We start from the raw sequence: 41,663 nt of genomic DNA, 5'->3' as shown, positions 1-41,663 counted from the left end.
GCGCGGCACGGCGTTGGTCGTGAGGGGAACCCTGAGGGAATCTGATTCCCTCAGGGTTCCCCTCACGTACCTGAAGACGCGGTCATATGGGGATCAATCGGGCGTTTCGACAGTGTCAGTGTCCTTTGTGGACGGGCAACTGGCTGAAGCGACGCAGCTTAAGTTCCTGACATTGGGACTCTGCCGGGGGCGCGTCGCAGTCGGGGCTCGGTGCGGCCGCAGGTCCAGGCTCGGCTGCGGCAAGCTTGCCGAGGCGGGATGAGTTCCGCTTCAGCGCCGGGCCGCGGCCCCCGTCGGACGGATGTGCTCAGGCTGGTGCCTCCGGCGCGGCGCTCGGCGGGTTCTCAGTGTCCTCAGCGGACAGTCAAGCCTTCTCCGCGGGCCGGGGCAGCGGGATCTCGGTGAGCCCTTCGGCGGCGCCGGGGCGGGTGCAGTCCAGCGGGAAGAGCGAGAGCAAGCGCCGGACCGTGGGCGCGGTGCCAGGGTCGACGTAGAAGTCGGTCTCCGCCCCTGCGGCAAGCAGTTTCAACCGGATCAGCACGCGAAGCCCGGCGACGCCGAGGAAGGTCGTGCGGCGCAGGTCGACGATCACCAGGCTGACCGTGCTGCGCAGCCTGGACTCGACAACCTCGGCCAGCCGCGGCGCGGTGGCCAGGTCGACTTCCCCGGCGACCTCGACGACGGCTGTTCCCGGGGCAGGATGGCGAACGCGCAGCCGGAGCATCCCCGTCGGGTCCGGCGACGGCAGTACGGGCAGTCGGGCACTGTGCGCGGCGGTCATCACGGCACTCTCTCTGAGCCGCGCACAGGGCTGCGGCGGAATGCCGGACCGGCCGGGCACCGGGCATCCCGGCGCGCGGGACGAATCACGGTGGCTGGAGGCTCAACCACCCTCCACGGTAGCTCCCCTCCGCCGCACAGGGAAGCCGCCGAAGGGGGAGAGACGGCGAGCGGTCGCTCCCAGGGCCTGGCTGCCCGCTGGACGGTGGTTGAACGACCAGGCGACTGCGGAGGGAGGGTGCGGCGGTGCGCGTCGAAAACGGTGCGGACGAAGAACAATCCCGCCGGACGGGGGAGTTCTTGCTGACGGGCGGCGGAGATCCGTCGCGGCCGGAGGGCGGTAGCGGATGGGGGGTGCAGACCGACTCGGCCAGGCCGGATCCTGTTGCCACAAACGGAATCCCTTCGGTCACCCCCCGGCTAACCCCCGATCCGGGGCGGTCCGGCATCCACGACGGTCAGCGAAAGCTCCAACGGATCGAAGTGGATCAGCGATTCCATCCACCACGTCATCCCCGCCTCGGCGAGCGCCGCCAGGTTCACCGTGTTCGGGTCATCCCATGCTGGGCTGGCGTTCCCGGACACCGCGACGTCGTAAGGGCGATCCACCGGCCGGACCCGGGCTACCAGCTCTGCCAACGCCGAGGGCGAAGGCGGCTGCGGGCCAGGGTTCGGGAAGATCCCGTCGCTCGCGGCAGCGCGGCGCAGGACTCGCTCGTGCTGGGTGGTGCTCGCTGTCCACACCGGAATGCGATAGGGCTCCGGCTCGGTGGCGTCCAGGCGCACTTGATAATGCGGCCCGTCGTGTTCGACGGCTTTCCCGGCCCACATCGCGCGCACGATCTCCAACGCCTCGTCAGTCCGCGACGACAAAGCAGCGGGGGAGAAAGGATCGCCGAAGCGGCTGAAGTCGCCCGTTTCGTCGGAGCCGATGCCTGCGCCGAGGATGAGCCGGCCGCGGGAGAGGCGCGCGACGGTGGCGGCCTCGCGCGCCAGAACCCACGGACGGCGGCGGCTCGGCGGCGTGACCATCGGGCCCAGCAGCACCCGGCTGGTCGCTTGGGCGATGGCGGCGAGCGTGGTCCAGGTGTCGGCGATCGGCGGCATCGCGGGCACCACGTGGTCCCACAGGAACACGCCGTCCCAGCCGGCGGTTTCGGCGCGGACTGCGAGGTCGACCACATCGGCCGGGTCGCCGAGCGGGCCGAACGGCGGCAGGTAGAGGCCGTAGCGAATGCGGTCTGGCATGGAGATCCCCCTCCGGATCGGTCGAACCCGACCGTACCGGGACGCACCGACAAAAACGGGCCTGAGATCTTCTTCCGGCATCCGCCGTTCGGACGTTGCCCGCTCACCAGACCCTAGGTTACGGTGACCTATGTGTGGACCGACGTGCTCCTGCTCGCGAAACTCGCCGAGCGGCCGTGGCACGGGTACGAGCTGCGCAAGCAGGTCGAGGAATCCAGCGGTCGCGCGCTGTCGAACAACTCGCTCTACCCGGCGCTGCGCCGCTTCGCCGAAGCGGGCGCGGTGACCCGGACCGCGGAGCCGCAGGAGGGGCGGCCGCCGCGGCATGTTTACACGATCACTGACGTCGGGCGGGAGCTGCTGCACGATCTGCTCGCCGATCTGCCGCCGGAGCTGGCGGGCGATCCGGCCGAGTTTCTGGCGCGGCTGGCGGGATTCGGCAGGCTCGCCCCGGAGGAACGGCTGCGGGTGCTGGACGCCCGGGAAGCCGCCGTCGCGGCGCAGCGGGACCGGCTGGCGAAGCTCGCCTCGGGGCAGGCCGACCCGTGGAGCAGGCTCGTGCTGGCCGAGGTCCAGCGCCGCGCGGAGAACGAACAGGACTGGCTCGCGTCGTTGCGCACGCGGGCGGGCTGACCGAGGAGGACCCCGAATGTCGACCCCCACCCAGCTGCCGTTCGCCAGGCCGAACGTCCTGGACATCGCGCCGCTGTACGAAGTCCTTCGCCGCGAAGGCCCGATCGTCCCGGTCACGACCCCGGCGGGCGACCCGGCCTGGCTCGTCACCGCGTACGAGCAAGCGCGGGAAGTGTTCGCGGACAACCGGTTCGGCCGTTCCCACCCGCATCCCGAGGACGCCTCGACGGTCTCCGACGCCGCGGTGCTGAACGGGCCGCAGGGCGATTTCGAGACCGAGCAGCAGGAGCACGCCCGGCTGCGCCGCCTGCTGGTCCCGGCGTTCTCGGCGAACCGGATGCGCCGCCTCGGCAGCCGGATCCAGGAACTCGCGGACCGGTGCCTCGACGGGATGGAAGCCGCGGGCTCGCCGGCGAATCTGCACGAGCATCTGTCGTTTCCCTTGCCGGTGCTGGTGATCTGCGAACTCCTCGGCGTCCCGTACTCCGACCGCGAGAAGTTTCGCGACCTCTCCGACCGCATCGGCGTCCTCGACAGCGGCGGCGACGCCGAGGCGGCGATGACCGAGTTCACCGCCTACATGTCCGGCCTCGCCGACGCGAAACGCGCGAACCCGGGCCAGGACGTGGTGTCGGACCTGGTCGCCGCGCAGGCCGACGACCCGACGTTCACCGACGACGACCTCGGCAGGCTCGCCGCCGGGCTGCTCTTCGCCGGCCACGAGACCACGTCGAACCGGATCGACCTCGGCGTGCTGTTCCTGCTCACCGACCTCGCCCGCCGCGACGCGCTGGCCGCCGACCCCGAAGCGCGCGTGCACGCCACCGTCGAGGAGATCCTGCGGATGTCCGCGCCGGGCGGGCTCGGGCTGCTCCGGTACGCGCACGAGGACGTGGAAATCGGCGGCGTCCGCATCCCGCGCGGCGACGCGGTGATGATCTCGACCGCCTCGGCCAACCGCGACCCGTCGGTGTTCGCGGACGCGCACGAGTTCGACGCGGACCGCAAACCCAACTCCCACATCGCTTTCGGCTACGGCGGCTACTTCTGCATCGGGGCCAGCCTCGCGCGCACGGAGCTGCGCGTGGTGTTCACGACGCTCTTCCGCCGGTTCCCGAATCTGCGGCTCGCGGTGCCTGCAGACGAGTTGGAAGTACGGGCGAACCGGTTGACGGGCGGCGTTTCTCAGGTGCCGGTGGTGTGGTGAGGGGCGCACGCCCACGCCGGTGAGAACAGGCGCTCACAAGGACTCGATCGTGGCCGTTCCGGTGTTGACGAACGGATGCGTGGCACTCACGGTGATCGTCCCGGGAGTGCCGCGCATCGACCGGACCCATACCGCCGCCGCGCCGCCGACCGCGCCGAAATCCAGGTAAGGGTCGCCGATCAGCACGCCGGGGCCCTTCACCGCGACGGCCAGCACCCCGTGGGCGTGCGGACGCGGCGCGCCGTAGCGGTCGAGCAAGCGCAGCGCGACCCGGGTGGTGTCCGCGCCGTCGGCGATGATCTGGTCGTCGTCGGCGGTCACCGCGATGGTGTCGAACGTCGGGTCCGCGCTGAATCGCCTGCGCAGCACCGTTTGCCCGCCGATCCGGCCCTCGACGGTCAGCTCCGGGCGCGTCCGGCCGTTCACCCGCAGATCCACCGGGAACGGCGGATGCGCCAGGTGCGGGAACCTCGCGCGATCCGGCCGCACGGTGACCGGGCGTTTGCCCGCGACGGTCACCACCAGCACCTCGCAGTTCGACCAGATGATCGCGTCGCGGCCCGGTCCGCCGGGCGGTGAGCCGGGGCCGAAATCCCAGTAGAAAGCCGGTTCGATCACCGCGCCGCGGGACGGATCGCGTTGGGCGCGGTAGAAAGCCGCGCCCAGTTTGGGGATGCGGAAGAAGTCCATCACGCCGGGGTATTTCACGCCGCGATAGTGGTGGTACCAGCCGGACGGGTAGTCGAAACCGCACCAGCCGAGCAGGCCGCTGTAGCGCGGGTCGGACGCGGCGTGGTCGTGCACCCAGGCGTGCAGCATGCTCTGTTCCCGTTGCACGGCAAGGGAATCCGTTCGCCGGAAGTACGCCGAGCCGACGAGGGTGCCGATCGCTTCGCTGACCAGGTAGGGAACTCCGCGGCGCGGCGGGCGCAGCGGGGGAGGAGAACCGGGCGGGTGCGGGCGGCTGTAGTCGTTGAAGGAGAACACCCCGCCCGCCGCTTTGACCGGGTACAGCGCCGAAACGTAGCCCCGCTCGCCCGCGACGGCACCGGTGCACGGACGCATCGGGTCGAGTTCCGCGGCGAGCTGGTCGGTCCTTCCATACAGCGCGTATTGGCCGAGCGTCTCGTTCACCCGGGTGCCCCACACGATGATCGACGGATGGTTACGGTCGCGCACGATCATGTCGTGCACGTCGCGCACCGCCAGCTCCTGCCACGCGGTGTCGCCGACGTGGTCCCAGCCCGGCAGTTCCTCCCACACCAGGATGCCTAATTCGTCGCAGGCATCGAGAAACGCCGTAGCCTGCGGATAATGCGAGCAGCGCACCATCGTGCAGTTCAGCTCGTCCTTCAGCAGCTGTGCGTCCCGGCGCTGCACCCGGTCCGGCATCGCGCCGCCGACGAACGGGTACCACTGGTGCCGGTTGAGCCCGAACAGCTTGAGCGGCTTCCCGTTCAGCCGGAAACCGTCCACAGTGAACTGAGCGTCGCGCAGTCCGGTGCGCACCGGGTACGTGTGCACTTTCCGGCCGTCGACGGCGAGCGTGACGAGGATGTCGCACAACGCCGGATCGTCCAGATCCCACAGCTGCACCGCTTCCAGGCCTTGCAACGACACCGTGACCTCGGTGTTGCCCTTGGGCAGTCCAGTGAGATCGGTATAGGACGATGCCACCTCGGCGCCGTGCTGGCTGAGCGCGGCGGTGAGCCGAACCGGCCCTTTGACCGTCTTCGCCGAATCGACTGTGCAGTGCAGCAAGACCTCGCGATTCGGCGTCAGCACGGCGATCTGCTGCGCGTACACATCGGACAGATAGGTCTGCGGCACGCCAGTGAGTTGGACGTCGCGATACAGCCCGGCCGGTTGATAGAAGTCGATGGCCGTCGGGTTCGGGAATTCCGGCAGATCCGGTGGTGTGTTCTGCTGCCAGCGGCCGTCGACGACCACCGCGAGCACGTTGTCCTTCTCGGTCAGCAGGCCGGTGACCTCGCACCGCAGCGGCAGGTAACCGCCGCTGCGCATGGCGACGCGGCGGCCGTTGAGATACACCGTCGCGGCGCTGAGCACCCCGTCGAACTGCAGGAACGCCCGGTTGCGGCGAAGCTGCGCGGGCGCGAGGAAATGCTGCCGGTACACCCAGACGTGCTGCCAGTCAGAGGGATCCCAATCCTGCCAGGACAGCGGAACGACGCAGTGCGGCACCGAGACCAGCGCCATCTCGCTGTCGTCGAAGTCCGGATCCGTGCTGCCGGGCACGAACGGGCCGAACAGCCAGTCCGCGCCGAACCCGTCCCGCGCCACCGGGGGCGCGGGACGGGAAAGCGCGGCGGCGAGCGCGCCCGAACCGGCGATCGCCGCACCGGCCCCCAGCAGGAAACTTCGCCGGGGGTGCGCGGCGAGCCAGCGGGCCCGCCGGGCAGGCTCGCCCGTCATCCCCGCCGGCGGGCAGTTCCGGGGCGGGGCGCGGACGAGCCCCCGGAAAGCGTCGCTGCCTGCATGGCGCGAGCTTACTTCCGCGCTTGTTCAGCAGAGGTCAGCTGTTCAGGCGAGGTCGGCGAGCCGGTCGACCTGGTCGGGATCGCTGCCGTAGCAGTACAGCATCACCTCGTCCGCGCCGAGATCGCGGTACGCGCGGATCGCGGCCCGGATGTCGTCGGCCGCAGTGAGCATGCCGCTCACCATCCGCTCGGCCATTCCGGTGAATTCGTAGTACGCGTGCATGGCGGCTTTGGCTTCGTCCACGAGGAAATCCGGGCCGAGCGCGACGTTCACCTGCGCGACCAGCCGCGGCTCGCCCTTGCGACCGGCCTCCTGCCAGTCGCGGCGCACGGTGTCGAAGAGCCCGCCCGCCCACGACGGCGGAGCGGCGGCGAGCAGGCCGTCGCCCCAGCGGGCGACGCGGGCCAGCGCCTTGGGTTTGAACGCGCCGATCAGGATTTCCGGACCGCCTTCGCGAGCCGGGGCGGGGCCGATCGGACCGGCTTCGGCGCTGTGCGGTTCGCCGGACCACAGCCGGCACAGGTCGGCGAGCTGCTGGTCGAAGCGGCGGCCGCGGTCGCGCAGCGGGGTGCCGGCGACGTGGTGGTCGTCCTCGCGGCCGCCGACGCCGAGGCCGAGCACGAACCGGCCGCCGCTCATCAGGTCGAGCGTGGCGGCCTGCTTGGCGAGCAGCGCCGTCTCGCGCAGCGGAGCGAGCAGGACCTCGGTCTGCAGCCGGACGCGGGTGGTCGCGCCGGCCAGCACCGCGAGCGCGGTGAGCGGTTCGGGATTGTGGTAGACGAGCCGGTCGAGCAGCCCGAGCGTGCTGAACGGGCCGGCGTCCGCGCGCCGCGCCCACTCGAGCAGGGCGGCGGGATCGCTGACGGGCAGGCCAATGCCGAGGGACATCGGAGAACCTCCGGGTAAACGGGTCGACAACAACAGGGTTGCCGCCCGCTCCTGGACCTGGGTGATGTCAGGCTGGCCGGTCCGTTCTGCGGCGTACTTCTCAGGACCGTTCCATCAGAGTGATCGAAGCCTATCCGGCCGCCGTCGCGTCGGGCAACGAGGTTTCCAGCACGGCCAGCAGTTCGGTGAGCGCGGGGCCGAGCGGCAGGTCGGCGCGGACGGTCGCGTGCTCGTCGCCGCGGGTCTGGCCGCGGTTGACGATCACCACCGGTTTGCCGGATTTCGCGGCCCGCCGGACGAACCGCAAGCCGGACATGACCGTGAGCGAAGAACCCAGCACCAGCACTGCGGCCGCCTCGTCGACCAGCCGGTAGCACCGCTCCACGCGGGCGCGCGGCACGTTCTCGCCGAAGAACACCACGTCCGGTTTCAGCACGCCGGAACAGCTCGTGCAGGGCACCGTGCGGAAGGTGCGGACGACGTCCTCGGCCAGCTCGACGTCGCCGTCCGGGTTGATCCGCGTTGCCACGGCGCCGAAATCCGGGTTCGCCGCGCGCAGCCGGTCGTCGAGCTCCTCGCGCGCGGAGGTTCGGCGGCAGTCGAGGCAGACGACGCGGTCGAGGTTGCCGTGCAGTTCGACCACGCCCGGCGTGCCGGCCGCGCGGTGCAGGCCGTCGACGTTCTGCGTGATGACGCCCGACAGCCAGCCGCCCGCCCGCAGCGCGGAAACGGCGTGGTGCCCGTCGTTCGGCGCGGCCCGCGCGATAGTGCGCCAGCCGAGGTGGCTGCGCGCCCAGTACCGCTGGCGGCCCGCCTCGCTGGCGACGAATTCGCCGTACGTCATGGGCGTGTGCCGGCGAAGGCTGCCAGTTTCGCCGCGGTAGTCAGGAATGCCGGATTCGGTGGAAAGCCCCGCGCCGCTCAGCACGAGCACCCGCCGCCCGGAGACGACCTCGGCCACGTCGGCGACCGTGCCCGTGCGCGGCAAAGGTTCTCCAGGTCCGGCCCAGGTCAGCGTCGGTCGCGTGCGCACGCCGCCAGTCTAATCTCCACCCGGTCGGGGAAAAGGCGATTGGTTCTTCACGAGCTTGGGTACCAAAGGCTCCATGTGGTTCGCGCTGGCTACGCCCGTGGTCGTGATGGTCGCCGCCGTGCTGATGGAATCCGTGGAGCGATATTGCGTGCGGACTCCCAACGGGACGGTCCGGCGGCCGGTCGAACGGGCGGCGCTGCGGGAAGCGTCGATGCCGGTCGTAGCCGTCGGGGCGGCTCGGCTCAGGCAGCGGACCGCCTGAGCGCCCACAGGCCGGAGGGGCCGGTGTTCTTGGGAGGAACACCGACCCTCCAGCCCGTGGGCGAGGCCCGCGCTCTCCCCGTCGGGGTGGGAGAGCGCGGGCCGCTTCACGTCCGGCCCCGGCGGGCTTCCCGGACAATACGGACACGTACGCTGCGGCGCGTGAACAACGAACTGCTGTGGCTGATCGTCGCGCTGCTGATCCTCGGAATCGTGATGAGCACGGGCTGGGGTTCGAGCACGCGATCGCTCGAGCGCAGGATGACCCGGCTGGAGCGCAAGCTCGATCTCGTGCTCGACCACCTCGGCGTCGCGGAACCCGGCGGCGATCTCGCCCGCGAGTTGGAGCCGTTGCTGCGCGAGGGCAAGACGATCGCCGCGATCAAGCGCTACCGCGAAGTCACCGGAGCCAGTCTGAAGGAGGCCAAGGACGCCGTGGACCGGGTGGGCCACGGCGCCCGCTGACCTTCTCTACCGGGCGGCGTCCTTGGTGAGCTGCCGGTACCAGTCGTCGTACGGGTGGTTGGTGGCCGGGTAGTTGACCAGCGGATCGGTCGCGAGACCAGCGTTGTCGAAGTCCCAGCCGCGGACCACGTGCCCGCTTTTGCGCGCGGCGATCAGGAATGCCGATTCCTTCGCCGGAGCACCGTAGAACAGCCCGTCCTGGAGTTCGGCCGGGTCGCCCTGCTGGTATTCGTCGAACGCGACCTGCTGGTACTGCACGCGGCCGCGGGTGACGAGATCCGTGGAGTAGCGCAGGGTTTGCGCCGGCGTGGACCCGTCGGCGCCGGTGGTGACAGAGATTCGCCCCGCGTTTGCCTTGTCGTAACGCGGATCGGACGTCTTCGCGTTGCCGGTCCAAGTCACGGTGTCGCCGGAGAGCGTGCCGCGCCACTGCCAGTTCTGGTTGTTCGCCTGGCTGCGGTGGATTTCGCGGACGACGCCGCTGCCGGTGAACGCCACCGTCGGCAGCACCCCGTTGTCGTACTGATGGCTCGCCGACCAGCTGATTTCGCCGTCCGCACCAAGTTGTCCGGTGTGGTACCAGAGGGTGGTGGCGCTCTGCGACTGGTGCACCTCGACGATCCGGCCGGAGTCGTCGAGCGCGACCGCGGGCGTCTGGCCGCTGTCGTAACGGCCGTGGCGTTGCCAGGCGACGCGTCCGTCGGCGCCGAGTTGCCCGGTCCAGTACCAGAGCGCGCCGCCGCCGGAATCGTGCACCTCGACGACCTGGCCGCGGCTGTTGACCGCGACCGCCGGGTGGTACCCGACATCCCGCCGATACGCGGCGCGCGTGCCGCCGTCGCCCGAGAGCAGCGGAAGCACCTTGCCGCGCAAGGAATCCGTGGTCGCGCCGGTGCGGTAGGCGGCGGGGGAGAGCAGTCGCGGGCCGAACGCGGCGCTCAGTTCGGCGTTGACCGCGGCCAGGTTTCCGGCGGCGAACGAGTCGTTGTCGGTGAGGTCGTCCTTCAGGTCGAGCATGACGATGATCGGCGCCGCGTCCGGGTGCGCGGCGGACCAGGTGTTCACCACGGCGAGCCAGTCGCGGAGGTTGTCGGACGCCGGGTTGCCCGCGTGGTCGACGAGGTCGCCGGGCGCGCTGTGGCCGATGCCGTAGTCGTGGCGGGTGGCGTAGCCGTTGTCGTGGATGTCGAATTCGATGAACCGGACGCCCTGGTCGAGCTGGTAGGAGATGGCTCCCTTCGCGCCGTCGACGTTGCCGGAGTAGCTGTTGTGCGTCGCGGCGAAGATCGTGTCGGAGAAGGGCTGCGCGGCGTTCGCGGGCGCGGTGCCGAGCGCGGTGACAGCCGCGGTCGTGAGCGCGATCGTGCGTAAACGGTGCATTCGGACCCCCAGGTCAGACAGACAACCGGCGAAATACTGGCGATCTTGGCAGAGATTCATGGCATCTTCTCCTGATGCGGGAAAACGACGAGGAAACGTTCGCCGAGCACGTGGCCGAGCTGCTGTCCGGTTTGCCCGGCGTCGAGGCGGTGGCGCTGGGCGGGTCGCGGGCGCGCGGAACCCACCGCCCGGACAGCGACTGGGACTACGCGGTGTACTACCGCGGCGCGTTCGACCCGGACGACCTGCGCGCGCTCGACCTGCCCGGCGAGGTGTCCGGCCTGGGCGAATGGGGCGGCGGGGTCTTCAACGGCGGTGCGTGGCTGACCGTGCAGGGACAGCCGGTGGACGTGCACTACCGGGACCTGGACGTGGTCGAGCACGAACTGGCCGAGGCGGAGAAGGGGCGGTTCCGCTGGGAGCCGCTGGCGTTCCACCTGGCCGGGATCCCGAGTTACCTGGTGGTGGCGGAGCTGGCGCTGAACCGGGTGGTGCGCGGGGAGCTGCCGCGTCCGGAGTATCCGGAACTGTTGCGGGAGAACGCACCCAAGTTCTGGCGCGCATCGGCGGCGCGGACTTTGGAGTACGCGAAGACGGCGTATGTGCGGCACGGGCGGGTCACCGAGACCGCGGCTTCGGTTGGGGTGGCGGCGATGCAGGCCGGGCACGCGGTGCTGGCCGCGCGAGGGGAGTGGGTGACGAACGAGAAAACCCTGCTGGAACGGGCGGGGCTGCGCGGGCTCGACGACGTGGTGGCCGGGATGGGGCACGACCTGGCGGGGGCGTTCGCCACGGCTTGCGCGCTGATCGGCCAGGCGGCCGGAGCCGAGTAGTCCGGAATCCTTACGGCGCAATAGTTTTCGCGTAGGAAACCTCGCCGGGCGGCACGGATCCGTTTCATTCCGCCGTTTTCGGGTATAAGACTTCGGCACGGCCGCAGCCGCCACGCCGTGGCGAGTCGCGCGTGCGGAACGGAGGAACGCCCTATGCAGGAGTCCGAGCCGATCGCTAAGGACCCGGACAAGGGATACGTAGCGCTGCTCGGCTGGTCGCTCAACGCGGTCGAGGCGCTCGACCGGTTCGACCGGCGCTACGTCGTGGTCGCCCCGGACTGGGCGGAGAAGTACTGCGCCGAACACGACATCCCGTACCTGTCGTGGAATTTCGAGCGGCTCAACGACCGGTCGATGGAGATCGCCGAGATCCTCCAGGAGGAAGGCGTCGACGTCGCGATCCCGCTGTTCGAGGAAACCGTCGAGTGGGCCGGGGCGATCAACTCGGTGCTGATGGACAACCCGCGCCTGTTCGGCCAGGCCATGCTGCTGCGGGACAAGGCGCTGATGAAGCGGCGCGCGCAGCTCGGCGGCATCCGGGTGGGGATCTTCGAGGAGGCGCACGACCGCGACGACGTGGTCCGGTTCCTCAAGCGGGTCAACCAGACGCTGCTCAAGCTCGACGGCGACCCGAACGACCCCATCCACCTCAAGGCGTTCGACAAGGCGGGCTGCCTCGGGCACCGCGTCATCCGCACCCCGGACGAGATCGACTCGATCCCGGACGAGGAGTTCCCGGTCCTGATGGAGTCGCATCTCGACGGCTGGGAGTTCGCCGTCGAGGCGTGGATCCACGGCGGCAAGGTCAAGTTCCTGAACATCTCGGAGTACGTCACGCTCGGGTACTCGGTGTTCGTCCCGGCGACCCCGGAGCTGGAGCGGTACCGGCCGCAGATCACCGCACAGATCGAGAAGCTCGTCAAGACCTTCGACATCGAGTTCGGCTTCGTGCACCCGGAGTACTTCGTCACCAGCGACGGCGAGATGTACTTCGGCGAGGTCGCCTACCGGCCGCCGGGCTTCAAGGTCTTCGAACTGCTCGAACGGGCCTACGGCTTCAACGCCTACCAGGCGCTGGTCCTGTCCTTCGACCCGAAGACGACCGAGGAGGAGATCGACGCCTTCTTCCCGAGGGAGGTCGTGGACGCGACCGGCGTCGCCGGCTGCTTCGGCGTTTACCCGCGCCGCCGCGTGGTAAGCGAGCTGAAGATCCCGCAGCAGACCGAGGACGACGACTACTACGAGTCACACGACCTGAGCGCGCCGCTGGAAGAGACGGTGACGAAGAGGACCGCGTTCGGCACGCACTGGGGTCTGCTGTACTTCTTCGGGGACGATGCCTACCGGATGCGCGACCTGCTGAAGGAGCAGGAAGAACTGGACTTCTACGTCTGACCCCTCAGACGAGTCCGCCACCCCGACCGAAGGACGCATTTGAAGCCGAACGCCGACGTCACCGGCACGACTGCGACGCTGGCCAAACGCGTGGCCGCGCTCGACGACGCGGTTGCGGCCATGGCCGCAACCCGCGACTTCGGCAAGCACACGAAGCTGCGGCGGGTGCTGGAGGCGCTGCGGCGGGTCCTGCTCCAGCCGGACGGCGCGGCGGCGGTCCGGGCGAGGGCGCGGGAGATCGAGGAGGCCGGGGTCTTCCAGGACACCGACTGGGACACCCCGGAGATCCTCATCCCCGCGCTGGTCGGGCCCGGCCTGCACAGCGAGAACACCGACACCGTGGTCATCGAGGCGACCAGCGAGCTGCGGATGCTCGCGGTCGCGTGCGGCGACTACGAGCATCCGACGCTGCCGGCCGAGGACGCCCGCGTCTTCCTGTCGCAGGTGCTCGGGGCGAACCTGGAGCTGCTGTTCACCCCGCCCAGCGAGGCCGAGCGGACCAGGCAGGGCCGGACCGCGCAGCTGATCCGGGACCTGCTGCGGTATCTCGCCGACCAGATCGGCTACGACAGCATCCTGGACAAGGTCGTCGAGGAGATCTGGCGGATCCTGCGCCAGCGCCCGATCCAGGTCGACCAGGTCCGCTCGCTGATCACCCGGATCTCGATCTACCGCGGCGACCCGGACGTCGACCTGGGCGGTTCGTCGGTGCAGGGGCTCGACCGGCTCATCACCAGCCTGTTCGGGACCACCGAGGCCTGCCGGGAGGACCCGGGCGTCGAGGTGTTCCGGTCCCGGCTGGAGGCGATGGACGCGGCGACCCTGCAGTACGAGGCGAACGGGTTCGCCCGGGCGATGCACGACACCGGCCTGGTGTCGCCGTACCACGCCGAGCTGCTGCGGTACCTGGCGCACGAGAGCGACTACCTGCTCGGCGAGGCGCTCGGGTTGTCCGACGTGGGTCGCAACTGCCTGATGCGCTACCACGATCTGGTCCACCGGCTGATCGAAGAGGCCGTGCACCCGCAGACCGCGCAGTGCGTCTACGGGCTCGCGCTGCTGCTCGACCGCGGCATCCTCTACGAGCCGCCGGTGGTGCCCGCGCTGTGGCGGCAGCTGGCGCTGGAGCTGTCCGCGGCCGCCCGGGAACGGCTGACGCTCGTGTTCGGCGACCAGCCGAGGCCCGAGGCGCGGCTGCTCGCGGGCGTGCTCTCGATGCTGGGCCAGCCGCTCGGCGTCGGGCAGGGCGACAACCCGACCTGCCAGTCGGCGCGCGCGTTGTCGATGTGGGCCTACAACGACCCGGACTACCTGCTGCAGGTCGTGGTGTGGGCGGCGCGCGACGACGAGGTCGTCATGCACTTCGAAGGACAGCCGGTCTCGTCGAAGGAAAGCGGCGCCGGGCTGTCCGCGGAGCTGCCCGCCGACCTGGACCCGGTGTCGTCGCTGGTCGTGCCGCATCTCGACCGGATCTACGCCGAGATGGGCCGCCGCTGCGCCGACCGCCCCGGCGACCCGCACCGCTGGGTCAACCCGGAGTTCCACGGCTGGTGGGCGTCGCGGGGATTCCGGATCAACGTCGACGTCGCCACCGGCAAACTGGTCGACCCCGAGGATTTCCTGCGGCAGTTCTACGCGAGCTACCACCCGGCCTACAACGGCGAGCAGCCGCTGATCCACCCGCAGCCGGCCGGGGTCGCGGTCACCGACAGCGCGGCCCGCTACGTCGGCTGGCACGCGATCACGATCCTGCGCGCGGCCCCGGACCCCGAGGACGTCATGCGGGTGTACTTCTACAACCCGAACAACGACAGCGGCCAGGACTGGGGCGACGGCGTCGTAGTCTCGACGGCGGGCAACGGCGAGCGGTTCGGGGAGGCTTCGCTGCCGTTCGAGCAGTTCGCGTCGCGGTTGTACATCTTCCATGTGGATCCTCGGGAGCATGGGTCGCCGGAGAAGGTGCCCGCGGAGGATGTCGGGCGGATTCTCGGGTACGTCGAGCGGAGCTGGGGGGCGGACCGGTTGCCCGCGGGGACGTTGCAGGCGGCGCCTCCGCAGTCCTGAGGCTGGTCAGCCGAGCGCGGCGTCGAGGGTCACCGCGGCGTCTATGAGCGCCAGGTGCGTGAAGGCCTGCGGGAAGTTGCCGAGCTGCTTGCCGGTCGGGGCGATTTCCTCGGCGTACAGGCCGACGTGGTTCGCGTAGGTCAGCATCTTCTCGAACGCGGTGCGGGCTTCTTCCAGCCGTCCGGCGCGGGTCAGCGCGTCGACGTAATCGAAGCTGCACAACGAAAACGTGCCCTCGCCGCCGGCGAGCCCGTCCGGGGAAGCGACCGGGTCGTAGCGGTAGACCAGGCTGTCGGTGACCAGATCGGCCTTGATCGCGTCGAGCGTCGAGAGCCACAGCGGGTCCTTCGCCGGGAGGAAACCGGTGCGGGGCATGCGAAGCAGGGCCGCGTCCAGTTCGTCGCCGGTGTCGTGCTGGACGAAGGCGTTGCGCGTGCGGTGCCAGCCCCGGCTGAGGATCTGGCTGTGGATGCTGTCGCGCTGCCAGGTCCAATCCTCGACCGGGGCGGGGCGGCCGTGCGTGTCCGCCAGCCGAATGGCGCGGTCGAAGGCGACCCAGCTCATCAGCCGGCCGTAGGTGAAGCGTTTCCGGCCGCCGCGGGTTTCCCAGATTCCTTCCTCGGGCTGGTCCCAGTGGTCGCCGAGCCAGTCGAGCGCGGCGCGGAGCGCGGTCCAGCCTTGGTGCGGCAGTTCGAAACCCGCGCGGTCGGCGGCGAAGACGCTGTCGAGGGCTTCGCCGTAGATGTCGAGCTGCAGCTGCCCGGACGCGGCGTTGCCGATCCGGACCGGGCTCGACCCGCGGTGCCCGGACCAGTGCGCGAGGCGTTCCTCCCGCAGGTCCGACGTGCCGTCCACCCGGTACAGGACGGCGAGCGGCCCGCTGGCCCCGCCGTCGCCTTCGCGGATGCGGTCGCCGAGCCAGTTCCCGAAGCGGGCCGCCTCCTCGGCGAATCCCAGCGCCAGCAACGCCGAAACCGAGAACGACGCGTCGCGGACCCAGGTGTAGCGGTAGTCCCAGTTGCGTTCGCCGCCGAGCTGCTCGGGCAGCCCGAGGGTGGGCGCGGCGACCAGCCCGCCGGTCGGGGCGTAGGTGAGCAGTTTGAGGGTGATCGCCGAACGGGCCACGATTTCCCGCCAGCGGCCGCGGTAAGCGGAGCGGGCGAGCCAGGTGCGCCACCAGTCCACTGTGGACTCGAAAAGCGCGGTGAACTCGGCGACGCCGATCTCTCGCGGCGGCGCGTCGGCTCCGGTCTCGAGCACGACCCCGCGGACTTCCCCCGCGTCCAGGGAGACCCGCAGATGCACGTCCTCGCCTTCGACGCGCGCCTCGGCGAGCTGCTCGTCGCCGGGCTCGCGGACCGCGTGCAGCACCAGTGACATCCCGGGCGCGGTGAACACGGCTCCGTTCTTGACGAGCATCGCCCGATGCGGACGTCGGCCGTAGTCGAAGCGGGGCGCGACCAGCACGTCGAACGTCATCCGGCCGCGCACGCAGCGCACGAGCCGGGCGATCCGGTGCCGCTTGGCGGGGGCATCGCCGCACGGCGGCATGAAGTCGACGACCTCGCCGATCCCGTCCGGCCCGGAGAACCGGGTGATCAGCACCGCGGTGTCCGGGTGGTACATCTGCGAACTCGCGCAGGCGCCCGCCGGACGGATGCGGAACCGGCCGCCGCGTTCGTCGTCCAGCAGGGCACCGAAGACCGACGCCGAATCGAATCGCGGCGCGCAGAACCAGTCGATCGACCCGTCGGTGGTCACCAGCGCGGCGGTCTGCAGGTCGCCGATCAGCGCGTGCTCGGCGATCGTGGTCTCGGTCATGGTTTCTCCCTCGGGGCAACGGGTTTCCTCGTCCGCACCGTCGCCGGAGCGGGCCCGGACCGCCTCATCCGCGCGGGGTGAGGTGGCCCGGCCGCCGCCGCGCCACCGTGTGCGGCACCCGAGCAGGAAGGCCCGCCGATGATCGTGCTGCCCCTGGCCCTCGCCCAATTCGTCGCGAGCTACGCGGCCACCACCATGACCGTCGCGGTCAGCGCCGTCGCCGCGGATCTCGGCACCACCGTGCTCGGCGTGCAGACTGCGATCACGGTGTTCACGCTGACCATGGCGTCGCTGATGGTGCCGGGCAGCAAACTGAGCGATCTGCTGGGCCGCAAGCGGTGTTTCCTCGCCGGACTCGGCGTTTACGGCACCGGCGCGCTGCTGGCTTCGCTCGCGCACGGGCCGGGGATGCTGATCGTCGGCTATTCGCTGCTGGAAGGGATCGGCTCGGCGCTGATGATCCCGCCGATCTACATCCTGGTCACCGTGACCAGCCCGGACCTGGCAGATCGCGCGCGAGCGCTGGGCGTGGTCAGCGGGGCGGGCGCGCTCGGCGCGGCGGCCGGTCCGCTGCTCGGCGGCCTGGTCACGACGTGGCTCGGCTGGCGTGCGTCGTTCCTGCTGCAGGTGCTGCTGGTCGGACTCATCGTCCTGCTGGCCCTGCGCGTCGCCGAACCGCCCGCTCCGCCCCGCGAGAAGCGATTCGACGTGGGCGGCGCGCTCCTTTCGGCAACCGGGCTGTTCTTCGTCGTTTTCGGTGTCCTGCAATCGGGTTCGTACGGCTGGTTCGTTTCCCGGGCGGACTTCGCGCTCTTCGGAGTCGTGCTGATTCCGGCGGGAAGCATCTCGCCGGTGTGGTTGTTCGCCGGAATCGGCGCGGTGCTTTTGGTCCTGTTCTTCGTGCACGTCCGCGCCCGGGAACGAGCCGGGCGGGATCCGTTGGTGCCGTCAGGGCTTTTCCGCGACCGGGTCACCGGACTCGGCTTGGCGACCCAGCACGTGCAATGGCTTGTTCTGCAGGGCTCGTTCTTCGTGGTGGCTGTTTTCCTGCAGGAGGTTCGCGGCTGCGACGCGATCGAAACCGGGTTGATGCTGACGCCCGCGACGATCGGCATCCTCGCCGCTTCGGCCGCCGCGGGCCGGATGGCTCGGCGGCACTCCCAGCGGTGGCTGATCCGCGTCGGCTTCGTCCTCGCCGTCGCCGGATTGGTCTTCGTGCTTGTGCTGGTGCGCGCCGATTCGGGTGTGGCGAGCGCGGTGCCCGGGCTGTTTTTGCTCGGCGCCGGCGTCGGGATCATGCTCACGGCTTCGGCGAACCTGGTGCAGTCCCGCTTCCCGGATTCGGCCCAGGGCGACATTTCCGGGGTGTCGCGCAGTGTGTCCAACCTCGGCTCGTCGGTCGGGACCGCGCTGGCCGGGTCCGTTCTGGCCGGGACGCCGCACCTCGGGGACCGGTCCTTCGCGCTCGCCCTCGCGACCTTGGCCGTCGTGGCGGCGACCGGGCTCGTCGCCGCGCTGTTCCTGCCTGCCCCGAAGTAATCGGTCCGGTCGGCGACGCCGCACCGCGGCCACGATCACCCGCAGCACCACGCCGAGCACGACCAGATCGGCGACCATCTGAAGGGTCACCAGCACCCGGGCGGTCGCGGAAACCGGGGCGATGTCGCCGAATCCGACCGAGCTGAACACCGTGACCGTGAAGTACAACGCGTCGGTGCGCGTCAGGCCCGTGCTGAAGGAACCGGGACGGTCGTGGCCGAGCACGTAGTAGCCGTCGGCGAACAGCAGCAGGAACAACGGGACCACGAGAGCCAGCGCCTGCACGCCCTGTCCGGCCGGGAACGGCGAGCGCAGGATCATCCGCACCTCGCCGACCACCAGCAGCACCACGAGAGCGAGCCCGGCGACCAGCACGGCCAAGGTCCAGGGCCGCAACGGCTGGCCGACCGGAAGCAGATAGTAGAGGCAGACCAGCGCGGTGATCGTGAGCAGCGGCCGGAGCACCGCGAGCCGGACGAACCGCCACCGCCGCGACGCGGTCACGGCGCGAGCGCCTTCCGCATCAGGGTCTGGTACTCCGCGTCGTTGATGACGCCGTCGTCCAGCAGCCGCCGGGCTTCGGCGATCTGGGCCGCGCTCGTAGTGTCCGATGTGGACACTGAACGCACGTAACCGGCGAAGCGCCGTTCCGCGGCTGCTTCCCGGACGCGCCGCCGGTCGTGCAGGCGCCGGCCCTCGATGCCGAGGTAGAGCAGGACGCCGAGGACCGGCAGCACGAGCATCAGCAGGGTCCAGCCCGCTTTGGCCCAGCCGGAGGCGTCGGAGCGGCGGTAAAGGTCGCCGACGGCCACGAACAGCAGGCCGAACCAGGCGACCCAGCAGAAGAACACCAGCATCGTCGCCATCACGTTCCAGAACGGGTACTCCGCGCTCGCCAGGGGCATGACTTCTCCTCGCCGTCGATTCGGGGACCGGACGGGCCCACCCGACCGGATCGCGGACGCGCCCGCCTCGCCCGCCGCGGGTGGGGCGGGCGCTATCCGGCGAAGTCGGGGACCTCCGCGTCGAGCAGTCCGCGTTCCTGTGCGACCGCGACCGCTTCCCGGCGGCTGCGGACGGCGAGCTTCGCGTAGATCCCGCGGACGTGGGTCTTCACGGTGTTGGGCGAGACAGTCAGGTCCTCGGCTATCTCGTCGATCGACCGCTGAGTCGGCAGCAGGCGCAGGACGCCGCGCTCGCGTTCGGTCAGCGGCTCCGGCATCGGGGGCGTACGCAACCGGCGCCGCACCGCGAGGATTTCCCCGGCGAACCGTTCGCCGCTGCCGAGCGCGCCGAGCCGGCTGGTCAGGAACCCGGCGAGATCGGGCGGGGCGAAGACGAACGGGAACCGGATCCCGGCGGGTTCGGCCGCGCGCAGGGCGTCGTCGAGCAGCCGGGCCGCCCGTTCCGGTGCTCCGGCGGCCAGCGCCGCTTGCACTCCGACCAGCGTCGCCTCGACCGCCGCCCACGGGAGCGTCATGGGTGCTTCGTCCTCCGTCAGGGAACGCAGCACGGAACTCGCCCCGTGGTGCCGGCCGAGCCGCAGCTGCGTCCGGGCGCGCACGAGCAGTTCTTCGCCCGAGCCGGCGAGCGCGGGCGCGGCCCACCGAACGGCTTCCTTGGCCTGGCCAGCCGCGCCCAGCCGTAGCGCTGCGCGGTGTTCGAGGACAGCACACAGGACCGCGTGCTGGGCTGGGCAGGACCGGCTGGTTCCGAGACGGCGGCGGGCCCGGCGCATCCGCCGCAGCCCGGAGTGCCAGCCGCCGAGTTCGAATTCGGCCGCGCCGCGCAGGGTTTCCGCGAACAGCCGCAGGGTGCGGGCCGCCCGCGCGGGCGCGTCGCCGAGAAACTGCCCGACCCGTTTCGCGTGCGTGACGCAGTCAGCGGGCTCACCGCGCATCAGCGCTCCGTACGCCAGCAGGGCCGCTGCTTGCGCACGCTGGAACGACTGCGGGGAATCCTGGCGCGGCTGCACTGTCCCGGCCCGGCGGGCGAGCCGGTCCATCGCGGGGTAATCGCCGTCTTGGCAGGCGATTTCGGCGAGCGCGGCGAGACAATGGGCGACCGTGAACTCCTGCCCGAGTTCCTCCGCCGCGGCGAGGACGCGTTCCAGGGATCGCCGGGCTTCTTCGTGCTCGCCGCGAATTGCGAGTACACCGGCTCGGTGCGCAGCCGCGAGGCCGGCTAGCTCGGTGTCGAGTTCTTCGTCGATCTGTTCCGCTGCGCGCTCAGCGTGCGCCGGGGTGCGGTCGAGTTGGGCGAGGCGGGACTGCGCCAGCTGCCGCAGAACGGTCAGCTCCGCCGTCGGCCGGTCCGGCCACGCGGCGTCCGCCCAGGCGAGGTGGAGACAGGCCGCTGAGGTCTCGGCGGACTCGAGACTCAGCGCGGCCGAGATCAGCGCCGCCAGGGGATCGGCCGCGACCCGCCGGTCTTCCACCGCGGTGAGCGCCAGGCGCAGGACCTGGTGTTCGCCAGCGAGGAACAGCGAAACAGCGTGTGCGCGCAGAAGTTCGCAGACCTGGCCCGGATCGCCCGCGTGGACGCTGTGCAGCAAGGCGGATGCGGGCCGGTCGTGTTCGGCGAACCAGCGCGCGGCCGTCGCGTGCAGCGCTCGCGCGCGGTCCGGCGCCCGCCGCTGCAGCTCCGCTCGCAGGTAGGTGCGCAGCAGCGGCGTGACACGGCGGTGCGGCGGAGTACCGCCGGAATCGACCGCCCGGACGGACGGCCCGCTCAGCTCGTGGAGCATCGCCTCCGCGTCGGCCCGCCCGCAGAGCACCGGAGCGAGACCAGGCGGGACGTCGTCGCAGACGCTGATCGTCCGCAGCAGTTCCCGCTGTGCCGCCGAAAGCGGGGAGAGGACTTCGTCGGTCAGGTAGGCGAGTGCGGCGCTGTCGCGGCCGGTGTCGAAGTCCCACAGGCTGCCGTGCCGGGACGCGGACGCCGCCGCGAGGCGCAGCCCGGCTGGCCAGCCCCCGGTCCGGTCGACCAGCGGTGCCACCTCGTGCCGGGGGATCGCCGCGTCCGCGGCGGCGAAGAGCGTTTCCGCCTCCCCGGCGGTGAACCGCAACCGCTCGGCTCCGATTTCGACGAGCCGGTCCGCGAGTCGCGCCCGGCCCAGCGGCAACGGCGGCTCCTTCCTGCTGACGACCGCGAGGCACAGTCCGGCGGGCTGGTGGCGCACCAGCGTCCGCAACCCGCGCCACGGCTCGGGCGAGGTGATTTCGTGCGCGCTGTCGAGCACGAGCACGACCGGTTCGCTCAGCGTGTCGAGCGCGTCGGCGAGTTCGGCCAGGAACGCGAGATCGGTGCTCGGCGACTCGGGCACCGCCAGAAACCGCAACGGATCTCCGTCCGGGAACCGGCCGCAGCGGCTGAGCGCTTCCAGGACGGCCGACCAGAAAAGCCGATCGTCGTTGTCGTCGGCGTCCGCGGACAGCCAGGCGACCGCGCCCGGTCCCCGGCGGCGCGCCCATTCGGCCAGCAGCACGGTCTTGCCGAACCCGGCGGGGGCCCCGACGAACACGATGGCGGCCTCGGCCGCGCGGTCGAGGACGGCGAGCAGCCGCGGCCGCGACACGAGGTCCGCGGGCGGGCCGGGAACGGCGACTTTGGTTCTCGGCACTTGTCTTCGGAGCGAGACGTCGAGGCGCCGGCGCATGCGCAATTCTCCTTCGCGGTCGGTTCCGGGCGATTCCGGCGGATTTTGCCAGGCACCGAGAGCGGCTCATCCGCTGCGGGCGAGGAAAACGGCGTCCGGCGGCAGAATCGTGGGGCGGGTGAAAATACGCGGGAATTCTTCGGGCGGCCGTCCTCGATTCGCCTGCACGCAGTTCTTCTGGCTCGGGCCGGGCGAGGTCGTGGTGCTCGACCTGGTGCGGACGGGCTCGCTCAGCGCCGGGACGGCGGTGCTCGGGCTGACCGTGGCGCTCGCCTCGCTGGTCTCGCCCGCCCGGATCCGGGCGGGCGTCCGCGCCGCCGCGGACCTGGTCGCGCGGCTGGTCTTCCTTCCGCCGCACGGCTGGTCGGCGTTCGTGGTGCTGCTCGATCTGGCCGTCGTCGGCTTCGCGTGGCACGCGTCCGGGCGGGACGGAGGCCGCCGGTGAGCGCGCCCGCGATCCTGGGCTCCCGCGCGAATTACGTTTTCCGCGGCTGTGGCGCCATTCCGGAAGGAGCCGCCGAAAGCGCCGCCGATTTCCGGGACGTGCTCGTGGTCCCCGTTCCGCCGGAAACGATTGTGTTCGGCGCGGTCGCCGATCCCGCCGACCTTCCGCGAATCCTGCGCCGGCTCGAATCGCTCGGGATGCACGTCGAATCCGTCCATCGGGTCCGCGAACTCCCCCGGACGGAGCACCGCGCGCTCGGGTGACGCGGTCCGTCACGACCCGGCCGCCGCGACGCGGCCGAGCCGGATCGCCCGCCGCAGCGCGGCGTGGTCGCGTTCGTTCTGGTCGGCGCAGGCGGCCGAGAATTCCCGGACCGCTTCGGCGAAACCCGATCCGGACCCGAGGTACGCGGCGATCGCGAGCGCGTCGCCGGTGCGCGCGTGCGCCTTGGCCACCGTCCATCCGCACAGCCGGGCGTTGGCCCGCAGCACGTCCGGGGTCATCGTCGCGACGTCGCCGCAACTCCGGTCGTGGCGCAGCCTGCGGACGTGGAAGTCGCGGGCCGGGCCGTCGAAACCGGGGGAGCGGGCCCAGCCGAGGAAGACGTCGCCCGCGGCCTGGATCAGCCGTTGCCCGGCGACCACCCGCCTGCCGGGACTGTCCAGCGGGGAGGCTCCGGTGTACTCCTGCAGCACTGACGGCCGGGCTTCCTTCACCTGCAGGAGAAGCGGGTCTCCGGTGTCCGTCCGGACGAGCAGGGCGACCCAGCACCGGGCCCCGGAACCGGCCTGGCCTGGCACCGTTCGCGCGGCGTCGGCCAGCCGGTAACGGTCCAGCATGGCCCGTCGCGCGGGGCCGAGGGTGCGCCGGTAACGCCTGAGCACGGCGCAGAGGCGATCGGCGAGCGTCGCGGGATCGCCGTCCCCGCCGATGCGGCCAGCCGCGACCGCCCACGGTGCGCGGGCAGCCAGCTTCAGTGCGCCGTCGCGGATTTCGGTGTGCCGGAACGGGTCGGCGACGCGTCGGCGGGCGGGGCCGAGGCGATGTGCCGCGACCGTGCGCAGTGTCCTGGGGTCGGGCGGGGCGAAGAAGATCTCGAGCGGAGTGCGGCGCGCGAAGTCGTGCATTGCCAGCCGGTACGACTCGACCGCCGCCAGCACCGTGCGCCTGCGTTGCGCGGCGGGGTGCCCGATCTCCCGGCCGGCGACCTCGAAGCTCGCGGCGAGTCGTTTGACGTCCCATTCCCAGGGCGCGCGCAGGGTCTCGTCGAAATCGGCGAAGTCGAACACCAGCCGGCGGCCCTGTGCGGCGAACAGGCCGAAGTTGGCCAGCTGGGCGTCTCCGCAGGCCTGGACCGCGAATCCGGTCCGCGGCGTGGCGGCGAGATCCGCCGCGGCGGGCAGCGCGGCGCCGCGGAAGTACGCGAGCGGCGAGGCGGCCAGCCGGGTGTAGCGCAGCGGCAGCAGTTCCGGGACCCGGCCGGAATCCTGGCGCGCCAGCAGGGCAAGGGGATCGGCGCGCAGGACGGCACTGGGGAACTCCGCGTGGCTGGCAGCGGGCACAGCGAGGCGCGCGGCACGGGCACGGGCGATCCGCACGGCGGTGTCCTTGTCGGTGAAGGGCATGGCACGGATCGTCGGCCCGGCGACCGGGCGGCGGCGTCGCCCGTCAAGGGTGAAGCGAGGTCATCCGGGACGGGTGACGACGGAGAGCGGGTTTCTCCGGAGAGTGGGCGGTGCAGGTGCGGTCCGCCTCTGGCGGGAGGCCGCGGCGGCGTTCGGGGGCGTCGCCGCGGTCTCGCCTGCGCCGCAACGGCATTCGCCCGGAAAGCCGAGCACAATGGACCGAACGGGCGCTCGCCGAACAGTTCGGCGAGGGCCCGTTCGCGTGCGGGTCAGAGCTGCTCGTGCTCCGGGGCTTCCCCGAAGGCGGCGCGCAGCCGGGCTTCCTCCTCGTCGGACAGATTGGTCGTCAGCAGCGTGGCTCCGGTTTCCTTGAACGGTTCGGCGACCCGGTCCAGCACCGCGTTGTCCGACATGACGAACAGCGCCGACGTGCCCGGCGTGACCTGGGTCCGGACGGTGTCGACGAACTCCTCGTCGATCCCGACGCGGCGCAGCGATCCGGTCAGCGCGCCGATCGCCGCGCCGACGGCCGCGCCCAGCAGCGGGACGAGGAAGATCAGGCCGAACAGCAGACCCCAGAACGTCCCGCCCAGCGCGCCGGCTCCGGCCAGCGAGCCGAGTTCCTTGGTCTTCGGCTTCTTCCGGCCCTCGGGCCAGCTCACGCGCGCCGCGTCGGCGATCGAGATCAGCTGCTGCTTCTGCAGCCGCTGAAGAAGCTCCAGTGCGTTTTCCGCGCCGTCGACGGTCGGGAACCTCCATACGGTCAACGTGGCCATGACGTCTCCTCGCTCCGGGATCGGTGGTCCGCCGCACTGTTTCCCGTCCGGGCGGCCGCGGCTTCGCCCGCTCCGGGTGAAAGCCCGGGACGGTCCGCACCCCTGATCTCACCTGGCGCGGGCGAGGCCCGGCGGCGCGGGTGCCGACCATGATCGCCCGGGTCCGCAGCCCCTCGACGAACGAGGAAGAGACCCATGACCGAACGCATGCACCCCCCGGCCGGAAACGCCGGAGCCCGGCCGCCGTTCCCGCCGGAGCGGGCCGTCTCCCGGACGCGCCGGGCCGGCTGGATCTGGTTCGCCGGGACCATCACCGTCCTCGCCGGGCTTTTCACCGCGGTGGAAGGCCTGGTCGCGCTGGTCGACCGGCACTACTACGCGGTCGGCCCGGCCGGCCTGCTCGTCTTCTCCCTGACCGGCTGGGGCTGGGTCCACCTGATCGTCGGCGTCCTCGTGGTGCTGACCGGGATCGCGCTGTTCGCCGGGGCGCAGTGGGCCCGGGTCTGCACCGTCGCGCTCGCCGGCTTCAACGCGCTGGCGCAGCTGGCCTTCCTGTCCGCGTACCCGTTCTGGGGCGCGATCGTGATCGCTCTGGACGTCCTGGTGATCTGGGCCGTCATCGTGCACGGAGACGAAGCGGCCGCCGGGATCTGGTGACCCGGCGGACCGGTTCCCGGTGCTCAGTACAGTCGTGGCCCCCGCCCGTCGACCGCGGGAGCCGGGGGCGCACTCTCCCGACAGCCGAGAGGTCCGACGTGCCCGCTCGAACGACGCCCCGGCCCCGGCCGGTCCCCGGCGCGAAGGTCGCGGTGCCGCGGCTGCCGGGGATCTTCGTCCCCCGCCCCCGGCTGGACGTGCTGTTCTCCCGCGCCGCCGGGCGGCCGGTCACCGTGGTCCGGGCCCCGGCCGGGGCGGGCAAGACCACGGCGCTGGCCGCCTGGGCCGGGGCCGGCCGCGCAGTGGCCTGGGTGTCGCTCGACGAGGACGACAACGACGAAAGCCGGTTGTGGGAGGCGATTCTCGGCGCGTTGCGGCGGGACTTCGCGGAGGACAGTGCGCTGCACCGGTTGCGCCCGCCGTCGCCCGGACGGCGGCGGGCGTTCCTGGCCGACCTCGACGACGCGCTCGCCGGGCAGAACGGGCCGGTGCGGCTGATCCTCGACGACCTGCAGGAGATCCGCCGCGCGGAGCCGCTGGAGGCGCTCGCGGCACTGGCCCGACACCTGCCGTCCGCGCTGCGCCTGGTGCTGTCCACCCGGGTCGAGCCGCCGCTGCGGCTGGTCCGGCTGCAGTTCGAAGACGTGCTGTCCCGGGTGGACGCGGCCGAACTCCGGTTCACCGCCGCGGAGACGGCGAGCCTGCTGCGAGCCGCCGGTGCTTCGGTGGACGACGAGCGCGTCCGAGACCTCACTGAACGCACCGCGGGCTGGGCCGCGGCACTCGGCTGGACGGCGGTTTCGGTGCGCGAAGATGCTGCCGTCGATTCGGTCACCGGCGACGATCGTGCCGTGGCGCGGTTTTTCTCCGACGAAGTGCTCGCGCACCTTCCCGCGGCTACGACGGATCTGTTGCTGTGCCTCAGCATCTGCGACGCGGTTTCCGCGACCCTGGCGGTCCGTCTGTCCGGCCGTCGGGACGCGGGCGCGCGATTGGACGAACTCGAGCGCTCGTGGGGCCTGGTCACGCGCACACCAGCGGACACCTACCAGTTTTTCCCGCTGCTGCGGGGTTTCCTGCAAGCCGAACTGGCGCGGCGGGATCCGGCGCGAGTGCCGCGGCTGCACGGGATCGCCGCGCGCTGGCACGCCGGCGAAGGACGGTACGGGGAGGCGCTCGGGCACGCGGTCGCCGGACAGGACCGGGAATACGTTCTAGTGCTGGCCCGGGAGCGAGCCGTGCGCCAAGTGCTGGCCGGAGACGGGGGACCGGTGCGTGCCGCGCTCGACTTCCTCGGCAGCGCGACGGTTGCCGCGAACCCGTCGCTGCGGCTGGCGTCCGCGCTCGAGAACATTCAAGGCGGACGGCTCGCCGAAGCGGAGTCCGATCTCGGCGGCGAGGGCGGCGGCGACTGGTGGCCGCTCGCCGTCCGGCATCTGGCCGCGATCAAGGGAAACCGCCTGGCCGGAGCGGAACCGCCGGCAGCGCGGCACCCGGCGTTCGACGCCTGGTCCCATCTCGATCGCGCGTGGCGTTCGCTGTACCGGGGCGCGTGCCGCCACGCGCGCACGCAGGCGCAGGAGGCGTTGCGCCTGGCGAGCGGCGAGCGGCTGGATCACCTCGTGCTGCACAGCAAGCTGGCACTGGCGGTCGCCAGCGCCTTCGGCGGGAAGCACCCTGCATTGCGCCGGGCGTGTACTGGCGCCCTGGCGGTCGCACGCCGACACGACTGGCAGCGCACTCCGGGAGTCGCCGAGTGCCGGCTGTTGCTGGCCTACGACGAACTGATGCGCGCTGAACCGGCTGCAGCGGCTCAGGAACTGGCCCAGGCGACCGCGGTTCCTGGGTCCGCGCCGTTGCTGGTGCCGTTGCGTGAGTTCTTCGAGGGCGTCGCCCGCTTCGACGACGGCGACCGGACGGCTGGTTCTCAACTCATGCGTGCGGCGCGTCGGCAACTCGCGTGCTTGGACCTTCCCCGCGAACTCGTCGGGGTATGCGCAGTCGCCGAGCAGCACGCCGCGCTCGCACTCGGCGAAGCGTTGCACGCGACGGAAGTCCTTGCCTGGGGCCAGGATCAGCTGCCGGGGAGCGGCGAACTGGCTGTCCTGCGGATCCGCGCCCACCTCGCGGCCGACGAAACCGGCCCGGCCGAAGCCGTGCTGCGGGAAACCGCGTCGGCGATCGCCCTGCTTCCCGCCACCCCGGTCGACCGCTGCCTGGCCGAAACCGCGCTCGGCCTGCGCTCGCACCGCCGGACCAAAGCCCTCCAAGCCCTCGACCAGGCCCTCGCGATCGCCCGGCCGAACGGGCTGGTGCGGCCGTTCGCGCTCGCGGAGCCCCCGGTCCGGGACCTGCTGATTGGCCACTCCGGCGGCTTCGGCTCGCTCGACCGGTTCGCACAGACGGTCCGCGGCAGGCTCGTCCCGCACGCTCCGCCCAGCGACCTGACCGATCGCGAGCAGGTGGTGCTGCAGCGCCTGCCGTCCCAGCGTTCGCTGGACGAGATCGCGTCTGATCTCACTGTCTCGGTGAACACGGTGAAGACGCACGTGCGGGCCATCTACGGGAAGCTCGGCGTGAACAACCGGCGTTCGGCTGTGGTTGTCGCTCGTCGGCATGGCTTGACCTGACTGGGTTCAGCTGTCGTCGCGGCGCGGAGCCGACAGCAGCGCCTCCGCCCAGCGGGCCCGCGGATCGACGTCCACGAGCAGCGCCTTGGCCAGCAGCGTCGCCGGCACGGCAAGGACCGCGCCGAGCGGGCCGAGCAGCCACGTCCAGAACACCAGCGCCAATACGGTGACCACAGTGGACAGTCCCACGGAGCCCGCCACGAACCGGGGCTGAATCAGCGACTGCACCACGAAATTCAGCACGAGGTAGACGGCGAGCACCACGGTCAGCCCGCGCCAGCCGTGGTCGAGAAGCGCGATCACCGCGGGCGGGGCCACGCCGATCACGAAGCCGACGTTGGGGATGTAGTTGGTGACAAAGGAAAGCAGCCCCCACAGTATCGCACCCGGAACGCCGATCAACGCCAGTGCGGCCGTGTCGAGCGCTGCCACGAGTCCGCCGAACACGGTTGTCACGAGCAGATACCGCCGCGTGCCCGTCACAAACCCGCGCAATGCCGCGGAAATCCACGGCCGGTCGCGCGCGATGCAGCGGAGACGTTGCCCCGCCCAGGCCGTTTCGGCGCTCAGGAACAGCAAAAGGCCGAAGAGGAACGCGAGATTCGTGACCAGCTTGCCCGCGCCCGCGAGCAGCGAACCGGCCAGCCGGACGAGTTTTCCGGCGTCGACGGAGGAAAGCAGGCCGCGCACCTGCGCTTCGCCGACCCCGAGCGTCGCGAGGCCGTGGTGCAGCAACTCGTCGACCCGGCCGGCGTAGCTGGGGGCCAGCGCGGACAGTTGCGCGACCGACACCACGACGACGAGGAAGAAGACCAGCAGGACCGCGTAGACGGCGACGACCAGCACGGTGACGGTCAACCAGCGTGGCAAACCCTTGCCCCGCAACCAGGTTCGTACCGGATCGAGGGTGATTACGACGACCAGCGCGAGAAACACCGGCGCGACGAGCCAGGCGATGGCTTGCACCCCCGCGAGCACGACCGTCGCGGCGGCCGCGCCGAGGAGCACGACGAGCGCACGGGGGAGCGGGGTTTTGTTCGCCTCGCATTCGGGCAGGATCGGCGGCGGCTGCGGTTGTGATTGCGTGCTCTCGCCTCGTCGGTCGGCAAGGCGGGGACGTGCTCGCCTGGACTTGCGGAACCGGCGAGCCGGGAAATCGGTGAACGACGCGCGCACCATGAGAATCCCTCCCGAAGCAGGCGGCAGGCCCCACCGTGGCCGGGCGCGCGGACCCGGTCTTCACCCGGCGGGGGCGGGTTGTGCTTGCCCGCGTGCGTTTTTTGTCGGTGGTGCCTGCAACCATGTCCTTGACCGACCGAGGAGGGCACGATGACGGATTCTTTGACTGAACTGATTTGGCTGGAGAGCTACGGCCCGCTGAACGACATCTTCTGCGTTACTTTCCTGCGCGGCCTAGACTCGCCAGAGGTCTTACGACGCTTCGGAGCCGCCTCAGGTGAGCAGCTGGCTTTCGCTGAGCTGAACAGCCTGGTGTCGGAGTACGTCGAACAAACCCAAGGCGGCAATGGCGGCGGGTACGTCGGCGTGGTGCCGTCCGGGGAGTGGAGCGTGGCGATCGAGCCGTGGGGCTGGCAAGGGAATCTGCCGGAAGTGATTGGCGGACTGTCGAAGGGAAGCGAGGTCGTGGCGATCAACCGGCACGACTACGCCGAAGCGCACTTCGTCTACGCGGTGGACAGCACAGTGATCGGAGGCTTCCTCCCACGCCTGCCGAGCCAACAGTACGGCAGCGACCCGGAGCGGTTGACACGGTGGATGCGCGAGGCCGGGCTGGATCCGGCGCAAGAAGAACGCCCGCCGAACCCCATCGCGACGGCGTTCGCGGTGGCGGCCAGGATCACCGGCGTGACGTTCACCCCGGAGTTCCTTGAGCGGCCGTTGCTGGTGGGGGACATTCGCACCTAGCCGATGAGTGTTGGCGGGTTGGCTGGTTGGTGGCCGGGCGCTGAGTCGGCGGCAGAGGCGGGGTGACGGCGACGCTTGCGGTCTCGCACGAGGAGTGTGCTGCATGACCCTGCCACCGTGTTCTCGGTGGGGAGATGGCCGGAGAGACATCCGCGCCGGAGCTGGCATGAGCCAACCTTCGTCGATCGTGACGCCTTGGCTGTCACAGGAACACGACTTGGAGACGAGTGGGTGGAGGTGAGTTTGGCGCGGGCAGAGGCTTTCGGCGGTCCGTCGTCGCCACGCCAGCGGGCGACGGCCGAGAGGACCGGCGTGGCTCTTCGACCTGCGGCAGGCGGAGCCGGCAGTGCCACGGCCAGACAGTGAAGTCGGTTCTGGTGGCGGTTGGTGTGGCTATTCGATCGATGAGCGGTGTGGCCCTCGGTGTCCCCGGCGGGCGGAGTCGGAGGCCTTTGGCTTGAGCGCCAGGGTCAGAGGGTGAACTCGGCTCCGTCCAGCGGCAACTCCGCGCCAGCTCTCACCACGGCGGCGTGCTCCGGGCCAGCCCGGTCCAGGACGGGGTTCGTGTTGTTCAGATGGGTGTAAGCCCACCGCGTGGCACCCGGGCGGCTCGTGATCATCGGCAGCGTCGTGGTGATCGGCACGTGGCCCATCGCCTGCTGGGCCGTCGGGTTGGCACTCGCGACAGCGGCAGTGAACTCGCTGCCGCTGTAGAAGGTGCCGTCCAGCAGGACGAGGTTCGCGCCGTCGGTGAACGTGTCGAAGCCGGGCGGCCAGGTGCGCAGGCAAGGCGCGTAGACGAGCGTGCCTCCGGTGGCCGGGTCGTGGATGCGGTAGGCCACTACCCACGGGCCGGGGTGAGTCGAAGTGCGGGCGTATTTCGGTTGTTTGTCGCTGATGGGAAGGGAGGTGATCACCAGGCCGTCGAGGGTGGTTTCGGTGCGAGGGTGCCAGTTCCACGAGTGGTACTCGCTGATGATGGTGCGTGCTGGGAAGTGGTCGGTCAGCGCGTGCAGCGCGGCGGCGGGGGCGTGGACGGTGAGAGCCGCCGCCTCGCGGAGCATGAGCAGGCCGAGGGTGTGGTCCAGTTCGGCGTCGGTGAGCAGGACCGTGCGCAGCGGCGTTTCGCGCGGGCCCGGTCCGGCGCGCAGGGCCGGGGTCGCCAGGATTTGGGCGCGGATGTCGGGCGAGGCGTTGAGCAGGTGCCATGCGCGGCCGTCTGCGCTGAAGGCGACGCTGTCTTGCGTACGCGGAGGAGAATCGGAGGTGCATTGGGAGCAGGCGCAATTCCACTGTGGACAACCGCCGCCGGCAGCGGTGCCTAGGAGGATGACTTTCATCGGGCCGGGCCACGCATGATCAGGTCCGGAGTGGACGGTGCGGCGAGGATCAGGTCGACGGTGCCGCGGTTCGGCGAGCGGGAGCAGACCGGGTCGGTGTTGGCCGCGTCGCCGGTGAGCTGGAACGCTTGACAGCGGCAGCCGCCGAAGTCGGTGGTGCGGCGGTCGCAGGTGCGGCACGGTTCGCTCATCCACTCTTCGCCGCGGTAGGCGTTGAAGGACTCCGAGCGGTACCAGATGTCGGCAAGGGCGGTGTCGCGCACGTTGTCGAGGGTGAGCGTGGTGATCGCGCTCGCGGCGGGGCAGGGGAGCACAGTGCCGTCGGGGGCGATTGTCAATTGCCGCGCGCCCCAGCCGTGCATGCACGGTTTCGGGAACGGCTCGTAGTAGTCGGCGACGACGTAGATGATCTCCAGCGTGCCGCGGAGGCGCTCCACCGCTGAGCGGACCACGGGTTCGGCGGCGGCGAGTTGCGCCCGGGTGGGCATCAGGGCGTCGCGGTTGCGCAGCGCCCAGCCGTAGTACTGGGTGTTCGCCAGTTCGAGGCGGTCCGCGCCCATTGACTCGGCCAGCGCGATGATTTCCGCGAGCTGGTCGTGGTTTTGCCGGTGCAGCACCACGTTGAGGGTGAGCGGCAAGCCCGACGCTTTCACCAGTTCGGCGGCGGCCAGTTTGAGGTCGAAGGCCTTCGCTCCGGCGAGCAGGTTCGCGCGGCCGGGAGTGGCGGCTTGCGCGGAAAGCTGGACGTGCGCCAAGCCCCGTTCGACGAGGTCGTTCAGCCGTGGCTCGGTCAGGCCGAGGCCGGAGGTGACGAGGTTGACGTAGCAGCCGAGCCCGCTCGCATGCGTGACCAGCTCCGGAAGGTCCGGACGCGCCAGCGGTTCCCCGCCGGACATATGCACCTGCAGCACGCCCAGCTCCCGGGCCTGCGACAGCGCGTCCGTCCAGTCCGCAGTGGACATTTCCGCGGATCGGCTCACGAGTTCCACGGGATTCGAGCAGTACGAGCAGTGCAGGGGACACCGGTGCGTCAGCTCCGCGAGCAACCCCAGCGGCGCGGTCACGTCCATTCGATCACCCGCCGTTGTCCGAACCGGGTCAGCACAGCAAGGACATCGCTCTCTTGGACGCCTTGGTACCGGCTGTTCAAGAGGCCGATGATGCCGGAGACCGGCGTGGCGCCGTCGCAGAGTTCCAGTACAGCGGTGGCGGTGGAGTTCGGCACAAGCACGCCTTCCGGGAACAACAGCACGTGCACCCCGCGCACGTGATCGAACGTCAGGCGCACGCCGACGCGCAGTTTCGGCACCGACGCGGCGGTGATGGTGTCCATCGGCTCACTCCTTGGCCGCGGCGCGTTCGATGGCGTCGAGCATCGACCACAGCACGTCGCACTTGAACGACAACGCGGCCACCGCCTTCTCCTGCTGCTCACGGGTACCGCAGTGGCGCACGACGATGTCCAAAGTGTCCTTGCCCTCGCCGGAAACCTTGTCGATCCGGTTCGTGAAATACGCCAGGTCCGCGCGGGAGATCCACGAGTAGTTCGCCAGAACGTCGGCCACCCGCTGCTGCATCAGATGCCCGGCGAACATCTCGGTCAGGCCGGAGGCGATGGCTTCGACCCACGGTTTGGTACGCGCGAAGGTGACGTAGGCGTCGACAGCGAACCGCACACCGGGGGCGACGTGCCGTTCATCGAGAACCTCAGCTCGGTCGAGACCGACGGCGGCGCACAGCCGCAGCCAGCGTTCGGCTCCGCCTTCGCCGTCGACGGCGCCGTCGTGGTAAATGATCCGGTCGAGCCAGACGCGGCGGATTTCCGGGAGCGGGCAGTTGCTGATGATGGCCGCGTCTTTTTGCGGCAGCTGGCATTGGTAGTACCAGCGATTCGCGGCCCACAGTTTCAGTTCGTGCTCGGTCAGTTCGCCGGCGTGCATCCGCTGGTGGAACGGGTGGCTGCCCCAGTACCGGTGGGCGAGGCCGCGCAGGGCGCCGGTGAATTCCGCCGGGCTCATCGGGTGCACAGTGGACATTCGCATACTCCGGGATTCACTGAGCGGTACGGTTTTCCGGGCGGACGGGACCGCGAGCGAACCGGCCCCGTCCGGCGGGTCACTCCTCCCGGCGGGCCGCGTAAGCGGTGACCTCCATCGGCGTTTCGTACTCGACGAAGTCGGGCGCGGTCCACATTTCGGCGGTTTCAGGCATGAGGAAACTCGCTTTCCTTCGGTGGTGCACCGGTGAGCGGGGCAGGCGTCCCGCCGCGAACGCCGTCACCCTAAAAGCGCAAGGCGGCCGGTCGCCAGAGGCGCGGGCCGATTTCTCGCCGACTTTGTAAATATTCCTTCCGATGGCGCAGCGGCGGTCACTCTCGGGCGTCGGCGCCCCTTGTCCGCCCGACAGATTCCCCGCGGGCGCGCGACAACCTCCTGATGCCGCTTGACATCGGACCCGCGGGCAACCGAATAATAGGGTTCAAGCGCGGTTGACAACGTTGTCAGTGAGAGGCTTCGGGAGCGACGTGACCCAGGTGAATCGCAGGCGTTTCCTGTCCGGCGGCATGGCTGTCGCAGGCGGTGGTGTGCTCGGCGCGTTCGGACTGTCCGGTACCGCCGCGGCAGCTCCGGAGGCCCGACCATACCAAGCGAGCGGCGAAATCGGCACTGGATGGACATTCGCGGCGGCGGACGACACCACCGCGGGCAGCGCACTGTCCAGCGCCCAGAACATCGCCGGCCTGAAGCCAGCCATCGTCCCGGGAACGCCGCTCACCAGCATGATCGCCAACGGCGAGTACCCCGACCCGCTGTACGGCCACATCGTGACGGACACCGTCCCGGACACCCTCAAGGACACCGCCTACTGGTACCGGGTCGCGTTCCGCGTGCCGAAACTCGTTCCCGGCCAGCGGTTCTGGCTGCAGTTCGACGGAATCAACTACCTGGGAACAGTCTGGCTCAACGGCGCCAAGCTGGGCACGGTCGAAGGCGCGTTCAAGCGCGCAGTCTTCGAAGCCACCGACATCATGGCGAAGGCGAGCGGCACGGTTTGGCTGGCAGTGCTGGTCGGAAAACTCGACTACACCGACCCGCCCGCGCTGCCGAGCTACACCAGCGGCGTGACGCGCGGCGGCCGCAACGGCGGCCCGACCGGGATCACCCTGAAGAACGGCCCGACCTTCTTCTGCACCGCTGGCTGGGACTGGCTGCCCACCATCCCCGACCGCGACCTGGGAATCTGGCAGCCAGTCACCTGGCGCACCACCGGTCCCGTCCGGCTGGCCGACGTGCAAGTCACCTCCACACTGTCGCAGGATTTGCGCACGGCAGACGTCGCAGTCGAACTAGCCCTGGACAGCGCCACTGCGAAGTCCGTAGTGCTGAAGGGATCGCTGGCCGGACGAGAGTTCCGGCGAACGGTCAACGTCCCGGCAGGCGCGTCATCGATCACGCTGACGTCGAAAGACCTCGCCTGCCTGCGGCTGGACGAACCGAAACTGTGGTGGCCCAACGGCTACGGCGACCCATACCGCTACCGACTGGCTGTCAGCGTCGAATCCGGCGGGCAGGTCCACGACGAACGAACGGTGGACTTCGGAATCCGGCGAATCGAGTACACGACCCCCATGCGTTCCCCGTCCGGTGCGGTGACCGACTGCCTGGCGATCACCGTGAACAACCAGCCAATCCTGGTGATGGGCGGCAACTGGGGATTGGACGAAGCGCTCAAACGGATCCCGAGGGAGCGGTTGCGAGCGCAGGTGCGCCTGCACCACGACGCCAACCTCAACCTGATCCGGAACTGGAACGGCCAGAGCAGCACCGAGGACTTCTTCGATGCCTGCGACGAGTACGGCATCCTGGTCTGGCAGGACTTCTTCTGCTCGACCGAGGGCCCGCCCGCGGAGAACACCGCTCGCGACCTGGCGAACATCCGCGACTGCATCGTGCGATTCCGCAACCACCCGTCGATCCTCCTCTGGTGCGGCGGCAACGAGGGCCCGCCTCCGCAACCGCTGATCGACGGCCTGGACGCGCTGGTCGCCGAATTGGACCCGCAACGCGTCGCGCTGACCAGTTCGGCCGGAGACACCGGGGCGAACCCGATCGACGGCTACCGGTCCGGCGGTCCGTACCACTGGGTCCCGCCCGCCAAGCACTTTTCGCTCAACGACGGCACACAGTGGCCGCCGTTCCACAACGAGGTCGGCTCGTACTCGATCCCGACGCTGGAGTTCATGCGGAAGATGCTGCCGGAGTCGTCGTGGGAGCACCCGGACGATTTCTGGGCCGACCGGGACGTGAACGGCAACGGGGGCAATGGCGGCGGAGCAGGCTACCTCCGTCTGACAGCCGAACGGTACGGGGAAGTGCGGAACCTGCCGGACTTCGCCCGCAAGTCGCAGCTGATGAACTACGAATGCATCAAGGCGATTTACGAGGCCCCCGTGGCGAATATGCGCAGCGCCGGGCCGTACCCGCGCACCGGGGTCATCATGTGGATGACCAATCCCGCGCAACCGAGCTTCGTCTGGCAAATGTACAGCCACGATTTAGAGGCGCATTCGTCGTATTACGCGGTCCAGCACGCCTGTCGGCGGCTGAATGTGGTCCTGGACGCGAAATCGTTGGACGTCGTGGTGGCGAACCATGGCCGATCGCCAGTGCGGGGCCGGGCCGAGGTCACGCTCTACGGCCTGGACGGCGTGGAGATCAGCCGCGACTCGTTCGGGGTGGATGCGGGAGCTTCTGATCGGACTGTGGTCGGCAACATTGCGGGTCGGTTGAAGGATGCTCCGTCGGAGATCGTCTTTGTTCGGATGGTGCTCAAGGACTCCCGAGGTTCGGAGATAATGCGGAACTTCTATTGGGCAGAGAATCCCGCGAGGGCGGCAGGATTCGCCGGACTGGACGAAATGCCCGCAGCCGCTGTTTCGGTGATCGCCGGAGTTTCACGGGGAAGGGACGGCACCGAGGTGGCTGTCGATGTGCGCAACGTCGGGGAGTCTGTGGCGTTGATGGTGCATTTGCAGGTATACGACGTTCGGACCGGCGAACGGGTTTTGCCAGCCACTTTCAGCGACAACTATCTGAATTTGGTCGCCGGAGAAGCGACAACCGTGAGGGCTGAACTGGACAGCGAGCAGGCTCGGCGGCATCCGAACCTCGGGATCCGGGTCGACGGATGGAAGATCGACCAGCGAGCGTCCCGATTGCAAGGACGCGGCGCAGCGGTGACGTTCAATCACCAGGCGCTGGACACGCATCCCGCGGCGCCCACGTTCGAGCGCTGAGCCGAAGCATCACCCGCGCGAACTCCGCTCCGGAGCGGCAAGGATCGCTTCCAGCAACCCGGGAAACCGCCGCTGCACCTCATCCGTCCGAACATGCACGATCCGCCGCCGCCCCTCGGCGACAGTCCGCGTCAGCCCGGCCTCGCGCAGCACCCGATAGTGATGCGAGATCGTCGGATTGCTCAACCCCAGCCCGGCTTTCTCCACCAATGTCGCACAGTCGATCGGGCCCCCAGCCTGATACATCGCCCGCAAAATTGCCCGCCTCCCGGGGTCGGCGAGAGCACTGAGGATGACCGTCAAGTCGAACGACTCGACCACCGGCTCAGGCAACGTCCGCGACACGGGCAGGTCTCCTCCCACACTTTGACCGTCATCGAATCATAGTCTACGGTCCATCGATGTGACGATTCGACAATCATCGAATAGTGTGCGCCTGGTGATCCTGGCGGTGGGCACGTTCGTGCTCGGGGCGGACGGGTTCGTGCTGCCCGGGCTGCTCTCGGACATCTCCCGGGACCTGTCGGTGAGCGTGGCGACAGCAGGCCAGCTCACCACGGTCTTCGCGGTCGCCTACGCGGTCGGGTCGCCGGTGATCGCAACGCTCGCGGGCCGAGCGGACCGCAGGCTCGTCATCGGAGCGGGAATGGCGGCGTTCCTGGCCGGCATGGTCCTGCAAGCAGCGGGCCCCACCTTCGGCATCGTCCTGACCGGTCGAGTAATCGCGGCACTAGGAGCAGCCGCGTTCCAAGCCAACGCCTTCGCGGTGGCAGGCGTACTAGCACCACCGGAACGACGAGCAAGAGCATTCGCAGTGATCGGCGCAGGCTCCAGCCTCGCCGCAGTCTTAGGCGTCCCACTCGGCCTCCTGATCGGTCAGGCCTGGGGCTGGCGCGGCACGTTGTGGACGATCGCGGTGCTGGCCGCGGTCGCGGCGGTGCTGGCCGGGGTGTTCGTCCCGTCGATGACGTTGCCGGCGACAACGATGCGTGACCGGGTCGCGGTACTGGTCAATCCCCGCGTCCTCACGCTTCTCGCGGTAAGCGCGTTGGTGTTGGCGCCGTCGTTCTTGCTGATGGCGTACGCCTCGGCGGTGGTGGGGATCAGCTCCCCGGGCAACGCGACCGCGATCCTGCTGGCCCTCCTGGCCAACGGAGCGGGCTTCTTCCTCGGCAACAGACTCGTCGGCCGGATCACCGATCGATTCGCTTCATTACGGGTGATCGCGACCGGGCTAGGAGTCGTAGCAGCGGCCGCGGCATCGCTGTCGACAGTCCAACGCTGGTTCGTCCCCACCCTCGGCATCCTGTTCCTGCTCGGCATCCTGGGCTCGATCCTGTTCATCCCGCAACAAACCCGGGTCTACGCAGCAGGCGGAGACGCGGCAGCAGTAGCACTGAGCCTCAACGGCTCCATGAACTACGTCGGAACCGCGATCGGCGCAGGGCTCGGCGGACTCGTACTGGCGAACGCCGGAGCAAACTGGCTGGGACCCGCAGCAGCACTCCTGGCCGCCCTGGTGCTGGCCGTCACCCTGGCCACCGCCCCCGAGCGACAGCGGCCGAAGCCGGCCGCCGCGGCACCGTAAACGTCCAGTGTGGACAGACCGGAGGACGGCGGGTTGCCGTGTCCGCGGTACTGGCGGATGATGGGCGGCCAGTCCCCGTCCCGTTCCACCGCAGCCCCGGAGGCACGCGATCGCCGGCAACGCCGCCGAACCCGGGCGCACGGTCCTCAGCCGCGCGTTCGCGGTGCTGGATTCCTTCCTGTCCGGCCGACCCGAGCAGACTCACGGCGAGATCACCCGGGCGACCGGGCTCGCGCCCGCCACGGTGCATCGCCTGCTGGCCGAGCTGACCGGCTGGGGCGCGCTGGAGCGCACCGGCAGGGGCCGGTACCGGATCGGGCTTCGGCTGTGGCAGCTCGGGGCGCAGGCTCCGGGCGGGCGGGAGCTGCGGGACGTCGCGCTGCCGTTCCTGCAGGACCTGCTCCAGGTGACGCACGAGGTCGTGCACCTGGTGGTCCTCGACGGGGACCGCGCGCTGTATCTGGAAAAGCTCGAGGCGCATCCGGACGTCGTCGTCACCTCGCGGGTCGGCTTGCGGCTGCCGTTGCACGCGGCGGGGCCGGGCAAGGTGCTGCTCGCGCACGCGCCGCCGGAATGCCTCGAAAGCATTCTGGCCACCGGGCTGGAGCGGCGGGCGAGCGGGACGATCACGGATCCGGCGCGGCTGCGCCAGGTGCTGGCGGAGGTCCGGCTGCAGGGATTCTGCATCTCCCGCAACGAAATGACCGAGGGCGCGTCGTCGGTCGCGGCTCCGGTGCGCGGGCCGGGCGGCCAGGTCGTGGCGGCGATTTCCGTGGTGGTGCCGAGTTGCACCCCGAATCTGTCGCCGCTCGTGCCGGTGGTCCGGATGGCGGCGCTGGGGGTCACGCGGGCATTGCAAGGCTGAGGAACTTTTCCGCTGAGTGGAAGAGGGGCTGGGCGGCCCGGAGCCGGGCCGGGAGACTCCGGACCCACCCGCTCGCACTGCCCGAGGAGAAGTCCGTGAGCCCTGCCCCGACCGTTCGCGACGCCGCGTTCGACGTGCTGCGCCGGTTCGGCGCCACGACGGTGTTCGCCAATCCCGGGTCGACCGAGATCGCGCTGCTCACCGACCTGCCCGACGACCTCGAGTTCGTGCTGGCGCTGCACGAGGGTTCGGTGGTCGGGATGGCGACCGGCTGGGCGCTCGCGAACGACCGGCCCGCGGTCGCGATCCTGCACACCACCGCGGGGCTCGGGAACGCTGTCGGCGCGCTCGCGACCGCCCGGGTCAACCGCGCGCCGCTGGTCGTGCTCGTCGGGCAGCAGGACCGCCGCCACCTCGCGCTGGAGCCGTTCCTCACCGGCCATCGGCTCGACGACCTCGCTCGCCCCGCGCCGGTGTGGATCGCGGAACCGCCGCGCGCGCAGGACGTTCCGGGCGCGCTGGCCCGCGCCTGGCACGAGGCGCGCGAGCACCGCGGCCCGGCGCTGGTGATCGTGCCGATGGACGACTGGTCGGAACCGGCGGCCGTGGACGAACCGCTGCCCGCCCCGGCCAAGCTGATCCGCGCGAACGCCGCAGAGCCCGCGGTGCTGGCCGAGCTGGCGGAATTCCTCAGTACCGCAAGCAATCCGGTGCTCGTCGCGGGCGCCGGCGCGGACGACGCCGAGTCGTGGCGCGGGCTGACCGCGCTGGCGGAGAAGCTCGCCTGCCCGGTGTGGCAGGAGGCGTTCGGCGCCCGCGCCGGATTCCCGCAGGACCACCCGCAGTTCGCCGGGCATCTGCCGCCGGGCCGGGAAGAACTGCGGAAAGCGTTGTCCGGCCACGACGCCGTGCTCTCGGTCGGCGCGCCGGTTTTCCGGCAGTACCCCCGGGAACCGGGACAGCTGACCGAGCCGGACACGCGCGTCGCGGTGGTCACCGACGATCCGAACGAAGCGCACCGCAGCCCGGTCGACCTTGCCGTGCTGGCGCGGCCGTCGGCGGTGTGCGGTCCGTTGGCGGAGCTGATTCCGGCGCGGGAAGCGCGCCCGGAAAAGATCGGCCGGACGGTCGAATTGCCTGGTGCGCCGGAGGACGGCGCGCCGCTGGCGCCGGAGCACGTATTCGGTTTGCTCGCGCGTCAGTTGCCCAAAGACACCGTGCTGGTCGAGGAATCGCCGTCGAGCCGTCCGTTGCTGCACGCGTACGTCCCGGCGCGCGAGCCGCTCGGATTCCTCAGCGCGGCCATGGGCGGCCTCGGATTCGGTATTCCGGCGGCGATCGGGCTGCGGATGGGCGGACTCAAGCGGCCGGTGGTCGCGGTGATCGGGGACGGCTCGTCGCTGTACTCGATCCAGGCATTGTGGAGCGCCGCGCATTACGGGGCCGGCGTACTGGTGATCGTGCTGTCCAACGGCGGCTACGCGATCATGGACAAACTCGCCGCGCGGCACGGCGAACGGACGGCCGGCGGCGGCAAAGCGCCGTGGCCCGGGTTCGACGCGGTCAGCGTGAGCGGGCTCGCGAAGTCGCTCGGCTGCTCGGCGCGGCGCGCGGAAACCTACGAGGAACTGGAGTCAGTGGTGAACGAGGTGCTGCCGACCCTGGCCGCGCGCACGGAGCCGCTGGTGCTGGAAGTGGCGGTGAAGGCATGACGTTGCTCGGAAACGACTGGCAGGGCCGGATCTTCTCCGGCGGCTGGATCCCCGGCGCCGGCGGCGAATACGACGCGGTCGAGCCCGCTACCGGGGCGACGCTGGCCCGGGTCGGCGCGGCGGCTCCGGAGGACGTCGCCAAGGCAGCGGCGGCCGCGCGGGAAGCGCAGCGGGAGTGGGCCGCTCGGCCGTACGACCAGCGGGCGCGCGTATTGCGCCAGGCTGCCTGGCTTTTCGAGGACCATGGCGACGAGATCGACGAGTGGCTCATCCGGGAATCCGGTGCCACGCGGGGGTTCGCGCAGTTCCAGACTCGCGCGGTCGCGGCGGAGGAATGCCACGAAGCCGCCGCGCTCGCCGCTCATCCGTACGGGGAACTGCTGCGGTCCAGCCAGCCTCGGCTGTCGATGGCGCGCCGGGTTCCGGCCGGAGTGGTCGGCGTGATCTCGCCGTTCAACGCGCCGATCATCCTGTCCATCCGCGCGATCGCGCCCGCCTTGGCGCTCGGCAACGCGGTACTGGCGAAGCCCGATCCGCGCACCGCGGTGTGCGGCGGCGTCGTGCTCGCCCGGATCTTCGAGGAAGCCGGGCTGCCGGAAGGTCTGTTCCACCTGCTGCCCGGCGGCGCGGACGTCGGTGCGGCGCTGGTCGAGGATCCGCTGGTGCGCGTGATCGCGTTCACCGGTTCGACGAACGCGGGCCGCCGGATCGCCGCCGCCGCGGGGGAGCGGCTCAAGCGCGTGCACCTCGAACTCGGCGGCAACTCGGCGCTGGTCGTCCTCGCGGACGCGGACGTCGAGCAGGCCGCGTCGGTCGGCGCGTTCGGTTCGTTCAACCACTCCGGGCAGATCTGCATGGCGACCGGACGCCACCTGGTCGCCGCGGAAATCGCCGACGACTACGCGGCCGCGCTCGCTGAGCACGCGGCCAAGCTGACCGTCGGAAATCCGGCGAACGGCGACGTCGCCCTCGGCCCGCTCATCGACGCCGGGCAGCGCGACCGCGTGCACTCGGTGGTCACCGGCAGCGCCGAGGCAGGCGCGAAGATCGCCACAGGCGGCACCTACGAGGACCTCTTCTACCGCCCGACCGTCCT

The 41,663-nt window shown here is 70.4% G+C and carries 36 protein-coding genes and 1 pseudogene (1 of these 37 running past the window's edge); 18 read left to right on the top strand and 19 right to left on the bottom strand.

The genetic code is table 11. From position 1 onward, the window contains the following. Positions 1-364: 364 nt before the first annotated feature. Together ACWDNU_RS16905 and ACWDNU_RS16900 are read right to left on the bottom strand one after the other, a co-directional pair. Complete coding sequence (locus tag ACWDNU_RS16905; protein WP_449669510.1) at positions 365-781, bottom strand: STAS domain-containing protein; 417 nt, start codon at positions 779-781, stop codon at positions 365-367. Between the two features lie 419 nt (positions 782-1,200). Then, positions 1,201-2,028 (bottom strand): LLM class flavin-dependent oxidoreductase, encoded by an 828-nt coding sequence (locus ACWDNU_RS16900; protein WP_449669509.1) that lies wholly within the window; start codon positions 2,026-2,028, stop codon positions 1,201-1,203. A 123-nt stretch (positions 2,029-2,151) separates the two neighbouring features. Here ACWDNU_RS16900 and ACWDNU_RS16895 point away from each other — a divergent pair, with 123 nt between their 5' ends. Continuing rightward, the gene (locus ACWDNU_RS16895; RefSeq protein WP_449669508.1) at positions 2,152-2,661 is read left to right on the top strand and encodes a PadR family transcriptional regulator; all 510 of its coding nucleotides are present in this window, start codon (positions 2,152-2,154) and stop codon (positions 2,659-2,661) included. Positions 2,662-2,677: 16 nt separating this feature from the next. Continuing rightward, entirely contained in the window at positions 2,678-3,868 is a 1,191-nt protein-coding gene (locus ACWDNU_RS16890) for a cytochrome P450 (RefSeq protein ID WP_370936584.1), read from the top strand. Positions 3,869-3,901: 33 nt separating this feature from the next. Here ACWDNU_RS16890 and ACWDNU_RS16885 read toward each other — a convergent pair whose 3' ends face one another. From ACWDNU_RS16885 to ACWDNU_RS16875, 3 genes are all read right to left on the bottom strand, one after another. Next, positions 3,902-6,304 carry a glycoside hydrolase family 2 protein gene (locus ACWDNU_RS16885; RefSeq protein ID WP_449669507.1) on the bottom strand — a complete coding sequence of 801 codons (2,403 nt, stop codon included), beginning with the start codon at positions 6,302-6,304 and terminating at the stop codon, positions 3,902-3,904. A 108-nt stretch (positions 6,305-6,412) separates the two neighbouring features. After that, positions 6,413-7,258 (bottom strand): LLM class flavin-dependent oxidoreductase, encoded by an 846-nt coding sequence (locus ACWDNU_RS16880; RefSeq protein ID WP_449669506.1) that lies wholly within the window; start codon positions 7,256-7,258, stop codon positions 6,413-6,415. A 130-nt stretch (positions 7,259-7,388) separates the two neighbouring features. Beyond that, complete coding sequence (locus tag ACWDNU_RS16875; RefSeq protein ID WP_449669505.1) at positions 7,389-8,291, bottom strand: NAD-dependent protein deacetylase; 903 nt, start codon at positions 8,289-8,291, stop codon at positions 7,389-7,391. A 73-nt stretch (positions 8,292-8,364) separates the two neighbouring features. On the opposite strand from ACWDNU_RS16875, the gene ACWDNU_RS16870 reads away from it, so the two are divergent. Together ACWDNU_RS16870 and ACWDNU_RS16865 are read left to right on the top strand one after the other, a co-directional pair. Then, entirely contained in the window at positions 8,365-8,553 is a 189-nt protein-coding gene (locus ACWDNU_RS16870; RefSeq protein ID WP_370936588.1) for a hypothetical protein, read from the top strand. Between the two features lie 161 nt (positions 8,554-8,714). Then, entirely contained in the window at positions 8,715-9,017 is a 303-nt protein-coding gene (locus ACWDNU_RS16865; RefSeq protein WP_449669504.1) for a hypothetical protein, read from the top strand. A 6-nt stretch (positions 9,018-9,023) separates the two neighbouring features. Here ACWDNU_RS16865 and ACWDNU_RS16860 read toward each other — a convergent pair whose 3' ends face one another. Further along, positions 9,024-10,397, bottom strand: a complete 1,374-nt coding sequence (locus ACWDNU_RS16860; RefSeq protein WP_449669503.1) for a hypothetical protein — start codon at positions 10,395-10,397, stop codon at positions 9,024-9,026. A gap of 74 nt (positions 10,398-10,471) precedes the next feature. On the opposite strand from ACWDNU_RS16860, the gene ACWDNU_RS16855 reads away from it, so the two are divergent. From ACWDNU_RS16855 to ACWDNU_RS16845, 3 genes are all read left to right on the top strand, one after another. Further along, the gene (locus ACWDNU_RS16855) at positions 10,472-11,230 is read left to right on the top strand and encodes a nucleotidyltransferase domain-containing protein (protein ID WP_449669502.1); all 759 of its coding nucleotides are present in this window, start codon (positions 10,472-10,474) and stop codon (positions 11,228-11,230) included. Between the two features lie 153 nt (positions 11,231-11,383). Then, the gene (locus tag ACWDNU_RS16850; protein WP_449669501.1) at positions 11,384-12,625 is read left to right on the top strand and encodes an ATP-grasp domain-containing protein; all 1,242 of its coding nucleotides are present in this window, start codon (positions 11,384-11,386) and stop codon (positions 12,623-12,625) included. 39 nt (positions 12,626-12,664) lie between these two features. Next, entirely contained in the window at positions 12,665-14,689 is a 2,025-nt protein-coding gene (locus ACWDNU_RS16845; protein WP_449669500.1) for a hypothetical protein, read from the top strand. 6 nt (positions 14,690-14,695) lie between these two features. On the opposite strand, the gene ACWDNU_RS16840 is transcribed toward ACWDNU_RS16845, so the two are convergent. Next, a complete protein-coding gene (locus ACWDNU_RS16840) occupies positions 14,696-16,510 on the bottom strand; it encodes a glycoside hydrolase family 15 protein (protein WP_449669499.1) in 1,815 nt (604 codons plus the stop codon). A gap of 138 nt (positions 16,511-16,648) precedes the next feature. On the opposite strand from ACWDNU_RS16840, the gene ACWDNU_RS16835 reads away from it, so the two are divergent. Beyond that, positions 16,649-18,049 carry an MFS transporter gene (locus ACWDNU_RS16835; RefSeq protein ID WP_449669498.1) on the top strand — a complete coding sequence of 467 codons (1,401 nt, stop codon included), beginning with the start codon at positions 16,649-16,651 and terminating at the stop codon, positions 18,047-18,049. Positions 18,050-18,127: 78 nt separating this feature from the next. On the opposite strand, the pseudogene ACWDNU_RS16830 reads toward ACWDNU_RS16835, so the two are convergent. From ACWDNU_RS16830 to ACWDNU_RS16820, 3 genes and pseudogenes are all read right to left on the bottom strand, one after another. Then, a pseudogene (locus ACWDNU_RS16830) lies at positions 18,128-18,370 on the bottom strand (ion channel); the annotation flags it as partial. Positions 18,371-18,549: 179 nt separating this feature from the next. Beyond that, positions 18,550-18,954, bottom strand: coding sequence for an SHOCT domain-containing protein (locus tag ACWDNU_RS16825; RefSeq protein WP_370936596.1), 405 nt, complete (start codon positions 18,952-18,954; stop codon positions 18,550-18,552). Between the two features lie 92 nt (positions 18,955-19,046). Continuing rightward, positions 19,047-21,707, bottom strand: a complete 2,661-nt coding sequence (locus ACWDNU_RS16820; protein ID WP_449669497.1) for a LuxR C-terminal-related transcriptional regulator — start codon at positions 21,705-21,707, stop codon at positions 19,047-19,049. 118 nt (positions 21,708-21,825) lie between these two features. Here ACWDNU_RS16820 and ACWDNU_RS16815 point away from each other — a divergent pair, with 118 nt between their 5' ends. Together ACWDNU_RS16815 and ACWDNU_RS16810 are read left to right on the top strand one after the other, a co-directional pair. Continuing rightward, a complete protein-coding gene (locus ACWDNU_RS16815) occupies positions 21,826-22,152 on the top strand; it encodes a hypothetical protein (RefSeq protein ID WP_370936598.1) in 327 nt (108 codons plus the stop codon). Continuing rightward, complete coding sequence (locus tag ACWDNU_RS16810) at positions 22,149-22,415, top strand: hypothetical protein (RefSeq protein WP_449669496.1); 267 nt, start codon at positions 22,149-22,151, stop codon at positions 22,413-22,415. Before ACWDNU_RS16815 ends, ACWDNU_RS16810 begins: the two co-directional genes overlap by 4 nt. A 9-nt stretch (positions 22,416-22,424) precedes the next feature. On the opposite strand, the gene ACWDNU_RS16805 is transcribed toward ACWDNU_RS16810, so the two are convergent. Both ACWDNU_RS16805 and ACWDNU_RS16800 read right to left on the bottom strand, forming a co-directional pair. After that, entirely contained in the window at positions 22,425-23,777 is a 1,353-nt protein-coding gene (locus tag ACWDNU_RS16805; RefSeq protein WP_449669495.1) for a DUF2252 domain-containing protein, read from the bottom strand. 269 nt (positions 23,778-24,046) lie between these two features. Beyond that, complete coding sequence (locus ACWDNU_RS16800) at positions 24,047-24,553, bottom strand: DUF1269 domain-containing protein (RefSeq protein ID WP_370936601.1); 507 nt, start codon at positions 24,551-24,553, stop codon at positions 24,047-24,049. A 195-nt stretch (positions 24,554-24,748) separates the two neighbouring features. Between ACWDNU_RS16800 and ACWDNU_RS16795 the strand changes: the two genes are divergently transcribed. Beyond that, positions 24,749-25,210: a DUF7144 family membrane protein gene (locus ACWDNU_RS16795; protein WP_449669494.1), complete on the top strand. Its 462-nt coding sequence runs from the start codon at positions 24,749-24,751 to the stop codon at positions 25,208-25,210. Positions 25,211-25,308: 98 nt separating this feature from the next. Further along, on the top strand, positions 25,309-27,840 hold the full coding sequence (locus tag ACWDNU_RS16790; RefSeq protein ID WP_449669493.1) for a LuxR C-terminal-related transcriptional regulator: 2,532 nt from the start codon (positions 25,309-25,311) through the stop codon (positions 27,838-27,840). A gap of 6 nt (positions 27,841-27,846) precedes the next feature. Here ACWDNU_RS16790 and ACWDNU_RS16785 read toward each other — a convergent pair whose 3' ends face one another. After that, the gene (locus tag ACWDNU_RS16785; RefSeq protein WP_449669492.1) at positions 27,847-29,019 is read right to left on the bottom strand and encodes an AI-2E family transporter; all 1,173 of its coding nucleotides are present in this window, start codon (positions 29,017-29,019) and stop codon (positions 27,847-27,849) included. 150 nt (positions 29,020-29,169) lie between these two features. Here ACWDNU_RS16785 and ACWDNU_RS16780 point away from each other — a divergent pair, with 150 nt between their 5' ends. Beyond that, the gene (locus tag ACWDNU_RS16780) at positions 29,170-29,766 is read left to right on the top strand and encodes a DUF6461 domain-containing protein (RefSeq protein WP_449669491.1); all 597 of its coding nucleotides are present in this window, start codon (positions 29,170-29,172) and stop codon (positions 29,764-29,766) included. Between the two features lie 470 nt (positions 29,767-30,236). Here ACWDNU_RS16780 and pqqB read toward each other — a convergent pair whose 3' ends face one another. From pqqB to pqqA, 5 genes are all read right to left on the bottom strand, one after another. Further along, positions 30,237-31,106 (bottom strand): pyrroloquinoline quinone biosynthesis protein PqqB, encoded by an 870-nt coding sequence (pqqB, locus tag ACWDNU_RS16775; RefSeq protein ID WP_449669490.1) that lies wholly within the window; start codon positions 31,104-31,106, stop codon positions 30,237-30,239. Further along, positions 31,103-32,176, bottom strand: a complete 1,074-nt coding sequence (gene pqqE / locus ACWDNU_RS16770) for a pyrroloquinoline quinone biosynthesis protein PqqE (protein ID WP_449669489.1) — start codon at positions 32,174-32,176, stop codon at positions 31,103-31,105. Before pqqE ends, pqqB begins: the two co-directional genes overlap by 4 nt. After that, positions 32,167-32,439 (bottom strand): pyrroloquinoline quinone biosynthesis peptide chaperone PqqD, encoded by a 273-nt coding sequence (gene pqqD / locus ACWDNU_RS16765; protein WP_354735130.1) that lies wholly within the window; start codon positions 32,437-32,439, stop codon positions 32,167-32,169. The genes pqqE and pqqD overlap by 10 nt, the downstream gene beginning before the upstream one ends. A 4-nt stretch (positions 32,440-32,443) precedes the next feature. Beyond that, positions 32,444-33,142: a pyrroloquinoline-quinone synthase PqqC gene (gene pqqC, locus ACWDNU_RS16760; RefSeq protein WP_449669488.1), complete on the bottom strand. Its 699-nt coding sequence runs from the start codon at positions 33,140-33,142 to the stop codon at positions 32,444-32,446. Positions 33,143-33,221: 79 nt separating this feature from the next. Further along, a complete protein-coding gene (gene pqqA / locus ACWDNU_RS16755; RefSeq protein WP_116204359.1) occupies positions 33,222-33,317 on the bottom strand; it encodes a pyrroloquinoline quinone precursor peptide PqqA in 96 nt (31 codons plus the stop codon). A 313-nt stretch (positions 33,318-33,630) separates the two neighbouring features. On the opposite strand from pqqA, the gene ACWDNU_RS16750 reads away from it, so the two are divergent. After that, the gene (locus tag ACWDNU_RS16750) at positions 33,631-36,402 is read left to right on the top strand and encodes a glycosyl hydrolase 2 galactose-binding domain-containing protein (RefSeq protein WP_449669487.1); all 2,772 of its coding nucleotides are present in this window, start codon (positions 33,631-33,633) and stop codon (positions 36,400-36,402) included. Between the two features lie 9 nt (positions 36,403-36,411). On the opposite strand, the gene ACWDNU_RS16745 is transcribed toward ACWDNU_RS16750, so the two are convergent. Then, positions 36,412-36,747: an ArsR/SmtB family transcription factor gene (locus tag ACWDNU_RS16745; RefSeq protein ID WP_449669486.1), complete on the bottom strand. Its 336-nt coding sequence runs from the start codon at positions 36,745-36,747 to the stop codon at positions 36,412-36,414. A gap of 94 nt (positions 36,748-36,841) precedes the next feature. Between ACWDNU_RS16745 and ACWDNU_RS16740 the strand changes: the two genes are divergently transcribed. From ACWDNU_RS16740 to ACWDNU_RS16725, 4 genes are all read left to right on the top strand, one after another. Next, positions 36,842-37,990 (top strand): MFS transporter, encoded by a 1,149-nt coding sequence (locus ACWDNU_RS16740; RefSeq protein ID WP_449669485.1) that lies wholly within the window; start codon positions 36,842-36,844, stop codon positions 37,988-37,990. A 163-nt stretch (positions 37,991-38,153) separates the two neighbouring features. Further along, positions 38,154-38,855 carry an IclR family transcriptional regulator gene (locus ACWDNU_RS16735; RefSeq protein ID WP_370936613.1) on the top strand — a complete coding sequence of 234 codons (702 nt, stop codon included), beginning with the start codon at positions 38,154-38,156 and terminating at the stop codon, positions 38,853-38,855. Positions 38,856-38,950: 95 nt separating this feature from the next. Beyond that, positions 38,951-40,567, top strand: a complete 1,617-nt coding sequence (locus ACWDNU_RS16730) for a thiamine pyrophosphate-dependent enzyme (protein ID WP_449669484.1) — start codon at positions 38,951-38,953, stop codon at positions 40,565-40,567. Next, positions 40,564-41,663: the 5' portion of an aldehyde dehydrogenase family protein gene (locus tag ACWDNU_RS16725; protein ID WP_449669483.1), read on the top strand. Its footprint extends 361 nt past the window's final position; only the first 1,100 of its 1,461 coding nucleotides appear in the window; the start codon lies at positions 40,564-40,566; its stop codon lies beyond the right edge, outside the window. Before ACWDNU_RS16730 ends, ACWDNU_RS16725 begins: the two co-directional genes overlap by 4 nt.

The organism is Amycolatopsis sp. NPDC003676 (genome assembly GCF_053587275.1).
This window is presented reverse-complemented; position numbering and strand designations above follow the sequence as displayed.

Bases quoted from the DNA above. Each gene is read 5' to 3' on its own strand.
- ACWDNU_RS16905 (WP_449669510.1), bottom strand. From the start codon at position 781: ATGACCGCCGCGCACAGTGCCCGACTGCCCGTACTGCCGTCGCCGGAC.
- ACWDNU_RS16900 (WP_449669509.1), bottom strand. From the start codon at position 2,028: ATGCCAGACCGCATTCGCTACGGCCTCTACCTGCCGCCGTTCGGCCCG.
- ACWDNU_RS16890 (WP_370936584.1), top strand. From the start codon at position 2,678: ATGTCGACCCCCACCCAGCTGCCGTTCGCCAGGCCGAACGTCCTGGAC.
- ACWDNU_RS16885 (WP_449669507.1), bottom strand. From the start codon at position 6,304: ATGACGGGCGAGCCTGCCCGGCGGGCCCGCTGGCTCGCCGCGCACCCC.
- ACWDNU_RS16880 (WP_449669506.1), bottom strand. From the start codon at position 7,258: ATGTCCCTCGGCATTGGCCTGCCCGTCAGCGATCCCGCCGCCCTGCTC.
- ACWDNU_RS16870 (WP_370936588.1), top strand. From the start codon at position 8,365: ATGTGGTTCGCGCTGGCTACGCCCGTGGTCGTGATGGTCGCCGCCGTG.
- ACWDNU_RS16860 (WP_449669503.1), bottom strand. From the start codon at position 10,397: ATGCACCGTTTACGCACGATCGCGCTCACGACCGCGGCTGTCACCGCG.
- ACWDNU_RS16855 (WP_449669502.1), top strand. From the start codon at position 10,472: ATGCGGGAAAACGACGAGGAAACGTTCGCCGAGCACGTGGCCGAGCTG.
- ACWDNU_RS16850 (WP_449669501.1), top strand. From the start codon at position 11,384: ATGCAGGAGTCCGAGCCGATCGCTAAGGACCCGGACAAGGGATACGTA.
- ACWDNU_RS16840 (WP_449669499.1), bottom strand. From the start codon at position 16,510: ATGACCGAGACCACGATCGCCGAGCACGCGCTGATCGGCGACCTGCAG.
- ACWDNU_RS16835 (WP_449669498.1), top strand. From the start codon at position 16,649: ATGATCGTGCTGCCCCTGGCCCTCGCCCAATTCGTCGCGAGCTACGCG.
- ACWDNU_RS16825 (WP_370936596.1), bottom strand. From the start codon at position 18,954: ATGCCCCTGGCGAGCGCGGAGTACCCGTTCTGGAACGTGATGGCGACG.
- ACWDNU_RS16820 (WP_449669497.1), bottom strand. From the start codon at position 21,707: ATGCGCCGGCGCCTCGACGTCTCGCTCCGAAGACAAGTGCCGAGAACC.
- ACWDNU_RS16805 (WP_449669495.1), bottom strand. From the start codon at position 23,777: ATGCCCTTCACCGACAAGGACACCGCCGTGCGGATCGCCCGTGCCCGT.
- ACWDNU_RS16800 (WP_370936601.1), bottom strand. From the start codon at position 24,553: ATGGCCACGTTGACCGTATGGAGGTTCCCGACCGTCGACGGCGCGGAA.
- ACWDNU_RS16795 (WP_449669494.1), top strand. From the start codon at position 24,749: ATGACCGAACGCATGCACCCCCCGGCCGGAAACGCCGGAGCCCGGCCG.
- ACWDNU_RS16785 (WP_449669492.1), bottom strand. From the start codon at position 29,019: ATGGTGCGCGCGTCGTTCACCGATTTCCCGGCTCGCCGGTTCCGCAAG.
- ACWDNU_RS16780 (WP_449669491.1), top strand. From the start codon at position 29,170: ATGACGGATTCTTTGACTGAACTGATTTGGCTGGAGAGCTACGGCCCG.
- pqqB (WP_449669490.1), bottom strand. From the start codon at position 31,106: ATGAAAGTCATCCTCCTAGGCACCGCTGCCGGCGGCGGTTGTCCACAG.
- pqqE (WP_449669489.1), bottom strand. From the start codon at position 32,176: ATGGACGTGACCGCGCCGCTGGGGTTGCTCGCGGAGCTGACGCACCGG.
- pqqD (WP_354735130.1), bottom strand. From the start codon at position 32,439: ATGGACACCATCACCGCCGCGTCGGTGCCGAAACTGCGCGTCGGCGTG.
- pqqC (WP_449669488.1), bottom strand. From the start codon at position 33,142: ATGTCCACTGTGCACCCGATGAGCCCGGCGGAATTCACCGGCGCCCTG.
- pqqA (WP_116204359.1), bottom strand. From the start codon at position 33,317: ATGCCTGAAACCGCCGAAATGTGGACCGCGCCCGACTTCGTCGAGTAC.